Genomic DNA, 53,999 nt, shown 5'->3' on the forward strand with positions numbered 1-53,999 from the left:
TCTCGGCGTACCTGTGGAAGCTCGAGCAGCCCGCCTCCGCGGTCGCCAACGAGTACTTCGTCGGCGCGATCAACCGGGTCGGTATCGAGTCCGACCTCGGCGACAACGACTTCTACGGTACGTCGTACTTCGTCGACCCGGAGGGCAAGTTCGTCGGCGACCCCGGGCACGACCACGATCCGGAGCTGATCGTCCGCGACCTGGACCTCAGCCTGCTGGACACCGTCCGCGACCGCTGGCAGTTCTACCGCGACCGCCGCCCCGACGCCTACGAGGACCTGACCAAGCCGTAAAGGGGGACCAAGGATGTCGTTGCTGGTCAAGGGTGGAACCGTTGTTGGACCGACCGGTACAAGAATCGCGGACGTGCTGATCGAGGGCGAGCGGATCGTCGCGCTCCTCGACCCGTCGTTCACCCCGGCGATCACCGCCGACGAGGTGATCGATGCAGGAGGCAAGTACGTGATCCCGGGCGGGATCGACGCGCACACGCACATGCAGCTGCCGTTCGGCGGTACGGCGGCCAGCGACACGTTCGACACCGGCACCCGCGCCGCGGCGTACGGCGGTACGACGACGATCATCGACTTCGCCGTCCAACGGACCGGTGAGGTCGTCCAGGACGGGCTCGCGGCCTGGCACGCCAAGGCGGACGGCGAGTGCCACATCGACTACGCGTTCCACATGATCCTCGGCGGGGTCGACGCGGACGCGTTGAAGGCGATGGACCAGTTGGTCGCGGACGAGGGCATCACCAGCTTCAAGCTGTTCATGGCCTACCCAGGCGTCTTCTACTCCGACGACGGGCAGATCCTCCGTGCGATGCAGACCGCGCGGGAGAACGGCGCGATGATCATGATGCACGCCGAGAACGGCATCGCCATCGACGTCCTCGTGCAGCAGGCGATCCAGCGTGGCGAGACCGACCCGATCTATCACGGCATCACCCGGCCGACCGCGCTCGAGGCCGAGGCGGTGAACCGCGCGATCGCCCTGGCCGAGGTGGCGAACGACTGCCCGCTCTACATCGTCCACCTGTCCGCGAGCCAGGCGCTCGCCAAGGTCGCCGAGGCTCGGGACCAGGGCCGCAACGTGTTCGCCGAGACGTGCCCGCAGTACCTCTACCTGACGCTGGAGGACCAGCTCGGCGCGCCCGGGTTCGAGGGCGCGAAGTGGGTCTGCTCGACGCCGCTGCGGAGCAAGCACGAGCACCACCAGCGCGATCTCTGGAAGGGTCTTCGGAACAACGACCTCGCGATCGTCTCCACCGACCACTGCCCGTTCTGCATGAAGGACCAGAAGGAGCTCGGCCTCGGCGACTTCTCGAAGATCCCGAACGGGATCGGCGGCGTCGAGCACCGCGTCGACCTGATCTACCAAGGTGTCGTCGACGGCCAGCTGTCGCTGGAGCGCTGGGTCGAGACGATTGCGACCACGCCGGCCCGGATGTTCGGGCTGTACCCGCAGAAGGGCATCATCCAGCCCGGTTCGGACGCCGACCTGGTGATCTACGACCCGGCCGGTACGACCCGGATCGGCGTCGAGACGCACCACATGAACATGGACTACTCGGCGTACGAAGGGGTCGAGATCCAGGGCCGGGTGGGCACGGTGGTGTCGCGCGGCGAGGTCATCGTGGCTGACGGCAACTACCATGGCCACAAGGGCCGCGGCAAGTTCCTCAAGCGCGGCCTGTCGTCGTATCTCATGTAGGGGGATCCGTGGACTTCGGTGTGGTGTTTCAGTGTGATCCGCCCGCGTCCACGGTGGTGGAGCTTGCGGGGAAGGCGGAGGACGCCGGGTTCGGGTACGTGTGGACGTTCGACTCGCACCTGCTCTGGCAGGAGCCGTTCGTCATCTACAGCCAGATCCTGGCGACCACCCGCCGGGTGATCGTCGGGCCGATGGTGACGAACCCGGGGACCCGCGACTGGACCGTGATCGCGTCCCAGTTCGCCACCCTCAACGAGATGTTCGGCAACCGGACGATCTGCGGGATCGGCCGCGGCGACTCGGCCCTGCGCACGCTCGGCGCGCAGCCGGGCACGATCGCGGAGATGAAGCAGTGCGTCGAGGTCGTCCGCTCGCTCGCCCGCGGCGAGACCGTCTCGTACCGCGGCCAGCAGCTCAAGTTCTCCTGGGTCAACGACGGCGCGCTCGACGTCTGGGTCGCGGCGTACGGCCCGAAGGCTCTGCAGGCGACCGGCGAGGTCGGCGACGGCTACATCCTCCAGCTCGCCGACCCCGACATCGCCGCCTGGATGATCGCCGCGGTACGCCGCGCCGCCGAGGAGGCCGGCCGGGACCCGATGGCGATCAAGTTCTGCGTGGCAGCGCCGGCGTACGTCGGTGACGACCTCGCCCACCAGCGCGAGCAGACGAGATGGTTCGGCGGCATGGTCGGCAACCACGTCGCGGACATCGTGGCGCGGTACGGCGCAAGCGGCGCCGTACCCCAGGCCCTCACCGACTACATCGAAGGTCGCAAAGGCTACGACTACGCCGAACACGGCCGCGCCGGCAACACCCACACCGACTTCGTCCCCGACGAGGTGGTCGACCGCTTCTGCATCCTCGGCCCGGTCGAGAACCACCTCGCCCGCCTGGAGGAGCTCAAACAACTCGGCGTGGACCAGTTCGCCGTCTACCTCCAGCACGACGCGAAGGAGGAGACGCTCGCGGCGTACGGCAAGGACATCATCCCGGCGTTCTGAGCCCCTCGGCCGCCCGTGCCAGACGGAGACCTGAGGCAGTCGCCGCGTACACCGTCGCCGGCGGATAGTCCGTGGTGACCGAGCGGGTGAGCAGGCCGGCCGCTTCGAGATCCTTCAAGGTCAGCGTCAGCGCGCGGTTGGAGACCTCAGAGAGCGCTCTCCGCAGCTGAGAGAAGCGTTGCTCGGTGCTGAGCAGGACCAGCGTGGGCAGCGACCATTTCTTCAACCCGACCTCGGTGACGTCCAACTCTTCCAGCAGTTCGATCAGTCGATCGGCGGCCGCGCCCAGCTCGGTGGAGAGCAGCAGGTACTCCGGCCGCAACGGGTGCCCCTTGCCCGGGTTCCGCTCGATCAGCCCGCTCTCGAGCAGGAACGCGAGCGTCCGCCGCAACGACTCCCGACTCACCCCGAGCGTGTGCGTGAGGTTCACGAACCGCCCACCGCGGCCGCGATACAGCTCCGCCAGCACCGGGACGGCCCAGCGGAAGTGGACCAGGCGGGCGAGCGTTGACACGAAAGTAATCCTAGTATAAAAACGAGACTATGGGTGGGATCGAGTACGACGGGCGCGCGGTCTGCGCGCTGGAGGTTTCCGACCTGGAGCGGTCGCTGCAGTGGTACGCGCAGGCGCTCGGCTTCGAGGTCGTGCGCCGGCTGGAGTCCTGGGGCTGGGCCGAGCTGAGCACGCCGCTGCCCGGGATCACGATCGGCCTCGGCGAGGTCGAGCGCCCGACGACCGACGGCGGGGTCGTGGTCACCTTCGGGGTGCGGGACATCGACAGGTCCCGCGCGCACCTGGAGTCGCTGGACACCCGCTTCGACGGCGAGACCCGGCAGATCGGCGAGGACGTCCGCCTCGCGACGTTCTACGACCCGGACGGCAACACCTTCATGCTCTCGCAGCGGCTCGCATGAGCACGCCGCCCCGGCCCGGGATGGAAAGCCTGACCCTGATCCTCCTCCGCCGCCCGGCCACGCCCGCGGGCCTGTCCGAGGCGGAGACCGACCGGATTCAGCAGGCCCACCTGGATTTCCTCGACCGGCTCCGCGCGGACGGCGTGATGGGTGCCGCCGGCCCGTTCCGCGACCACGACGACCAGGTACTGCGGGGTCTGTGCGTCTACCGAACCGGTATCGACGAGGCCCGCCGGCACGCGGCCGACGATCCGGCCGTGCAAGCGGGCCTGCTCGAGGCGGAAGCGATCACCTGGTGGTTCCGTGCCGGCGAGGTTTCACTCACGGGCTCCACGGGAACGCTGCCGGCAGCAGATCGGTGATCGCGACCGATCGCGGTCCGTCGGCCGTCGGCAGCAGGACCCGAATGGCTGGGTGGTAGTCGAACAGGATCTGCCGGTCCCGTCCGCACGGGCCGACCACGCCGCGGTTTTCGTTGCCTACAGCCACGATCGTGGTGAGCTCGCGGGCGCCTTCGGCGCGGGCCCGGCCGAGGGCGACCAGTTCGGCGCAGGGGCCGCCGGTGAAGTGGTACAGGTTGATGCCGGCGTACATCCGGCCGTCGGCACCGCGGACCGCGGCGCCCATCGTGTAGACGCCGTCCGGCCCGTCGGTGTTCGCGTCGACGGTCCGGCGGGCCAGCTCGATCAGCTCGCGGTCGTCGGCTGTCAGCGGTCGGAGGTCCATCAGCCGGTGATTCGCTTCAGCTCGGCCTCGGTGACCTGGCGGACCTTCTTGATCTCGGTCGCGGGGTCGGCGCCGTTGCGGATGATGCGGCCGAGCGCGTCGGAGTACGCCGTACTGGCCTTGGGGGACCAGAGGATCGGGTTCTGGGCGTGGCCGTTCTCGGTGAGCAGCTTGACCGCGTCGGCGGCCGGTCCGGACTTCAGCCTGTCGGCCTTCGCGGCCAGGCTCTGCCGGGCCGGCAGGTGGAAGCCGTAGGACTGCGCGAAGTCGAGCTGGTCGTCGGTCTGGTCGACCCACAGCCACTTCACGAACTTCTTCGCCGCGTCGACGTTCTTCGACTTCGCGTTGACGCAGGCGGCGTATGCGCCGATCGGGACGCTCGGCTTACCGGTGGTCGCGTTCAGCTTCGGCCAGGGGAGGACGCCGAAGTCGTCCTTCAGCGCCTTCTCGATCACCGGCAGCGTCCACAGCCCGGTGAACTGCATCGCGGTCAGGCCCTGCGTGAACGCGGCCGGGTCGGACCAGTCGGTCGGTGCCCCCAGCAACAACACCTTCGCCGCGAACAGCTCACGAAGCTTCGCCAAGGACTCGAACGCCTTGGGGTCGTCGAAGCCGAACTGGTTGTCCGGGGTCAGGTAGTCGAGCCCCGCCGCCCACAACGCCGGTCCGCCGATCACGCCGACGCCCGAGTCGTTGCCGACGAACAGGCCCTTCATCTTGCCGGTGGTCAGCTTCTTCGCGGCGGCGATCAAGTCGTCGACGGTCTGCGGAGGCTGTACGCCGGCCGCGCTGAGCAGGCTCTTCCGGTACACGAGCAGCTGCATGTCGACGACCTGCGGGATCCCGTACAGCTTGCCCTGGTACGACATCCGCTCGATCAGCGCCGGGTTGAAGTCGGCCTTGGCGTCACCCATCAGGTCGGTGAGCTCGACCACCTGACCGGCCTTGATCATGTCGATCGTCGGGCCGTTCGCGTACTCGAACACGTCCGGACCCTGATTGGTCAGCAACGCCGTCGAGGCCTTCTTGTCGTAGTCGCCGGGCGACCACTGGACGGCGACGGTGGCGTCCGGGTAGGCCTTCGCGTACCGCTCGACGGCCTGCTGCGTGCCGGCTTCGCCGTACTGGTGGTACCACTGCTGGAGCGTCGGCTTGTCCCCGCCGCCGCTGGACGTCCGTCCGCTGTTCGAGCCGCACCCGGCCACTGCCATCGCGGCCAGTCCGGCCCCGAACCCGAGCACCTGCCGCCTGCTGATCCCAGCACTCATCACGCCGTCTCCCAGTCCGGCACGGTCCCACAGCCCGTGCCCACCCGACGACCCTACGTCGAGGCCGGTGCCTTCCGGCGGCAATTTCCGCCCAGCGATCCGGGCGGGCAGGTACGGCGGATCAGGCCGGTGCCGGCGCCGTTGTCCCGTTGCCGTTGTCGGGCCGGGCGCCCGCGATCCGGGCGACGCCCGCGTCGGGCTTGCGGCCGGCGCGACGGGCGGCCTCGACGTGCAAGCGGGCCAGCTCGACCGCCTGGCGCGAGACCTTGACGGTCTTCTTCTCAGCCATGGTCACTGTCTCCCTCGACGACCTCGATATCCGCCTCCGCGATATCAGCGTACGCGGCCGGGCCGACGCGGTCGATCGCTACCGCACCGGTCAGCGCGGCGACCAGGTCGTAGTCCTCGGGCTGTAACAACTCCGAGCGCATCAGTGAGCGCAGCGTGACCACACCGGCGTCCGTGCCGCCGTCGGTGCCCTCGAGAATCTGCTCGACCGCCCAGCGCACCATCCGCATCGTCTCCTCGCGGTGCCGCCAGGTGTCGAGCTCGCGGTCCGACTTGCGCACCAGGTACGACCCGAGCATGACGCCACCGAGAGCGAGCAACGGACTCAGCACCGTCATCACGACACCCACGATCGAGATCCAGGTGGGAATCACACAACTCCTCTCGCGCCCGTTCTGTTCGGCAACAGGCGAATGTCGTGGTGATGACCGGCTGATGATGCTACGAAGGAGCATCCCACCCGCCACCGACAGATCGACGTGGACGACCCGTGGACGATCCGTGGACGATCACAGAATGACAAGGAGCGGTGTCACCGTGACGGAGCAACCGGACACCTACGACGTGTTCGTGCAGGGGACTGTCTTCCTCGACATTGTCATGACCGGCCTGGAGTCCGCCCCGACCACCGGCACCGAGATCTTCGCCGAGGGCATGGGTTCCTGCCCCGGCGGCGTGGCCAACTTCGCGATCGCGGCCTCCCGGCTCGGCCTGAGCACCGGCCTGGCCACGGTCTTCGGCGACGACGCGTACGCCGACTTCTGCTGGCGGACCCTCGCCGACCAGGAGGGCGTGGACCTGTCGCACTCGCGCCGGATCGGCCACTGGCACTCGCCGGTGACGATCTCGATGTCGATCGACCGCGACCGGGCGATGGTCACGCACGCGCACGAAGCGCCCGGCGACCCGAGCAAACTGGTCGGTCCCGGGCTGAAGACCCGCTCCGCGATCGTGCCCGTCGCCGAGGACCTGCCCGGTTGGACGCGCGAGGCCCAGCAGTCCGGTGCGCTGTTGTTCGGCGACGTCGGCTGGGACCCGACGGACGAGTGGTCGCCCGCGGTTCTCGACGTACTGGAGGGTTTCCACGCGTTCACCCCGAACGCGGCCGAGGCGATGGCGTACACGCGGACCGACTCGCCGAAGGCCGCGCTGCACAAGCTGGCCGACCGCGTGCCGCTTGCGGTGGTGACGAACGGCGCCTCCGGCGTACTCGCGATCGACTCGGAGACCGGTGAGGAGGAGCAGGTGCCGGCGCTGCCGGTCCGGTCGTACGACCCGACCGGTGCGGGTGACGTCTTCCTGGCGTCGCTGGTGCTTGGAACGCTGCGGGGCTGGCCGCTCGCGCATCGGCTGGCGTTCAGCAACCTGTGCGCGGGGCTCTCGGTCCAGCACTTCGGCGGCTCGCTGGCCGCGCCGGGCTGGGGCGACATCATCGACTGGGTCCGCGACCACAGCCGGCACCGCCCGGGCGACGTCGATCCCGACGTACTCAAGCACTACACGTTCATCGGCGATGTCCTGCCCGAAGGTCCGGTGCCGATCGTCCGGCGGGCCTCGGCGACGATCGCGCGCTTGTCGGACGCGTAGGGGGCTTTCCGGCCGGCGCCTTCGTGCACCGGGTATCGGACGCGGGGGTTCGGTGCGGCAGGTCTGGTCGGCGGCGCGCCGGGGAGCGCCTAGACTGATCGCCGGCCGCTCACGTGGCGTACGGTGCCCTTCGTGGTTACCGTCGCGTCGCTCCCTGTTCCCGACCACGGCCGGATGAACCCGTGATCCGCTTCGAGAATGTGTCCAAGACGTACGAGGGTCAGGCCCGTGCGGCCTTGCTGAACGTCAACGTCGACATCGAGAAAGGCGAGTTCGTCTTCCTGGTCGGTACCTCCGGGTCCGGCAAGTCGACGTTCCTGCGCCTGGTGCTGCGCGAGCAGCGGACGTCCAAGGGCCACATCATGGTGGCCGGCAAGGACCTGAACCGGCTGGCCAGCTGGCGGATCCCGCAGATGCGCCGGCAGATCGGCACCGTCTTCCAGGACTTCCGGCTGCTGCCGAACAAGACCGTGGCGGAGAATGTCGCGTTCGCCCTGCAGGTGATCGGCAAACCGCGCCAGCACATCCGCAAGACCGTGCCCGAAGTACTCGAGCTGGTCGGGCTGGACGGCAAGCAGGACCGGCTGCCGGACGAGCTGTCCGGTGGTGAGCAGCAGCGGGTCGCGATCGCGCGCGCGTTCGTGAACCGCCCGATGATCCTGATCGCCGACGAGCCGACCGGAAACCTGGACCCGGCGACGTCCGAAGGCATCATGAAGCTGCTGGACCGGATCAACCGGACCGGCACCACCGTGGTGATGGCCACCCACGACGTCTCGATCGTGAACCAGATGCGCAAACGCGTCATCGAGCTGGAGAACGGTCATGTCGTCCGTGACGAGTCGCGCGGCGTCTACGGCTACCAGCACTGACGGACAGGGACCTGACGAAGAATGCGTTTGAACTACATCCTCTCGGACCTCGGCATCGGGCTGAAGCGGAACATGTCGATGACGATCGCGGTCGTCGTCACCATCTGGGTCTCGCTGTCGCTGTTCGGCAGCGCGCTGCTCGCCCGCGAGCAGGTCGACCTGATGAAGGGGAACTGGTACGACAAGATCCAGATCTCGGTCTTCCTCTGCACCAAGGACTCCGGCGGCCGCGGCTGCTCGGGCGCCGAGGTGAGCCAGGAGCAGAAGAATCGGATCCAGCAGGTCATCCAGACCAACCCCGACACCGCGCCGGACGGCGTCTTCTCGGAGTCGAAGAAGGAAGCGTTCGACTCGTTCAAGAAGCTGTACAAGGACTCGCCGATCGTCAGCACGGTCACCGAGGACCAGATGCAGGAGTCGTTCCGGGTCAAGCTGAAGGATCCACAGCGCTACCAGAACCTGGTCAGCGCGGTGAGCGGCCTGCCCGGGGTGGACACGGTCCAGGACCTGCGCCAGTACCTCGATCCACTCTTCAAGGCGTTGAACGGGTTGCAAGTCGGGGCCCTGATCGCGGCCGCGCTGCTGCTGGTCGCGGCGCTGATGCAGATCTCGAACACGATCCGGTTGGCGGCGTACGCACGAAGACGAGAGATAGGCATCATGCGCCTGGTGGGCGCCTCGAACTTCTACATCCAGCTGCCGTTCCTGCTGGAGGCGGTGCTGGCCGCCTTGGTGGGCGCGGTCTTTGCCTGCGGCACCCTGTGGGTCGGGGTGTACTTCGTGGTCATGCAGCGGGCCCAGGAGACGTTCCGGGTCTGGCAGTGGGTCGGAGCGACCGAAACCTTCCGCGCCACGCTGATCATGGTCGTGGTCGGCCTGATCCTGGCCGTGATCCCGACATTCCTGACAACGCGGAAATACCTCAAAGTCTGACCCGGGTGCCTTATCGTGCGGTAACAGGAGTAACAGCAGTCACTTCTGTACCGCACAACAACTTCACCCAGAGCAAGGGGTCGACCTGTGGTCCCGCACTTCCCCGGTGCGAACCCGCGTAGGCGGGGGAGCATCAAGCGAGACGACAGCACCGGCACCTCCGCACCGCCGTACCCGCGATCGCGCCCCAGACCGCAGGGCCGGCAGACGGTCGTCGCCGCATGCTGCCTTGTCCTGTCCCTGTCCATCGGAGCAGTGGCGGCGGTCCCGTCCGCGCAGGCGGCGGACCCGGACCCCGCCGCCAAGAAGAAACAGCTCGACTCGCAGATCGGTCAGCAGAAGGCCGACCTCGACGACGCGTCCGACCAGCTCGGCAAGTCCGTTGCCGCCTACAACCAAGCGGTCGTGAAACTCCAGGCTGTGCAGGCGCGGTACGCCGTTGCGCAGGGCAAGCTGGCTGCGGCTCAGGCTGCCGATGCCGTTGCGGCGGGCAAGCTTGCCGCGGCCGAGGCGGCGCTGAAGGTGGCGGTCGCCGATGTCGAGGCGGGCGAGAAGCTGATCGCGGAGAAGCGTTCCGTGGCGGGGCGCGCCGTACGGTCGGCGTACCAGCAGCAGAACAGCCTGGTGGGGCTGTCGATCGTGCTGCGCGGTGCTCAGCCGGCCGATATTGCGACCGGGATGCAGGTGCAGCGGAACGTTTTCGGCATCCAGGGCAACGCGATCACGGCCCTCAACGACGCGCAGGCCGAGCTCTCGAGCAAGCGGGTCAAGGTCGCGGCGGCGGAGACGGACGCCGCGGCGGCTCGTGCCGCGGCTGCTCGGACCGTGCAGGCGGTGACCGAGCTGACCAAGCAGGTCGCGGCGGACAAGGCCGAGGCGGCTGCGGTCACCGCGGTCAAGCTGACGGCGTTCAAGGCTGCGGAGAAGGAGAAGAACTCCGAGCTGGCGCAGTACAACTCGCTGCTGCGGGAGCGGTCCCGGGTCGAGCAGATCCTGATCGCGCGGGCTCGCGCTGAGAAGGCCGCGGCGGCTCGGCGGAAGGCTGCCGAGGAGAAGGCGGAGCGGGAGAAGGCTCGGCGCGAGCATCGGCCGCCGCGGAACATTCCGGAGCCCTCCGATGGTGGCTTGAGCTATCCGGTGAGCAGTTACATCACGTCGCCGTACGGGATGCGGTTCCACCCGGTGCTGCACTACTGGAAGCTGCACGACGGGACGGACTTCCGGGCACCGTGCGGTACGCCGGTCCGCGCCGCGGCCGACGGGGTGGTGACGGACAAGTACTACAACGGTGGTTACGGGAACCGGCTGTTCATTTCACACGGAGTGATGGACGGGGACTCGATCACCACGGTCTACAACCACTTGTCGCGGTACAAGGCGCATGTCGGCGAGCGCGTCTCGCGCGGCGAGATCATCGCGTGGTCCGGGACGACGGGGTACTCCACGGGCTGTCACTTGCACTTCATGGTGTACCAGGACGGCCGCGTGGTTAATCCGATGAAGTGGCTCTGACGTACCTGCGATACTGGTCGAATGGTGAAACAGACCGGCCAGGAGAAGCCGATCGCGCAGAACCGGAAGGCGCGACACGACTACCACATCGAAGACGTGGTGGAGGCCGGTCTGGTGCTGACAGGGACTGAGGTCAAGTCCCTCCGCCAAGGCCGGGCCTCCCTCGTCGACGCGTTCGCCGCCGTCCGGGGGAACGAGCTGTGGCTCCAGGGCATGCACATCCCGGAGTACAAACACGGCACCTGGACCAACCACGAACCCCGCCGTACCCGCAAGCTGTTGTTGCACAAGGACGAACTGGCGAAGCTGATCCGCGCGGTCGAACAGCAGGGCGTCTCCCTGATCCCGCTGTCGCTGTACTTCAAAGACGGCTACGCCAAGGTCGAACTGGCCACCGGCCGCGGCAAGAAGGACTACGACAAACGCCACTCCCTAGCCGAACGCCAAGCCAACCGAGAAGCCCAAAGAGCCCTAACCGACCGAACCCGCCGCGGCTGACAGGGGTTTGCTCAGGGATTGGTCCGGGCTGAACCCGATGGGGTGGGGGGCTGGGGCGGCGCAGAGTGGGGGTATGTCCACTTCAGAGCTGCTGGTGACGCCGGCGCAGCGGGATCGCGCCGTCGAGATCCTGAAAGAGATGTACGCCGACGGCCGGATCGAACACATGGAGTTCGATCTGCGGCTGGAGAAGGCACTGCAGGCGCGCACCCGGGCCGAGCTCAACAGCACGTTCGACGGCCTCGTCTCCCGCCCGGTCCCGACGTACGCCCCCGCTGCCTTCACCCGCCCGGCGCCGCTGCAGCAGTACCAGAGCGACGGCCGCGGGATGGGCACGATCGCGCACTGGCTCGGCTACCCGACCTTCTTCGTCGGCCCGGCGCTCATCGTCGCGACCACCGGCCAGAGGAACCCCGCGGTACGACGGCACGCAGTCGAGGCGCTCAACTTCCAGCTGACCGCGGTCGCTGCGTTCGCTGCGCTTGGCGTGATCACGGGGATCACCCATGGGTTCACCGGATTCCTGTTCCCGATCCTCGGCATCCTGTGGTTCCTCCTCACCGGCATCGGCGGCCTCGCCACAGCGGCCGGCTCCAAGTTCCGCTACCCATTCACCCTCCGCCCGATCAAGTAGCCCCTGCTCTACCCTGGCCGGCTCTGTCTGGCTGGTTCGCCTGTATCTGGTCGCACGGCTTTGCCTGGCTGGGGCGGCTCTAGGCTGGCTGGCATGGATAGTCCGGTGGGGGCGCGGTGGGAGGTTGCGGGGTTCTTGGGGCTGACCGCGGCCACGGGGTTGATCGACGCGGTGAGCTATCTCAAGCTCGGTCATACCTTCGTCGCGAACATGACCGGGAATGTCGTGTTCCTCGGCTTCGCGGTGGATCCGGGGTCGGGGTTCAAGGTGGGGCCGCCGGTGGCGGCGGTGGTGGGGTTCGTGCTCGGCTCGCTGGTCGGCGGCTGGGCGGCGCGGGGGTTGGAATCGCACGCCCGGCGTTGGTTGGGGGTCGTTTTCGGGGTACAGGCGGAGGTTCTCGTCGGGTGCGGGGTGCTGTTCGGCGTCGATGTACTGCATCGCCGCGATGTTCGCCGAGGCCGCGATCGGAGCGCTGATGCTGCGCTCGACGACCGCCTGGGTAATCGCCCTCGCCGGCGTGATCGTCGCCGCATCGGCCCTGATCTTCGTCCTCGCCCCCGCACCGACCGACAGCCCCCAGCCGACCGAGAGCTCGCAGCCAACTGAGACCTCGCCGCCGACTGAGAGTTCGCACGAGCCGACCGCCGGGCCTGCACTGGCCGACTAACGGGCTGGCAACGGCCGGCTGAGTGGGCTGTGATGGGTGGTTGGGGGAATGTCGGGTGCGGGGGATCTGTTGGACCCTGTAGTGTGGATCTTCCACCACCCCTTCGGGGGCGGTGGGAGTTTGACAACTCAACAGGGGGTGAACGGTTTCGACTTTGGACGTTGGTTCCAAGGGAAGCGGGCCGAGGATCCAGGGTTATCTCGTTAACGATCTCTGGAAACCAATAAGTGCCAACATTAAGCGCACTGACGTCGCTCTCGCCGCCTGACGGCCTGAGATAAACGACGGGTCAGCCCGGGGATGCTCCCGCCCCGGTTCCTGGCCTCAGCTAGGGAGCTTGCTGGACTAGCCCGGTCACGGGGTTAGTTCAGGACTTTTACAGTGACTGAGCCTGTCAGCGAGATGTCTGTACAAACGCTGGGGCTGAGAAAAGCGCCATTCAGACTGCGCCCGGAGAAGTCTTGAAACCCCGCCGAAGGACGCGGGTTCGATTCCCGCCACCTCCACCCCTGCATACAGGCCGGTCCCTAGTTGGGGGCCGGCCTTTGTGTGTTCCGGACACCCCTTCCAAGCCGACCAGATTAACAGCCACGGAGCGACCAAGCTAACAGCTACCTGGCGGCCAAACTAACACTTCGCTGCTAGTCTCGGAACCATGGCCATGGTTCCGCAGTCGCCGATCGGGCGCATCCTGCCTCGTCACGCCGAAGCTGCGGTGGCCGATGCGTTGGTTGATACGCGCGTAGTCCTGGTCAACGGAGCGCGCCAGTGTGGCAAGAGCACGCTGGTCGCGCGGATCGGCGGTGAGCGGGGCGCGGAGTGGCGCAGTCTGGACCGGGCTGCGACGCGGCAGGCTGCGACGTACGACCCGACCGAGTTCGTCGCCGAGGCTGGTCCGCTGGTGATCGACGAGGTTCAGCGCGTTCCGGAGCTGCTGCTGGCGATCAAGGAGTCCGTGGACCGCGACCCGCGGCCCGGACGGTTCCTGCTGACCGGATCGGCGCGCGTGCTCGGGCTCCGCGGCTTGCCCGACGCGTTGCCCGGCAGGATGGAGACGATCGAGCTCTGGCCACTGTCGCAAGGCGAGATCGACGAGAAGCCCGACGGGTTCGTCGACGCGGCCTTCGCGCTCGGTCCCCGATTGCACCACGTCTCGTCCGAGAGCCGGAGCGGCTACATCGATCGACTGGTTCGCGGCGGTTTCCCGGAGGCGGTCGCCCGGGTGTCCCGCCGCCGGGAGCGGTTCCTCGACTCGTACGTCTCCGACCTGATCAACCGCGACGTCATCCAGTTGTCCGAGATCGAACGCGGTCCCGAGATGCGCGCGCTGACCAGGCTCGTCGCCGCGAGATCGGGTCAGCTGCTGGTGCCGGCGACCCTGGCCAACGACCTGAGCCTCGCGCAGCCGACTGTCAAGCGTTACCTCGGTCTGCTGGAAGAGGTCTTTCTGATCAAGCGCATTCCGGCCTGGTCCCGGAACCTCAGCAGCCGGGCGATCGGTACGCCGAAGGTCGCCATGGTTGACTCGGCCGTTGCAGCAAGCCTGCTCGGCCTGGATACCGCCAGCCTTCGTCAGCCAGGCGGGCCTTTGGGGCCGTTGCTGGAGGGCTTCGTAGCGATGGAACTGGCTCGCCAGCTCACGTGGTCCGAGCAGCGTGCCGAGCTGTATCACTATCGAACCAAGGACCAGGTCGAGGTTGACATCGTGCTCGAGAACCGCCGCGGGCAGGTGGTCGCGATCGATGTCAAAGCGGCGTCGACGGTCAAGGCGGAAGACTTCCGCGGCCTCCGGCACCTCGCCGACCGCCTCGGCGATGACCTCCAGGTCGGCGTCGTCTTCTACACCGGGCACGAGACGCTGCCCTTCGGCCCACGCTTCCGCGCGGTCCCGATCAGTGCATTGTGGGAGATGCCCGCGCCGTAACCGCCTCGGCCGAACGAGCCCGGCGTCCGGTCAAGCAATCCCTGCTGATTCATCGGGATTGACGATGGGTTGTTGGCGGGGGAGGGTCGGGGGGTGGGTACGGCGGAGCAGGATGCGCGGGGGTTTGCGGAGCTGTTTCGGGAGGCTTATCTGCGGTTTCACCGGCGGGACGGGAAGCGGGCGGAGTTGTCGGGGGCCAGTCGGGCGGTGTTGTTGCACTTGTCGCAGGCGGGGCCGATGACTGTGGGGGAGCTTGCGCTGCATCTGGAGCGGGCGCAGTCGGTGGTGAGTGAGATCGTGAGTCAGCTCGAGGGAAAGGGTGTGCTCGAGCGGGAGCCCGATCCGCAGGACCGGCGGCGGACGCTCGTGTGGTTGACGCCGGAGGGGTTCGCCGTACTGCGGGCCGACCGTGAAGTGCTCAGCATCGACGCGCTCGCCGAAGCGTTCGGTGGGTTGACGGCCGCGGAGCGGGCCGGGCTGCTCACCACCTTGTCCCAGCTGGTCCGATCGAACGGAGCGACACCATGACCACCACGAGTTGCGAGAGCTGCAGTATGCCGATCGAGAGTGGGCGGTACTGCGCCTACTGCGTCGACGCCGACGGAAACCTCCAGGACTTCGACACCCGGTTCGAGTCGATGGTCTCCTGGCAGGCGCGGCGGAATCCGGACGACCCGCGCGCGAAGATCGAGGCCGACACGCTTGCCTACATGGCGACGATGCCGGCCTGGCGCGACCACCCACGGGTCGTGGGTCGGCGCTGACTCTCAGTGAATCACCCCCGAATTTCATGCCAGCGGGAAGTCAGAGCGGTGCCAGTGGCGTTGGAGACAGTGGGGTGTGACTGGGAGGAGTGGGGATGGCGCAGGTGGGGTTCGAGACGGAGCTGGTCGGCGGGGTCGCGGTTGAGAGCGTGGGCGCAGGACCTGGGGTGGTCGTCGTACCCGGGAACAATCGCCGCGCCCACCACTACGACCGCCTGGCCCGCAGCCTGGCCGGGGCACACGCAGTCCACGTGATCGAGCGCCGCGGACGTGGCGCAAGCGGCCCGCAGCGTACGCCGTACAGCGTCGAGGCCGAGGTGGACGACGTACTCGCGGTCCTCGAGCACACCGGGTCGCAGGTCGTGTTCGGACACAGCTACGGCGGCCTGATTGCGCTACACGTCGGGCTGCAGCGACCGTTGGACGCGCTGATCGCGTACGAGCCGGGCGTGAGTATCGGCGGCTCGTTCGACGCCAGCTGGCTGGGCGACTTCGACGCCGAGCTCGGGCGCGGCCGGCACGTGGCGGCGATGGCGACGTTCCTCAAGGGCACCCGGCTGCTTCCGTTCACCGCGACTCCGTTGCTCTGGGCAATCTCCTTGCTGATGCTGCGTGGCCGCGGCGGCCGCGAGACCCGCGACATGATGCCGACGACCCCGGCGGAGATCGCTGAGATCGTCCGCCTCGACTCGGACGGCACCCGGTACGCCGGCATCGCGGCGCGGACCCTGCTCCTCGGCGGCGAGAAGTCACCCGGCTACCTGACCGGCGTCCTCCCGCAGCTCGCGGAGATCGTGCCGAGCGCGGAGTACGCCGTACTCCCCGGCCTCGACCACAACGCCCCCGACGAGAGCGCTCCGGACGCGGTCGCCCAGCAGATCCGCCTCCACCTCGGCCGCATCGAACGCCACGCGCGGACCCACCTACCCAGCTGAACCGGCGATCAGTTCGTCGGAGAGCCGGTGGAGACGCTCGCGGGCGTCACCGTCGTACGCCTGACTGTTGGCGCGCGACTCCCGCAGACCGTTGAAGTAGCGCCCGGACGGGAGGTCGTTGCCTACGACAAGCTGCATGGTCGCGTCGGCGCCCTCGGCAACGGTGCTGGTGGGCCGGGTGCCGGACTCGGTGACCATCGTGGTGTTCATGAACGTAGCTGGGTGCAACGAGTTGACGATCAGGTCGGGCCGTTCGTTGGCCAGGTCAATGGTGAACATGATCTGGGCGAGCTTGCTCTGGCAGTACGCCGCGAAGCCGTCGTACCCGTGCTCCATCATCGGGTCGGCGAAGTCGATCTCGCGCTGGCCGGCGGAGGAAACGTTGACGATGCGCTCGGTGATGCGTGGGAGGAGTAAACGAGTCAGGCGGTAGCCGGCGAGGTAGTTGACGGCGAACCGCAGTTCGATGCCGTCGGCACTCACCTGCCGGCCGGTCCCGGGACGGCCGGCACCGATGCCGGCATTGTTGATCAGGACATCGAGGTCGCCGGTCACTCGGTCGGCCAGCGCGTCGACGTCGCGGAGGCTGGCGAGATCGGCCAGCAGGATCTCGGGATCCGGCCCGCCGGCGGCCAGGATCTCGTCGCGGACCTTCTCGGCTCGGGCCGCGTCGCGGCCATGGATGAGTACACGGGCGTTCTTGCCCAGGCGGAGAGCGAGCTCGCGGCCCAGCCCGTCGGTTGCTCCGGTGATCAGGATCGTCTGCACATCTTCACCGTAGCGAGCGGAAGGTACGGCGCAGGTCGTCGGTCCACTCGGTAGGGATCTCCCACGGGATGAAATGGCCGCCGCGCGGGTGGGCGGAGAGGTTCGTGAGGTTGTACCAGGGCGCGCGATCGCTGGAGCGGAAATGCTCGACGCGCTCCTCGGTGGTGCTGACGCCGGGCGGGTTCTCGTAGCTTACGAGGGTGAGGCCGGTGGGGACCTCGACCTGCGGTTCCCGGTCGTGGGACGGGGTCCACGGGTAGCGGTTGTTGTTGGAGTACGTGCGGATCGAAGTGTCGATCGCGTTGCCCGCCCAGTAGATGGTCGCATGGGTGAGCAGTTCGTCGTCTGTGAACGCTTGATCGCCTTCTGACCACTTGAGCCAGCGTTCGAGCAGCCAGGCGAGCATGCCGGCGGGTGAGTCGGCGAGACCGAAACCGAGCGTGCTCGGGTCGAGCACATGGGTGGCGAGGTGGGAGGCGAAGCGGCGATCGAATTCGATGATTCGATCACGAATGTGCACCGGAAGATCAGGTGGGATCGGATGACCGCCGCTCAGGTCCCAGCCGCGGTCGCCGTTGAACATCGTCAGCTTCTGGCCGGACCCGATGTGGATCCCGTAGAGCTCAGCGGCGTACTTGTGGCCGAGCTGGCCGGTCACCAGCGCGCCGACGTCGCAGCCGGCGGCGGCGTACTTCGGGTAGCCGAGCACGTCCGTCATCAGCTCGTGCCAGACGTCGGCCATCTTCCAGAAGTTCATGTCCGGCCGGGTCGGGGTGGAGAAGCCGAAGCCGGGCAGGGACGGGACGATCACGTCGAAGGCGTCCTGTGGATCACCGCCGTACTGCGCGGGGTCGGCCAGTTGGTCGATTACCTTCGACCAGTGCCAGAACGTCCACGGCCAGCCGTGGCTGAGGATCAGCGGGATCGGGTGCGGGCCGACGCCGGCCTTGGACATGAAGTGCACGGGGACGCCGTTGACGTCGACGCGATGCTGTGAATACGTATTCATCCGTGCCTCGACGGCGCGCCAGTCGTAGCCGTCGGCCCAGTACTCGACAAGCGGCTGCAGGACGGTACGACGTACGCCGTAGTAGCCGTCGTCGTTGCCCGCGTCGCGCGGCCACTTGGTCGCTCGGAGGCGGCGGCGAAGGTCGTCGAGGACCTCGTCGGGGACGTGGATGGGGGTCTGCTTCATTGGCGGTCCTCCGCGGCGATCTCGGTCAGCCGGGTGAGTACGTGGACGGAGCCCGCGAGTACCGCGCGCTCCACGGGGGTGAGTTGATCGACCAGGTCGGTCAGTCGTTTGACGCGGTTCGCGTGTCGGGAGCGGACGATCTCGCGACCGGTGCGGGTGAGCGAGAGCAGCATCGCGCGGCCGTCGGTGGGGTCCGGGCGACGCTGGATCAGGCCGTCCTGTTCGAGTTTCGCGACCAGGCTGGTGAGGGCGGGCTGCTTGAGTTGCTCGGTGGCGAGCAGGTCGGTCAGGCGGAGCGGGCCGCGCCGGCCGAGCGTGTGTAGCACCGACAGCGTCGAGAAGTTGAACCGCCGTACCGACGGCAGCCGGATGAAGATCGTGTTGAAGTCCTCGATCACCGTGGTCAGTCGGTCGACGTCGAGCTCATCGGTCACGCCGCAACAATATCAAAAATCGATGTAAGTCTTCAGGGGGTTGTCCGGTGGATGGAGGTGGGTCGGGGTCAGTTGGTCAGGGGGATGGCGGTGATGGCTACCGCGGTGCTGCCGGACTTGAAGGTCAGGGCGGCGGTGCCGGCGCTGTCCGGGAGTTTGTTCTTGAACGTGATGGTGCCGCGGGCGGTGGCGCCGGCCGCGATTCGGTCCGGCCAGGCGCTCTTGCCGACGTCGGCGCGGAGGGTGGTGCCATCGGCCGCGGTGAAGGTGGAGCCGTTGATCGGAACCGTGACCGCCTGCTTGGCGGTGTTCTTGACTCCGAGCTCGACGCGGGTGAAGTGGCTCGTGTACGTGACGTTCTCGACCGTGAAGGTGAGGGTGCCGGACGGCTTCACGACGGGCTTGACCAGGCGGTCCTCGCCGGACTCGTTGCCGGTCAGGTAGCCGCCGACGTACTCCGCTCCGGCGGTGACCGCGAAACCGCCGACTCCGACGCCGACCAGGACGACCGCGATGGCGATCACGACCGAGACGTCGAGCTTCGAGGGGGTTCGGTCGCGGGGGGAGGCGGCGTCGAGGAGGGCGAGGACCATGGCGCCGACGAGGGCGATGCCTGGCGGTACGAGCCAGCGCAGGGTGCTGCCGGGGCCGTCGGCGAGGAAGGTGCCGACCAGGTTGACGACGATCCCCAGGCCGATGACGATCGCGGCCAGGATCAGCACCCTGAGGAGGCGGACGCTGCCGAAGTCCTCTGAGGCGTCGTCGGCTGCAAAGCGGTCAGCTCCTTGACGACCGCTGGTGTCTCGTCGGGTCTCTGGTCCGAGACGGCTGCTGCCACGCCCGGCGGCGTCGTCGCCTGCCAGGCGGTCGGCGAGGCCTACTGCCTCGAGGCCGTTGGGCTCGCCTTGTCGCTTGGAGCCGCGGCCGTTGCGGCGGTCTGATCCGTTGCCGTCGGGTCCCTCGGGGGTGCGGCGGTCGGTTCCGCGGCGGTCGCTTGCTCGTCGGTCGCCGTTCCGTCGGTCTGCGTTGCGGCGGTCGGTCGGGCCGAGGTCGGGTGCGCCGCGGTCCTGGGTGGGCTCTGGCCAGCCGGCGGATTCGTTCCAGTTGGGTTCGGACTGGTCGAGCTGGGCCGGGTTTTGCCAGGGAGAGCGGGGTGGCTCAGGGTTGTCGGCCGACGGGTACGCAGCCCAGGGCTCCTCAGGCCGCCGGGGCAGGTCCGCCGGCGCGGGTGGCGGCGCCGGCGTCTCCAACGTGTCGAACCGCGGCCCGCCCTCGGGCGCGAACGGGCTCCACTCCCCAGCAGGTGGTACATCGTCTGCCGTCGGTACGCCGATGCGCGGTACGTCGTACCCGTCCTCGCCGGCACGTGGGGTGTCGTACTCGTCCGCGCCTGCACGTGGGGCGAACGGGCTGTCTTCTCGGCTGCTCGCAGGCGGCGCGTCGGCGCCCTGCGCTCCACTGTCGGCCGGCCACGAGTACTCGTCCTGCGCGGACTGGCCGGCGGAGTTGGACGGGGGTGGGGTCCGCGTGTAGGTGGTGGGCGGCGTGGGTGTGCCCGGCGTGCCGGGTGTTCCGGGCGTCCCCGGTGTGCTGGAGCCCGCGGTGGGTGTGCTCGCCATGCCCGAGGTGGGGGCGGGGGGCTCCGGCGTGCCCGGGCTTGTGTGGGGCGCGGGTGGGGTGGGTGTGGTTGGCGTACCTGAGGCTGGGGTGCCTGGGGCTGGGGTAGGTGCGCTTGGTGTGTTGGACCCGGGCGCAGGTGCGCTTGGTGTGCCAGAGCCGGGGGTAGGCGGTGAACCGGGGTCGGGGCTTGGGGCGGGCTGTGCGGCGGGGGCGGGCCGGGAGCCGGAGTCGTGTGCGGGTGGCGCGCTGGAGCTTGGGGTGGACGGCGTACCGGGGGGTGGGGTGGGTGCGTCTGAGCCGGGTGCGGGGGTGGTCGCGGGGGAGGTGGTGAAGGTGAGGATTGAGCGGCCGATGTGGATTCGGTCGTTCGGGGTTAGGGGGGTGGGGGCGGTGAGGCGGCGGCCGTTGAGGCCGGTGCCGTTGCGGGACTCGTCGTGGAGGGTCCAGGTGCTGCCGTCGCGGGTGAGGCGGGCGTGGATGCGGGAGATCTGGTCGTCGGCCGGCAGCCGGACGTCGGCGTTGGAGGCGCGGCCGATGGTGATCGTGTCGGCCCCGGTCGGCAGCGTCCACTGCTGCTCCCCGAGCGACAGCACGAATTCGGTTTCCACTCACACCCCAGATCGCGATCCGTCGCGCCACCCGTGAGGCGTCGCACCCCCGCGGCCGGCCAACCCGTCTGCGCGATTCTGCCATCCACACCGGCTCCGAACCACCCGCCGTTACCCGACCTTTGCAAGCCCGCCCACGCCCGCGACCGTCCGCACTCACCCCCTCACCCGGCGCCCAACCGTGGGTACCAAAGCTCGTCAAACGATTGTTCTACTTCTCCCCACAATCGAGACAAATCTCAGGATCCGGACAGGTTTGTCAGCTCTTTGTAGTCCTGACAACGCGGTCAGTTGTCGTTCCGGTGCCAACGGCACATCCGCGCCTTGTTTGGGGGGTGGTCCGGACATAGTGTCCCTCCGCGCGATCCATCGACCGCGGACAGCTGGGGTCCTGTTCGCAAGCCCAACCGATGGATAGGCCGGAGGTTCCAGGCGGAGTGGTGCACCGCCTGCAGTCCGGCGAGGCGCAACCCGCCCAGCACCAGTCATCTGAAAGGGCCACATCAATGGTCTTGTTTCAGCGTTCCCGAAAGACCGCCGTCGTGCTCGGGGTCACCAGCCTCGCAGCGGCGGCCCTCGCCGGTTTCGGTACGGCGGCCGCCGCACCGAACGCGGCCCCACCGCCGCGGCCCACGCCGGCCCAGTCGAAGGCCTTCGCCGCCAAGTCCGCGTCGTCCCTGGTGGGGAGCAAGCCCGCTGCCCTGCACGCCGGCAAGAACGACAAGTTCGTCGCCAAGCCGGTGATCTCGGAGCAGTCCGGCCTGCAGTACGTCCCGTACGAGCGGACGTTCAAGGGCCTGCCGGTCGTCGGCGGTGACTTCGTTGTCGTCACCGATGCCCGGGGTGCCGTCAAGGCCACCTCGGTCGCGCAGACCACCGCTGTACCGGACCTGGCCACCACGGCCAAGGTCACCGCCGCGGCCGCGCAGAAGACCGCGAACAAGCAGCTGAAGGTGGTCACCGACTCGACCACGCCGACGCTGGCGGTCTACGCGCTCAAGGGCACCCCGAGGCTGGCGTGGCAGTCCCGCGTCTCCGGCCGCAGCGCCACGGAGCCGTCGAGCCTGAGCGTGTACGTCGACGCGCTGAGCGGCAAGGTTCTCGGTACCCAGGAGCACGTGATGGCCGGCAACGGTACGGCGGCGTACAGCGGCCCGAACCCGGTGCACCTGGACACCACGCTGACCGGCAGCACGTACTCGATGAAGGACCCGAACACCACCAACCAGTCCTGCCAGGACGCGGCGAACAACACCACGTTCTCCGGTCCGGACGACAACTGGGGCAACGGCAACGCCACCAGCCGGGAGACCGGCTGCGTCGACGCGCTGTACACGGCCCAGACCGAGCGGCACATGCTGACCGACTGGCTCGGCCGTAACGGCTTCGACGGCAACGGCGGCGGCTGGCCGATCCGCGTCGGTCTGGCCGACGTGAACGCGTACTACGACGGTACGCAGGTGCAGGTCGGCCACAACAACGCCAACCAGTGGATCGGTTCGCTGGACGTTGTCGGCCACGAGCTGGGTCATGGCATCGACGACCACACCCCGGGTGGCATCTCGGGCTCCGGTACGCAGGAGTTCGTCGCCGACACCTTCGGCGCGTCCACCGAGTTCTACAGCAACCAGGCCTCGGCCTACGACCCGCCGGACTTCTACGTCGGTGAAGAGGTCAACCTGGTCGGCCAGGGCCCGATCCGCAACATGTACGACCCGTCGCAGGTCGGCGACCCGAACTGCTACTCGAGCTCGATCCCGGGCTCCGAGGTGCACGCCGCGGCCGGTCCCGGCGACCACTGGTTCGTCCTGGTCTCCCAGGGCAGCGGCGGTTCGCCGAACGTTCCGACCTGCAACAGCTCGTCGGTGACCGGTCTGGGCATCCAGAAGGCCATCAAGATCATGTACAACGCGATGCTGATGAAGACCAGCAGCAGCTCGTACCTGAAGTACCGGACCTGGACCCTGACCGCGGCGAAGAACCTGTACCCGGGCAGCTGCACCGAGTTCAACACCGTCAAGGCGGCGTGGGACGCGGTGAGCGTACCGGCGCAGGCCGGCGACCCGACGTGCTCGGTCTCCGGCGGCGTCACCGTCACCAACCCGGGCAACAAGAGCGCCACGGTCGGTACCGCGATCGCGCCGTTCACGCTGTCGGCCAGCGGCGGCACCGCGCCGTACACCTGGTCCGCCACCGGTCTCCCGGCCGGCATCACCATCGGTTCCTCCACGGGCACCGTGTCCGGTACGCCGACCACCGCCGGCACCTACAACGTGACCGCCACGGCCACCGCGAGTGCGGGCGGATCCGGCAGCACCTCCTTCACCATCACCGTCAGCCCTGTCGGTGGCGGTTGCTCCTCGCCCGGCCAGAAGCTCGGTAACCCGGGCTTCGAGACCGGTTCGGCGGCGCCCTGGTCGGCGTCGGCGGGCGTGATCGACAACAGCGCCGGCGAGGCCGCGCACAGCGGCTCGTGGAAGGCGTGGCTGGACGGATACGGCACGACCCACACGGACACGCTGAGCCAGTCGGTCGCGATTCCGGCCGGTTGCCACGCTGTCCTGTCCTTCTACCTGCACATCGACTCTGCTGAGACGACCACGTCGACGCAGTACGACAAGCTGACGGTGAAGGCGGGCTCGACCACGCTGGCGACGTACTCGAACCTCAACAAGGCGAGTGGCTACTCGCTGAAGTCGTTCGACGTCTCGTCGCTGGCCGGCCAGACGGTGTCGATCAGCTTCACCGGCACCGAGGACGTCTCGCTCCAGACCTCGTTCGTCGTTGACGACACGGGCCTGAACCTGAGCTGACGCTCGACTGAGTAAACCCGGCCGCCACACCCGCGATGGGTGTGGCGGCCGGCTCATTTCGTCAGTTCAGCGTGACGCGTGGTTCGCCGTTGAGGAGGCCGGTGCCGGAGATCGTGCAGGTACCGCCGCGGCTTTGCAGGTAGGTCTGGCGGACGCAGGAGCGGAGGGCCAGCTGACCCCAGTAGCTGGGGTGGAGGGATTCCTGGATGTAGTAGTCGGAGCCGACCGTGGTGACCGTGCGGATCTGGTTGATCCACTCGGTCCGATCGACGGCGGTGGGCTGGGTCCAGGAGGACAGGCCGACCTCTTCGTAGAGGCCGACGGTCTTCTCGCAGAGCCGGCGGCCGTTGAAGGTGGACTGGAGTTCGAGGAGGCGGGCGTTGGTGAGGCCGGACTGGCCGATCGCGGCGCGGACGGTGTTGTTGATGGTCACCAGGGCCGTGCTGTTGGCCCAGTCCGCGTCGGCGTTCCAGAAGCCGCAGCCACCGACGCTCTGCCGGGTGTAACCGCTCTGCCCGTACCGGAAGCCGCTGGCGGCCGGGATCGGCGACGGATACGTCTGCACGACCAGCGTCCACGCGTTGTCGCCGTACCCGGCGTTGCGCATCGCGGTACGGACGTTCTGGAACGCGGTCGCGATCCGGCCGCGGACGGCGGTGACGTTCGCGCTGGTGAAGTTGCTGACCACCGACGAGTCGTCCTTGCAGTAGTCCGGAAACCACGACGGTGACAGCAAGAAGTCCTGCACGCACTGCGTGACGATCGCCGCGAAGTTGAACTCGTTGCCGCCGATCGAGACGACCACCTGCTGCACGTTGTGCCCGGCCGCGAACTGCTGCAGCATCTTCGCCTGGCCGAGGTGGCCGGCGCCGTTGTCGTAGAAGTCGACGCCCGGCTTGAACGTGTCGCCGTCGCTGCTGGCCACCCGGGCGCCGGAGCAGGCCAGGTTGAGTCCGCCGATCCCGCCGCCGATGTACGCCTCGGCCGACAGGCTGCGGTGGCACTTCGGGATCAGCTCGGCGGTATGCGTCGCGTTGTCGTGGTACGCGTGCGCACCGAGCGCGTCGGCCGGAGTCTCGGAGTCGTTCGAGCTGCCGGCCCAGCGACCGGCCTCGCCCGAGATGTAGGAGTCCCCAACGGTGACGACGTACGGCGTCCCGGACCCGGGACCGTCGGCGTGTGCCGGGGTGGCGACCAGGACGAACCCGGTCATGGAGAGCGCAAGGATGACGGAAACTCGACGACTTCTGGGAAGCAGGTTCACCGGAAGGCCTCTCTCGCCGAAGCTACGGTGACCGCACGGCCCCCACCCGATCACCGCTCGGCAAGATACTTCCCAGTAACACCGACAGGTAGACCCAGCGTGCTGACACGTTTGCGCCCTGTCACTGCCGTGTCAGCCCGTGGTCGTCGGTGGTTCACCCGGGAGGTCGAGGGGCTTCGGGTAGCGCTCGTCCCACCAGGTCTGCCAGCGGGCGGCGAGCTCGTCGAGGTCGGTGCTGCCGTAGACCGAGAGGATTGCCATCGAGGCGCCTTCGGGCTTGGCGTCGCTCGGAGGGAGGTGGCTGAGCACGAGCAGGCCGTTGCCCCAGGCGTCGACTGTGACGCCGAGCTGGTGCTCGGAGGTGTACCAGACCTCGGTCTTCACCGGCTCACCGATCAGGTCGACGGTGTCGGCCGGCAGGCCGAGCTCGGTGATCGGGTTGAGGGCGCCGGTGCCCGAGTAGAACAGCGTGTGCCGCTCGTCGCCCGGGTGCCGCTCGATGAAGAAGACGAGCTGGTGGAGGAAGGTGATCCAGCCTTCGGTGATGTCGTCGTAGTACGCATCCCACTCGGGGTTCGTGCCGATCGGCGCCCGGGTCAGCGTGATCTTCGACCCCCCGCCGGCGGGCTCGACGACGAACGTGTCGCCGTTGCCGAGGGTCAGCGTCGTACCGTCCTCGGTCACGTCGGTGAAGTAGATGAGGTCGATCTCCTGCTCCAGGCCGCCCTCGTACTCCCAGCCGTGCCAGTGCCGGATCTTCTCCCGGTCCCGCAACGCGTCCCACACCGCTTCCACCGGAGCGGCCACCGTCACCACGATCTTCATCTCTCTCCCTCGGTACGGCGGGGCGCGGGATGACCGCCCGCGATCAGCCGGTACGGCCGCCCGCTCTCACTGTCGTACTCCGCAACCACTCGCCGCACGGCCTCGGTGAGCGCATCGGTGAACCGGTGGACGTCGCCCGGCTCGGCGAACCGCACCTCGGTCTCGAGCGTGAACGTCAGCAGCCGCTTCCCGTCCGCTTCGGCCGCGCTCTGCATCCGCGCCACGTCCCGGACCGTCCCCGCGGCGACCTCGACCAGGTGCTCGGCGGCGTACTGGTCCTGGATCTGGGTGAACGCGCCGCCGACCACGCCCGGGTCGACGAACAGGCCACTGGACGCACGCAGGATCCGCTCGGTGAACCCACGCCGCTGCCGCTCCTCGACGAGCTCGACCAGCCCGGCCTTCTCCAGCTCGCGCAGGTGGTAGTTGACCCGCTGCCGGGGCAGGTCGAGCGTCGCCGCGAGCTGAGTCGCCGACGCCGGCTCCCGGAGCAGCTCGAGCAGCCGCCGCCTGATCGGCGACAACGCCAGCCGCACCTTCTCGGGCTCGTCGACATACTGCATGCACCCCAATCTCGACTTGACAGAAAAATTTGTCAATACGCCCGAGACCCTGGAGCGATGAAACGATGTGGCCATGGTCGGACTGCAGCTCCCCGTCGGCACCCAGGTGGTGATCCGCGTCGCCGCGCCCGACGATCAGGGCGGTACGGCGCAACGCGGCGCGACCGGGCGGGTCGCGGGCATCACGCCCGACGGCCGGTACGCCGTACGGCTCGTCGACGGTCGGGAAACGACCGCGCGCCGTGACCAGCTGAGCCTGCGAACGGCGTACCAGGACGAGGCGATCGAGCTGGATCAGTCAGACGGCGATCGGCTGGTGCTGGAGCACTCGATCTACGCGGCCGTCGTCGGATCGCGGGCGTTCGGGCTGGACACCGACAACTCCGACACCGATACCCGTGGCGTGTACGTCGCCCCGACCGAGGCGTTCTGGTCGTTGGCCAAGCCGCCGACGCACGTGGACGGCCCGGCGGAGGAGTGGTTCTCCTGGGAGGTCGAGCGGTTCTGCGAGCTCGCGCTGAAGGCCAACCCGAACCTGCTCGAGGTCCTGCACTCACCGCTGGTGGTGCGGCAGACGCCGCTCGGCGAAGAGCTGGTCGGACTGCGGCAGTCCTTCCTCTCGCAGTTGGTGTACCAGACCTACTCTGGCTACGTGCTCAGTCAGTTCAAGAAGCTGGAAGCCGACTTCCGCCGCGACGGCCAGCCGAAGTGGAAGCATGTCATGCACCTGATCCGGCTGTTGCTCGCCGCCCGCAGTCTCTTGCTAGAGGCAACTTTGACTGTTGACGTCGGCCCCCATCGCGATCGTCTGCTCGCGGTGAAGCGCGGCGACCTGCCCTGGGACGAGGTCGAGCGCTGGCGTCTCAGCCTGCACGAGGAGCTGGACAAGGCCTTGCAGCAAACGATCCTCCCGGCCACTCCGGACGTCACGAAGGTCGACCGATGGTTGCGTGAGGTGCGGCGAAGGAGTCTCCGTGACGCGTGACATGCGCCGGCTCGACTACACCGAGCTCCGCGGCATCATGGGCGAGCAACCATATCCGTTGCTCTTCGCAACCGTCTCCGGCGCCCACCTGTATGGGTTCCCGTCCCGCGACTCCGACGTCGACCTCCGTGGCGTCCACGTCCTGCCGGCGGCCGAGGTGGTCGGCCTGCGGACAGGACCCGAGACCCTCGACCGCACCTGGTTCGAGAACGGGGCCGAGGTCGATCTCGTCACCCACGACCTTGCCAAGTTCGCCCGGCTGATGCTGCGCCGCAACGGCTACGTGCTGGAGCAGGTGCTCTCGCCGCTGGTGGTCAGTACGACCGAGGAGCACCAGGAGCTGATCGAGCTTGCGGCCGGCTGCATCACCAAGTGGCATGCGCACCACTACCGCGGGTTCGCGAAGACCCAGTGGGAGTTCTTCCTCAAGACCGGCGAGCTCAAGCCACTGCTCTACACGTTCCGCGTGCTGCTGACCGGTATCAACCTCATGCGCACCGGCGAGGTCCAAGCAGACCTCAGGCAGCTGCTGCAAATCGCGCCGGCCTATCTCCCCGAACTGATGGCCGCCAAGGCGGAGGCCGAACACGCGCCGCTCGACGGCCCGTCGCACGAGCAGTTCGCCGAAGACGTCGCCGCGCTCCAGGCTGTGCTCGACGAGGCCGAAGCGGTGAGCACTCTGCCGGATCGGGCGTCCGCAGAGCCCGGGTTGCACGACTTGCTCGTGCGGACCCGACTCAGCCGCTGACCTGCGGTCTTTTCCTTCGTTGTAGAGAGCCCTAGGCTACTTACTTTACTCCGTGAAGCATTGACATCCGCCGTCCCGGGGTAAATAGTTTCGTCTTGAAATCAATCAGAAAGCGGAGTGAATCAACAATGTCGAACATCGAGGTTCTGCAGCTCCGGTCCGCGTCCGTCAGCCTGGTGCTCGACTGCTCCGGGCCGGCGCTCCCGTCGATCCTGCACTGGGGTGCGGATCTGGGCGAGCTGACCGAGCACGCTCTGCTGGAACTGCGCCGCGGCGCGGGCGCGGTCCAGGACGGCAACGGCCTGGACGACAACCAACCGATCGCGATCATCCCGGAGTACTCCTCCGGCTGGTTCGGCCTCCCGGGCCTGAGCGGCCACCGCGACGGCCAGAACTTCTCCGCGAGCTTCAGCCTCACGAGCGTGGCGCAGACCGCGAACACCGTGCAGGTCGACGCGGTGGACGCCGACGCCGGGCTGGCCCTGAAACTGACGATCGAGCTCACCGACTCCGGCCTGGTCAAGGCCAAGGCCGATCTGACCAACACCGGCAGCACGCCGTACACCGTTGACGGACTGACCCTCGCACTCCCGGTCCCGACCGAAGCGACCGAGCTGCTCGACCTGACCGGACGTCACATCGGCGAGCGGCACCCGCAGCGCCACGCGTTCACCCAAGGCGCGCACCTCCGCGACAATCGCCGCGGCCGCACCGGCGCCGACGCGACCCTGCTGCTGATGGCGGGCACCCCTGGCTTCGGCTTCCGTCACGGCGAGGTCTGGTCGGTCCACACTGCCTGGAGCGGCAACCACCGCTCGTACGCCGAGCGCGGCATGAGCGGGTACGCCGTCATCGGCGGCGGCGAGCTCCTCCTCCCCGGCGAGGGCCGCGTCGAGCCCGAAGATACCTACAGCACCCCGTGGATCTACGGCTCGTACGGCGTCGGCCTCGACGAGGTCTCGCACCGCTTCCACGACTACCTCCGCGCCCGTCCGAACCACCCGCAGACCGCGCGTCCCGTCGTACTCAACACCTGGGAGGCCGTGTACTTCGACCTCGACCTGGACAAGCTGAAGGCGCTCGCGGACGCGGCCGCCGAGGTCGGCGCGGAGCGGTTCGTGCTCGACGACGGCTGGTTCCGTGGCCGCCGCAACGACCACGCCGGCCTGGGCGACTGGTACGTCGACGAGGGGATCTGGCCGAAGGGTCTGCACCCGCTGGTCGACCACGTGAAGAGCCGCGGCCTGCAGTTCGGCCTCTGGGTCGAGCCCGAGATGGTGAACCCGGACTCCGACCTGGCCCGCGAGCACCCGGAGTGGATCCTCGCCACCGGTCACCGGCTGCCGCCGACCGCGCGTCACCAGCAGGGCCTGAACCTCGGCATCCCGGCCGCCTACGACTACATTCTCGAGCGGCTCGACAGCATCCTGAACGAGTACGACATCGCGTACCTGAAGTGGGACCACAACCGCGACTTCGTTGACGGCGGCAACCAGCTCACCGGTACGGCGGGTATCCACGCGCAGACCGCGGCGGTGTACCGGCTGATCGACGAGCTGAAGCGCCGGCACCCGGGCCTGGAGATCGAGTCCTGCTCGTCCGGCGGCGCCCGGGTCGATCTCGGCATCCTGGAGCGCACCGACCGGGTCTGGGGGAGCGACAGCAACGACGCGCTCGAGCGGCAGACGATCCAGCGCTACACGCAGCTCCTGCTGCCGCCGGAGCTGATCGGCTGCCACGTCGGCCCGCCGCGCGCGCACACCACCGGCCGCACCCAGACGCTGGCCTTCCGCGCGACCACCGCGCTGTTCGGCCACTTCGGCATCGAGTGGGACATCGCCTCGGCCAGCCCCGAGGAGCGCGAAGAGCTCAAGGGCTGGGTCGCTCTGCACAAGGAGCTGCGGCCGCTGCTGCACACCGGCCGCGTTGTCCGCGCCGACCGCGGCCCGGAGGACGTCCTCGTGCATGGCGTCGTGGCGCCGGACGGTTCGCGGGCGGTGTTCAGCGTCGTACAGGTCGCGCAGTCGGTGACCTCGGGTGTCGGCCGGGTCAGGCTGCCCGGGCTCGACCCGCAGCGCACCTACCGGATCAGCAAGGTCGCGACACCCGGGCCGGAGTCGCGGTCCGTGGCCTGGCAGGCGGACGGTGGAAGCGTGGAGCTGAACGGCGCCGCCCTCGCCTCGGCCGGCGTACTCATGCCCGTGCAATGGCCCGAGAGCGCGATCTTGCTGGATGTGACTGCGGTCGGGTAAGCCCACCCGGCCGAGTGGACAGAGAAGGAGATCCCCCGTGACCGCCACTACCAACGCACCACCCAACGCAGAACGAAGTCACGGGGGACAGGCCGTGTCGCCGGGGAAGAGGCGCAGCCTGGGAGACCTCAAGGTCGCGATCGTCTTCCTCATCCCGGCCACGATCGGGTTCGTGGTCTTCTACATCTGGCCGACCCTTCGCGGTGCCTACCTGAGCTTCACCGAGTACAGCTTGCTCTCGGCCCCCAGATTCAACGGCCTGGCCAACTACGAGCGGATGGTCCAGGACAGCTTCTTCTGGAACGCGCTCGGCGTCACGGTCGAGTACGTCGTGATCAACATCGGCGTCCAGACCGTGCTCGCGGTCGGGATCGCGATGGTGATGTACCGGCTGACCAAGTCGATCACGGTCCGCGCGGTCATCCTGGCGCCGTACCTGGTGGCGAACGTCGTGGTCGCGCTGGTCTGGTACTGGATGCTCGACTTCCAGGTCGGCATCGTGAACCAGGCGCTCGGCTGGATCGGGATCGACCCGGTCGCGTTCTTCGGCGACTCGCACTGGGCCATCCCGACCGTCGCCGGGATCAACGTCTGGCGGCACATGGGGTACACGGCGCTGCTCGTCTTCGCCGGCCTCCAGACCATCCCGGCGTACGTCTACGAGGCCGCCGAGGTCGACGGGGCGTCGGAGTGGAAATCGTTCTGGCGGATCACGTTGCCGCTGCTCCGGCCTGTTCTGGTGATGGTCCTGGTGGTCACCATGATCGGGTCGTTCCAGATCTTCGACACGGTCGCCGTGACCACGCAGGGCGGTCCGATCAACGCCACGCGGGTCATCTACTACTACATCTACGAACGGGCGTTCACCCGCTTCGACTTCGGGTACGCCTCCGCGATGGCACTCGTGCTGTTCGTGATCCTGGCGGTCGTCTCGCTGGTCCAGCTGCGGCTGCTGCGGGCGCGGGAGAGTGATCTCGCATGAAGCGCGAGCTGACTGTCGGGCGCACGGTCGCCTGGGTCCTGCTGTTCATCCTGCTGATCGTCACGCTGTTCCCGTTCTACTGGATGCTGCGGACGGCGTTCTCCGACAACACGCAGCTGCCCGGTCACCCGAGCTCGCTGCTCCCGGTCGAGTCCACGCTCGGCGCCTTCAAGCGGGTGCTCGGCCTGTCCACGATCGAGGAGGCGCAGGCCCAAGGTGGTTCCGGCGCGGCCGTGAACTTCTGGCTGTACCTGCGGAACTCGTTGGTTGTGGCAACGATCACGACGGCCTGCCAGGTGTTCTTCAGCGCGATGGCGGCGTACGCGTTCGCCCGGCTGCGCTGGCCGGGGCGGGACAAGGTGTTCGCGCTGTTCCTGGCCGCGTTGATGGTGCCACCCATCTTCACCACGCTGCCGAACTTCGTGCTGATCAAGAACCTCGGGCTGCTGAACAGCTTCGCCGGCATCATCCTGCCGGGCGCGTTCATGACGCCGTTCGCGATCTTCTTCCTGCGCCAGTTCTTCCTCGGGATCAACCGGGAGCTGGAGGAGGCGGCGATGATCGACGGCGCCGGGCACCGGCGGATCTTCTTCGGGCTGATCATCCCGATGAGCGGTGCGCCGATCGCGACGCTGGCGATCCTGACCTACATCAACTCGTGGAACGACTACTTCTGGCCGCTGCTCGTCGGTCAGCAGGAGAACGTCCGGGTCCTGACCGTCGCGCTGGGGGTGTTCCGGTCGCAGACGCCGCAGGGCGGACCGGACTGGGCCGGGCTGATGGCGGCGACGCTGATCGCGGCGCTGCCGATGATCATCCTGTTCCTGGCCTTCGCCAAGCGGATCACCAACTCCATCGGCTTCTCCGGGATCAAATGATGACACTGACACGAAGGACCCTGCTGAAGGCAGGACTGGCCGCGCTCGCCGTGCCGTCCGTTGCCGCGTGCAACAACGGCGCCGCGGCGCGGGGTGACGGCGAGATCATCTACTGGCTGTGGGACTCGGCCCAGCTGCCGATGTACACCGAGTGCGCGAAGGTGTTCCACCAGCAGAACCCGCAGTACACCGTGAAGATCGAGCAGTACGGCTGGAACGACTACTGGTCGAAGCTGGTGACCGGGTTCATCTCGGACACCGCGCCGGACGTGTTCACCGGGCACTCGTCGAAGTACCCGCTGTTCGCGGACAAGGGCCAGGTGCTGCCGATCGACGACTACGTCAGCAAGGACAAGGTCGACCTGAGCATCTACCAGAAGGGCCTTGCCGACCGGTGGATCGGTGCCGACGGCAAGCGGTACGGCCTGCCGAAGGACTGGGACACCGAGGTCTACTTCTACAACAGCGCGTTCACCGAGGCGGCCGGGATCAGTACCGATCAGCTCAACTCGATGACGTGGAACCCGCAGGACGGCGGGACGTTCGAGCAGGTCGTCCGGCGGCTGACGGTGGACTCGAAGGGCCGGCGCGGTGATCAGCCCGGATTCGACAAGGACAACGTCAAGGTCTACGGGCTCGGGTACTCCGATGCCGGTGGTGGCGACGGCCAGACCAGCTGGAGCTGGTACGCCGCGAGCAACGGCTGGAAGTACTCCGAGGGCGAACCGTGGGGGACGAAGTTCTTCTACGGCGACCCGAAGTTCACCGAGACGATCGGGTGGTGGCGCAGCCTGATCGAGAAGGGCCTGATGCCGACGTACGCGCAGGCGAAGTCCGGGGTCGATGTGACCACCTCCTTCGGCGCCGGCAAGTACGCGATCACCCCCAACGGCTCCTGGATGCTGGGGACGTACGGCGGGCTCAAGCAGGTGAAGACGAAGCTCGCGCGGCTGCCGATCGGGCCGATCGGGAAGCGGGTGTCGATGATGAACGGCCTCGCGGACACGATCTGGGCCGGGACGACCCGGCGGGAGGCGTCCTGGGCCTGGGTGAAGTTCCTCGGCTCGCAGACCGCGCAGGACATCGTCGCGAAGGCGGGCGTGGTGTTCCCGGCGGTGGCGGCGAGCATGCCGCTGGCGAAGGCGGCGTTCGCGAAGAGCGGCTGGGACGTCACCCCGTTCCTGGAACCGGTCGAGGCGGGTGACGTCTTCGCGTACCCGGCCAACCCGAACGCGGCCGACGTGACCGCGGTGATGACCCCGGCGATGGACGCGGTCATGTCCTTCCAGGCCGACCCGGCGTCGTTGGGCAAGGCGAACAACGACGTGAACAAGATCCTGTCCGCCAACGCCTGAGGGTTTCCCCGGGTAGGGCCTACGCCCGGGGGAGTACGTCGTACTGCGTCCAGCGGTGCAGCGTGCTCCTCCGGGGGTAGGTGCGGTGCCGCCGACTGGGCGACGCGGTGCCGGGGGTTCGGACGACACGCTTGGTGCACATTGCAGGACTTCGAGCACCGAGGAGTTGTCATGAACGACGAAAGACCGGGCGGACCGCTCCGCATCGGCGACAACGAACGCGAAGAAGCCGTCACCCGCTTGGGCCAGCACTACGAAGCCGGCCGGCTGAGCGCGGAGGAGCACTCCGAGCGGGTCGAGAAGGCCCTCAAAGCCAAAACCGACGCCGACCTGACCGCACTCTTCACCGACCTCCCAGGCCCCCAGCAAGCCGCCGCCGGCGACAACGAGGCCTGGTCCGGCCCGTGGGGCTGGCGCAAACCCCCGTGGACGGCCCCCGGCAGCACCCCCGGAGACCGGGGCTCCGGCGCACCCTGGTCGGCAGCAGGCACCTCCACCCCACCGTGGGCGGCAGCGGGAAGTACTTCTGGTGGAACGGGACCGGGCGGGCGGGGCGGTCAGGCGGGTAGGGGATTCGGTCCGGGTCCGCAGTGGGCTGGGCGGGGGTTCTTCAGCCGCATGCCGCTTCCGTTGCTGATCGCGCTTGGAGTGTTGGGCGTGATGCTCTCCATTGGATGTGTGGCGTTTGGTGGGCATCCGCCGGTGTTGCCGGTTCTGCTGGTGGTGGCGGGTGTGTTGATCGTGCGGAAGCGGAAGATGGAGCGACGGGCATGAGGGCGGCGTACCGGTTCCTGGGCATGGCGATCGCCATCGCCGTCGTCCTGCAGATCGCCTCGATCGCGCTGTCCGGGTTCACCATCGCGAAGGACGCCGACGACGGGACCACGATCGGCGCCGATTACAGCAACTTCGGGCAGACCTACCACAGCATCGCCGGCATGGTGATCGGCCTGCTCGCGATCGTGTTCCTGATCGTGTCGTTCCTGACCGACGTACCGCGCGGGCGCATGCTGGCCGCGATCGTGGTCGGGCTGGTGGCGCTGCAGTTCCTGCTCGCGGTGGTGTCGTTCGGGCTGCCCGCGCTCGGGGTGCTCCACGCGATCAACGGTCTGGCGGTCGCCGCCGTCGCCAGCGCGGCCGGTCGGCGAGCCGCCGTACCGAACCAGCCTGTGACCAGTGCCTGAGGTCGAGAAGCGCCGGTGGGGTCGGCTGGTCGCCCTAGGAGTGGCCCTGGCGGTACTCGTACCGCTCGGGTACCTCTGGGCGACCAGCCTGGTCCCCAGCAAGTACAACCCGGCCGCCATGGGGTACGCCGACTACGGCGGCGGCCCGTCGACCGGACACGACCACAGCGCCGGAGGGACGAGCGTCGCGGACCTGACCGGCCCAGCGACCGGTACGCCGAACGTCGACGTGACACTGACTGCGCGCCAACAGAAGTACCAACTCGCGTCCGGCGAGACTGTCGACGGCTACACGGTGAACGGGACGTCGCCCGGTCCGCTGATCCGGGCGCGCGTGGGTGACCTCGTGCAGGTGACGTTCGTCAACGAGTCCGTGAAGGACGGCGCCACGCTCCACTGGCACGGGATCGACGTACCGAACGCGGAGGACGGTGTCGCCGGGGTCACGCAGAACGCCGTACCGGTGGGTGGGAAGCAGGTGTACCGGTTCAAGGCAACGCACGCCGGCACGTACTGGTACCACTCGCACCAGGTGTCGAGCGACGAGGTCAAGGGCGGGCTCTTCGGCACGATCGTGATCGCGCCGGCGGCTCCTGGCGAGGTGATCGCGGCGATCCACACGTACGACGGCAAGCGGACGATCAACGGGCGGACCGGATCTTCCCGCGTCGACCTCGCCGCTGGTACGACGGCGCGCGTACGGGTGATCAACACCGACAACGCGATCCTGCGGATCGGGCTGGTCGGGACGCCGTACAAGGTGGTCGCCGTGGACGGGCGCGACGTACATGGTCCGACGGCCGTGACGGCTGCTTATGCGTTGGCTGCCGGTGGACGGGTGGATCTCGAGGCGGTCGTGCCCGCCGGCGGGATGTGGTTCGTGGCCGGTGCGACGGCGTTATCGCTAGGAATCGGTCCGGTCGATCCTGCGCCGGCGGACTTGCCGGCGGACACGGTTGACCCGCTGACGTACGGCACGCCAGGACCGATCGGTTTCGACCCGGCCCGTGCGGACCGGACCTTCGAGTACCGGATCGGCCGCCGGGTCGGGTTCCTGGACGGGAAGCCGGGGCTGTGGTGGACGATCAACGGGCACAAGTTCCCGGACGTGCCGATGTTCATGGTGGCGCTGGGCGACACGGTCCGGATGAAGATCTCGAACACCAGCGGCCAGGCGCACCCGATGCACCTGCACGGTCATCACGCGGTCGTGCTGTCGCGCAACGGCGTACCGGCGTCCGGCTCGCCGTGGTGGGTCGACAGCCTCGAGGTCGGCAACAAGGAGACCTACGAGATCGCCTTCGTCGCCGACAATCCCGGCCTGTGGATGGACCACTGCCACAACCTGCCGCACGCGTCGCAGGGCCTGATGACCCACCTGATGTACGAAGGCATCACGACGCCCTACGAGGTCGGCGGTACGTCCGACAACCGACCGGAGTGACATCATGGCCGGATGCAGGTCGCCCTGGTCACCGGAGCAAGTCGTGGGATCGGCGCTGAGCTCAGCGCCCAGCTGCATCGGAAGGGGTGGATGGTCCTGCTCGGCGTCCGCTCGCTCGCCTCTGTGCGTGCGACGGACCGGATGATTCCGGTGCAGCTGGACGTGAGCAAGCCGGACGAGGTCACTGCGGCGGCGGAGTGGGTGGCGAGCCGGTTCGATCAGGTCGACGCGGTGGTGAACAACGCCGCGATCCTGTACGACAGCGGCTCGTGGGCGGTGTCGACCGATCTCGGGACCGTCCACGAGGCACTCGAGACCAACCTGTTCGGCGCGTGGCGGGTGTGTCAGGCATTCCTGCCGTTGCTGCGGCGAAGCGAGCACCCGCGGATCGTCAACGTTTCCAGCGAGGGCGGTTCGCTGAACCGGATGACCGGCGGTGCGCCGGCGTACAGCGTGTCGAAGGCAGCGCTGAACGCGATGACGCGACTGCTCGCGGGCGAGCTCCGCCGCGACCGCATCCTGGTGAACGCGATCTGCCCCGGCTGGACCGACACCGACATGGGCCAAGGCGGTCGTCCGGTCCGCGACGGCGCGGCCAGCGTGCTGTGGGGCGTCGAGCTCCCCGACGACGGACCGACCGGCGGCTTCTTCCGCGACGGCCGCCCGCTGCAGTGGTGAGCTAACCCGCGAGGTCCAGCCGCATCGTCGCAATCCGGGTGCAGGCGGCGTCGAGCGCGGCCTGCTGGGAGGCGTAGGAGCCCCACCAGAGCGGGCTGTCGGGCTGGGGATCGAGCTCGTCGTCGACGTCGGCGTACCACTCGCCGGCGGTCCGGAAGATCCGCGCATGAAGCTGAAGGTCGTTCACCGCACCACTCCTGGAAGTGAGAACCGTGTACTTCTTCAGGATGTGCCGCGGGAACGGCCTGGGCTTTGAGCGACACGCGGAGATTCAGGTCACGAGCACGCTGACCCGCTGCGCGGTGTTGTTGGCGAAGCCGCCGCGGTTCCAGTCCGCCTCGATCGGCTGCTCCCGGCCGCTGGCGTCGTACGCGCGCACCGTGAGCACGTGTTCGCCCGGCGTCGCCTCCCAGTCGTACGCGAACGCCCGCCAGGCGAGGTCGTCGTTGCCGGGGGCATCCAGTTTGGCCTCGTGCCAGTTCACGCCGGCGTCGGTGCTGACCTCGACCCGCTCGATCGGCGCCCAACCGGACCAGGCCCGGCCGAACAGCGGAACGGTGCCTGCGGCAACGAACCTGTGGCGGCTCATGAAGTCCGGGAAACCCGGCGGGACCAGCAGCGCCCGCGGCTCGATCCGCGTCACCGCGCGGCCCGGATCGTCAGGGGTCTGACGAATCACGTACGCGACCGCGTTCTGGAATCCGGCGAACTGGTGGTCGATCAGCTCGATCGACCGCAGCCACTTCACGCTCGCCATCCCGTACCAGCCGGGCACGACGAGACGCAGCGGGTAGCCGTGCTGCGGCGGCAGCGGTGCGCCGTTCATCTCCCAGGCCACGATCGCACCGGAGTCGATCGCCTCGGCCACGCTCAGCCCGCGTTGGTAATCCTGCTCGACACCGCGCTCCACACCGTGATCTGCGCCGGTGAACACGACGTCCACGGCGTCCTCGCGGATCCCGGCCAGCCGGAGCAGGTCGGACAGCAGCACGCCGGTCCACTCCGCCGTACCGACGGCCTCGCTCAGCCACGGCTGGCTGATCGGTCGCGGCTGCAACGCGGCCCGGCCGTTGCCCGCGCACTCGAGCGTGACCCGGACGGTACGGCGTCCCATCGCCCGCAACTCGGTCAGCCCGAACGACAGCGGTTGCTCGACGCACCCGTCCAGGCTCAGCCGCCACGTGGACGCGTTCGTTGCCGGAATGTCGTAGTGCACCAGGACGTAGTGCAGTCCCGGCGGCGTCACGTCGTACCGCAGACCCTCCATCGGCATGCCGTGGTTGCGCGCCGCCAGCTGCAACTCGTCGCTGGTGATGCCCTCCCCGGTGTCCGCCAACCGCCCCCGAACGCTGAACTGCTCGATCGACATCGCACATCCCTCCCCGCGACAAAGACTAATCGCGAAGCCTGGGCAAGACGAGTGCTTCGATCAGAGCCACCCGTTGTCGACGGCGATCCGGGCGGCCTCGGCGCGGGTTCGGGCGCCGGTCTTGCCGATGGCGGCGGAGAGATGGTTACGGACAGTGCCTTCGGACAGGTGCAGGTCCTTGGCGATGTCGGCCACGGTGCCGCCCTCGCGGGCAGCTCGCAGTACGTCGGACTCCCGGGCGGTGAGCGGGCTCGTGCCGGCGACCAGGGTCTCGGCGGCGAGTGACGGGTCGACCACGCGGAGCCCCTGGTGCACCCGCCGTACCGCGTCCGCGAGCTGGGTCGCGGGGGTGTCCTTGACGACGAACCCGGCGGCGCCGGCCTCCATCGCGCGGCGCAGGTACCCAGGGCGGCCGAACGTGGTCACCATCAGCACCCGGACGCCGGGTACGGCCTTGCGGAGGGCGGCGGCCGCCTCGATGCCGTCCAGACCGGGCATTTCGACGTCCAGGAGGGCTACGTCCGGCTTGGTCTCGCGCGCTGCATCGATCACCTCGTCGCCGCGGCCGACCTCGGACACCACCTCGAGGTCGGGCTCGAGGTCGAGCAGGGCGGCCAGCGCGCCCCGGACCAGCGCCTGGTCGTCGGCGATCAACAATCGGATGCTCACTGGTCTACCTCGAGAGTGCTCACAGGCCTACCTTGAAGGTGCTCACGGACCTACCTTGACAGCCAGCCGGAACCCGCCGCCGGGCGCCTGGCCGATCTGTACGCTCGCGTCGGCCTGGTTCGCCCGCTCGCGCAGTCCCATCAACCCGTGACCGGACGCTCCACCGCCGGGAGTCGGGCCCTTGCCGTCGTCGAGGACCTCGATCCGGTCCGCCTTGAACTTGATCGTGCAGCGCTTCGCGCCGGAGTGCCGGACGACGTTCGTCACGCCCTCGCGGATCACCCACGCGAACAGCTCGCGGTTCTCCTCGGGGACGACGTCGATCGTGGTCGGCAGGTCGGGCTTGATCTCGGCCGCCTGGAGCGCGGCCTTGGCGGCGACCAGTTCACCAGCGAGGCTCAGCTCGCGGTATCCGGCGACGGCCGCCCGTACGTCGGCCAGCGCCGCCCGGGCGAGCCCTTCGACGTCGGCCACCTCCGCGGCAGCGCGGGCCGGGTTGGCCTCGATCAGCTTGCCGGCGAGCTCGGCCTTGACCGTGATGACGGTCAGCGAGTGGCCGAGGATGTCGTGCAGGTCGCGGGCGAAGCGATTGCGTTCCTCCTGGACAGCGAGCTTGGCAATGTCCTCGCGGGCCGCGGTCAGCTCGATGCTGCGCTGGATCGCGCGGCGCATGCCGAAGACGGCGAGGGCGCCGAGGAAGACTGCGAACCCGTAGCTGCCGTCGTCCGTCCAGCCCGGGACGACGCGCATCGACACCTCGGCACCACCGAGCAGCAGGGCGACGAAGGCAACGGCGTACCGGAGGTCGAGGAGCATCATCGCGACCGAGCCGATGTAGACCAGGCCGGTCAGAGCTGTCTGCCCCGCGGTCGGGAGCATCAGCAGGCAGAGGCCCAGCATCAGCGCGAGGTAGCCGCCGCGCTGCCAGCCCGGCATCACGCCCTGGAGCGCGGTCCGGCGCATCAGGATGAAGAAGCCGAGGTAGCTTGCGCCGAACAAGAAGACGCTCAGGAACCCGAGCACCTCGACCGCGCCGCTCTGCGTCTTGGCGATCCGCGTCAACGGCTGGCTCAGGTAGAACAGCCAGACCCCGCCGGCGAGCCAGGCCCACCGGCCGGGGCCACGGCCCATCCGCGTGGCCATGCCGTCCAGGACGGTGGGGGGCTGATTCGCCTTCACGATGGTCACGGTACTGGTTGGTGCTCAGACCCGGGCTGTGTCCGCGCGGAAGCGGCGGAGGCCGATGAAGCCGAGCACCAGGGTCCAGCCCAGCACCACGAGCAGGGCCTGGGTGTCGACACCGCTCTCGGTCAGGGCGCTGCGCGACGTCAGCCCGGTCCAGTACGCCGGGGTGAGCTGGGCGATGTGCTTCATGATCGACGGCATCTGCTCGACCGGGTACCACAGGCCGCCGAAGGCAGCGATCAGCATGGTGCTCAGCCCCGTGATCGGCTGCACGCTGTCCGGCGTCGCGACGTACCCGATCACCAGGCCGATCGCGGCGAACGGGAGAGCGCCGAGCCAGGACACCAGCGCGACCGTCATCCACTGGCCGGCGCTCAGGTGTACGTGACCGAAGGTGACGCCGGAGAGGAAGACGACGATGAGCGGCGGGACGGCGAGCAGCAGGCTCAGGATCACCTTGTTGACGACGTACGCCTGCGGCTTGAGCGGGGTGAGGCGGAGCGTCCGGTTCCAGCCGCCGTCGCGTTCGGTCGCGATCACGCCGCCGCTGCTCATCGCGGCCGACATCGAACCGAACATCGCCATACTCACCATCACGTAGGCGACCGCGGAGATACCGCCCTCGCGGGCGTCCTTCGGGATCGTCGTACCGAAGATGCCGAACAGGATCAGCGGCATCAGGATCGAGAAGATCAGCACCCTGCGGTTCCGCAAGGTCCGGCGGATGTCGAACATCAGGTAGTCGCGGTTCATGCCAGGGTCTCCTCTTCGGCCGCGCTGATGGCGAGGACGGCGTCCTCGAGGTCGGCGGACGTCACTTCGATGTCATGGGCTCGGGTGTTGTCGAGCAGGTGGCGCAGGGTGCCGTCGGAGTCCGCGCACTGCAGCAGTACGACGTCCCCGCGGGTCTCCACATTGCGTACGCCGGGGAGCGACGCGAGGGCAGCGAGATCGGCGCCGGGGATCGTGGCGCGGATGGTCCGGCCGGAGACGCTCGCCTTGATCTGCGCAGCGGTGCCGTCGGCAACTACTTTGCCGTTGCGCATCAGGACGACGCGGTCGGCGTACGCGTCCGCCTCCTCCAGGTAATGGGTGGCGAACAGGACCGTCCGGCCGCGGGCGGTCTCGGCGTGCATCGACGCCCAGAAGTCCCGGCGCGACTCGACGTCCATACCGGTCGTCGGCTCGTCGAGGACGATCAGATCCGGCTGCGGGATGATCGCCATCGCGAACCGCACCCGCTGCTTCTGACCGCCGGACAGGGCCTTGATCTTGCGGTTGGTGAGGTCGGCGATCCCGGCCTGCTCGAGCGCCTCCTGCACCGGCATCGGGTGCTTGTGCAGTCCGGCGACGAGGTTGAGCAGTTCGCCCACCTTCGCGTCCTCGATGATGCCGCCGCTCTGCAGCATCACCCCGACCTGGCCTTTGGCGATGGCCTCAGTCGGACTTCCGTCGTACACCTGCACGGCGCCCTGGTCAGGCCTCACCAGGCCCAGCAGCATCTCGATCGTGGTCGACTTACCAGCCCCATTGGGCCCGAGCAGAGCCACCACCTCACCGGCCCGGATCGTCAGATCCACCCCAGCCACGGCCTGCACATCCCCATACCTCTTGGTCACACCCCGCAGGCTGACCGCATTACTCATCGTCATACCCAAACCCTCCCGCGGTTGCGCCTCCGGCTCCTCGATCACCCATCACAACCCACCCATGACATCCGTCAGCACGTATGCATGACACCCGACCCCGGACAGCCCCCGCGAAAGGACAGCGCTCCGCGCTGGCAGTTCTTTTACCGCCTCCGGCGGGTGCGGAAGGTGGTGACGCGCGGGGCTGATCACCCGAGCAACTGCTGATACGGACGGAAAGGACAGCGCTCCGCGCTGACAGACTTTTGCCGCCTTCGGCGGGTGCGGGAGGTGATGTCGCGCAGACCTGGTCACCCAAACATCTGGTGACCCGCGCGGAAAGGACAGGGCTTCGCCCTGGCTGTGTTTACCGCCTCCGGCGGGAGCGGGAGGTAGTGACGCGCGGACCTGATCACCCGAGCGAACTGCTGGTACGCACGGAAAGGACAGCGGTTCGCGCTGACAGATTTTGCTGCCTCCGGCGGGTGCGGGAGGTGGTGACGGGCGGGCCTGGTCACCCGAACAGACCGGGGATGCGTGTGGAAAAGACCGCACTGGCGCTGGTTGTTTATTGCCGCCTTCGGCGAGCGGCAACTGCTGTGACCGGACGAGGATGGTTGGCCGGGGTGGAGGTGGTGAGCGGTGGAAGGACAGGGTTCCACCATGGCTGGCCTTCTGCGCAAGTTCCTCGCTGAGCTCGACCACGCCAGCGTACCTGACGAGGCCCGACTGACCGGGGTTGTCGGCTTCAAGATGCAGCTGCAGAAGACAGTGCCAGCGGGTGAGCGTGGCAGATGCAACCCTGACGCAGATCGGCGTCGGCGAACCGCTGTTCTAATCAGTCCTTGGCGAATTTGGCCGCGGAGAACTTGCTCAGCGAGGCACGGACGATCAGGTAGTCGCGTGCAGGCTTGATCGCGTCGATCTTGCCGGTGTCGATCAGGTGCAGGACGTTCTGCCGGGTGAAGCTGAGCAGCTCGGCCGCCTTCGGCACGGAGATCAGCTCCGGGAGCTCGCCGATCGTCTCGCGCTGCTCGAGCACCTCTAGGGGTAGCGCATGTACGCCGATCGGCGGCGCGATGTCGCCAACGAGCGTCAGCGCGGTGCTCACGGCCTGGCGGAGCCCATTGGCTGGCACCGTCAGCCGCAGCACCATATAGCCAGCCACGTTCTCGGAGACGTTCACGGCCCAGTCGTCGAAGCGCTCGTGGATCCGAGCTACCTCGCCATTGCTGGTGCTGCGGTGGTCGAGCTCGACCTGCACGGCGTAGCCGATGTTCGGCATTCTGCATGTCCTTCCCTCAAGGCGAATCACAACGGAGGGCTGGGTCTCCGGGACCGTAAGCCTGCTCGGGACCCGTCGCCTACTGCTTGCTGTTGGGGCGATGCTTCCTGGCCCACAGAAACCGGGGCCGTCGTGCGTCGATTGCCAGTCGTCAGGGACTCCGAGAACGCTGCGGCGATGCGGAAGTCCCGGCGCACGATCACGTGCCCCTTGGACCACCGCTGCGCATCGAGCCTCTATGCGCCTTCACCGTCTCGGGCACGTCTTCGTTCGTTTCGTATCTCTTCTCGTTGACAAAGCCAGAGTACCGGAGATTTGTCCTAGGACAAATAGTTGAGAGGATTGGATTACAGATGGCGCCTTGGAGCTCAGAAGTCTGTTTCGGAACGTAAATTCTCGGTCAATTGAGTGGCGATGGTGGGCGGGTGCGGCAACGATCGGCGGACCCTTGTCCGGGAACTACATCCACCGACCGAAGGAGGCCCGGATGGCCGACCCACCAGAGGAGCCAGCAAAGAGGAGGTGGGCCAGGATCCTCAGGAGCGCATGGGATGCGACGCGGACGATCCTGGCCCTGGCCGCAGTGCTAAGCCATTGGCACAACGACTGCTGAGCCAACCAACTCGCCTGCGGAGGTCCGGACTGTTCGAGCAGGCCGGACCTCTACAGGGTAGAAGCAGCAGCCGCAGAGTCAACCGATCTCGACACACTGAGGCTAGACGGCCGTTTGACACCAGCGGTCGAAACCTCCTACCACCACGAAGCCACAGACGTTGACCAACAACGCTGTTGCGCCTGCCTCCCCGGTGAGCCCGCGGTCGCCTCCGAGGTGCAGCTGACCCAAGGTCGCGGCGTACCGATTGAAGGCTTTGATGTGTCTCACCTCAGCGCGATCCTGCGTAAGTACGGCATGGATGACTGTGCTGAGGTCGCCGATGACGTCCGCGACTACCCGAGTCGGAGATGAGGCCGGAGCTCAAGCGCTTGCCGGAGGTCAGACGGCTCGGAGGGCCTCTTCGAAGTCGCTGACTAGGCCTTCGTGGGGGAAGTGGTGTCTTAGTTCTTGGTCTAGTTCGCTGGCGATCATGCGTAGGTGGACTTTGCTTTGGCGGCCGTCGCGCAGGCCCTGTCTGCCTAGGTCTACGGCTTGTTCCAGGTCGCCGTCGCGGCCGGCAACGAAGCTCAGGGTCAGGCGGCACTCGGCGATTCTCATGGGGCTGACTTCGGTGCCGTCGGGGGCGATGTTGTCGTGGATGACGCCGCGCGCGTACTCGCTCGCTTGGTCGTTGTCGCCGGCCATGCGGTGGATGTCCATCGAGTAGTAGTCCCACTTTGCGGGGTCTACCTTGAAGTGGTTGTCGGGGCGGTCGGGGTACGGCAGGCGGGTCAGCAGGTCCCTGCCGGTCTCCAGGAGGTGATGAAGGCCGGATTGGCCGAGGCGTGCCTTTGCCTTCGCTTCCTGCGCCATCAGTTGGACGGTCACGAACGAGTTCGGAGCCGTGGCCTGGCCTTTGAGCGACGCATCGACGGCTTGGCGAAATCTGCCTTGGGTCAGCGCGAACCAGGCGGTCATCTCGTGACCCCAGCCGACGATCTCCGGATGACCTGCTTCGACGCCGAGTTGTACTGCGGCGACTCTCGTCGACTCAGCCGCCGTACCCATGCCGAGGTCGTACTCGACACACCCGGCCAGCAGGGCAAGCCAACCGCCGGCCACCAAGAGTTCCGTGTGAGCCTTCAGGCCGATCGGGCGTTTCAGTAGGGCTCCGACGTGACCCAGCCACTCGTGAGCTTCGCGTCGCAGGTCCAAGGCGTCTCTGCGGTTGTACTGGCAGCAGAGCTCCTCGATGGTCGAATGAAGGGACTCGATCGTGTTCGACGTCGTGTCCGAGGCCTGAATCCGGGAGACGAGTTCAGCCGTCTGCCATGGAGTGTCGTTCAGCTTCGCGGCGACCTCCTGGCGAGCAGCCGAGATGAGCTCGCCCTTGGCCCTCAGAGCCTGGTCGACCGTCCTGGCGAGATCCTCGGTTGGGACCTTCCTGCCGTTCTCGAGGTTGCTCAGGTACGACCTGCTGTAGTGCGTGGCACGAGCCAGGTCGCCGAGCGACCAGCCGCGGTGATCGCGATACTCCCGAAGCAGCTCTCCGAAGCTCACGCGACCAGTGTCACCCATCGTTTGTATCCCTGCATCCTGCGCGACCGGGATACACGGGAACGGTCGAAATCACGTTCTGTAACCGCCACGATGCAGACATGAACGACACGCGGGGCGTCGAGACGGACTCCAAGGGATGGCCGCTTCTCCGCAGCGCCCAGGACTTCGACTGCGACGGCAAGCACCCCATGACCAAGCGAAGCTGCGTCCTCGGTCATCACCACGGCTACCACCGGGACGAGACCGGAGCTGAGTGGCTCGACGAAGGAGACGAACAATGCGGCTGGCACGACCCTCGCGACTGATGCTCCGGACGGTAGGACTGAAGCTCCTTCGCTTCTCGCCGTGGCATCGCGGGTACGGCGAGGGATTCGACGGCGGGATTGGCGAGGCCGCGGCCTTCGTCGACGTGCTGCTCGCCACCAGCCCAGAAGCAACCATCCCGAGAACCGACGTCGAGGACCTCCGCACCCGGATCAAACGCGAAAGCAGCACCCACTAGCCGGTCAGGTCGGCATGTAAGCCCGTGATTCCCCCGCCTTGCCGACCTGACCTCTCCACCACCTGACGCGTCGCTAACAGGATGCCCGTTAATCCCGACGATCGGGGCCATCTGGTTTGTAACGCTGGGTGGCGGGCACCGAGATGGCCTACTGGGGTGTGTGAAGTGCTCGGAGGTTCGGCTATGAACAATCAGCAGAGTGGGTTGCAGCAGGCGAAGCGGCCGAGGTATGGGTTGGCGGGGCCTTATGGGCATCCGTTTCATCCGGTTTTGGTGACTGTGCCTATTGGGGCTTGGGTTGCGAGTTTGGTGTTTGATGTGGTGGCGTTGGTGGGGTCCGAGGAGGAGACGTTTGCTGAGGGCGCCTACTGGTTGATTGGGATTGGGGTGGTCGGGGCGCTGCTTGCGGCGGTGTTCGGGTTGATGGATTTGCTGGGGATTCCGCGGGGGACGCGGGCGTTCAAGACCGGGGTTACCCATATGGTGATCAACCTCGGAGTGGTCGTGTTGTTCGTGGTCAACTTCGCGGTGCGGGCGGCCGGTGAGTATGACGAAGCGACCGTTCTGGGGCTCGTGCTGACCGTGATTGCGCTTGGTGGGCTCGGGGTCTCCGGGTGGCTGGGTGGGAAGCTGGCTTATCACTACGGCGTGCGTGTTGCCGATGAGCAGACCCAGCGGGAGGGGTTTGTGAACTAGGAGCCGTGGCCGGGTTCGCCGGGAGTTTGTTCGTCGGCTTTCATTTCGGCTTCCAGTTGGTGGCGGCGGCCGTCGAGAAGGGCTTGGCGGATTGACTTTTCCGCGGCTTCGAAGGGCCGGAAGTAGGTGCCGTCGTAGTCTTCGACGATTTGGAAGGTCCAGCGCCGGTCGAGGGCGTTACGGCCGAGGATTTTGGTCTCCAGTTCGTCGGCGAGCTCGGGGTGGCCGGCTTCCCGGAGGAGGGTGATGGCTTCTTTGATTTCCTGGTCGCCTTTGCCGGTCAGTTGGTGGAACTCGTAGAGCGCGCCGCGAGCCCTGATGGTGGTTTCCAGCGCTTCGGTGACGGCGCCGACCGCCTTGACCGTGGCGTCGGTGACTCCCTCGGGGCGCTTCAGGTTCGCGGGCAGCTCGTCCATGCGGCCCCAGTACCCGCGCTCATACCAGGGTTTGTGGGCGTCGCCGGCGGGTACCGAGGCGCGCTGTGTCGACGCTCGATGCCGCCCAGCTGCGGTCGCTCTTCTCCAGCACCACCGACGGAACCGTCGGGCTCGAGGAGGAGTTGCTCGTGGTACGCCGAGATTCCTGGCTGCCCGCCGACGCCGCCGGGGTGATCGCTGCCGCGGGCGATCCCCGGATCAAGCAGGAGCTCCCGGCCTGCCAGCTCGAGATCGCCACCGGCGTACACCACAACCCCGCGGACGCCGTCGACGAGTTGCGAGGATGCCGGAAGCTGATTGCCGCGACGTGCGATCCGGACCTGGCAGTCATCGCGGCGGCCGTACATCCCCTTGTCGACGGGCCGATCGCACTCGCCCGCACGGACCGCGCCGCCGCGCTCGCCGACCGCTACCGCGCGATCGTCACCCGGCAGCTCGTTTCGTCGGTGCAGGTCCACCTGGCCTTCGGCGACGCGGATCGCACGCTTGGCGTCTACCACGCTCTGCGCGAGCTTCTTCCCGAGTTGGCGGCCTTGGCCGGAGCCGCTCCGTTCGCGGCCGGGCGCGATACCGGCCTGTGTTCGGTACGTCCGGTGATCGCGTCCGAACTGCCGCGCCAGGGGATACCGCCAATCATCTCCTCCTGGGAAGAGCTCGCCGACGACCTTACCTGGGCAGTCCGCGGCGGTGCGATCGACGACGCGTCCGAGTGGTGGTGGGAGCTCCGGCCACACCTCCGACTCGGCACGCTCGAGCTGCGGGTCCTCGACGTACAACCGACGGTCGACCGAACGAGCGCGCTCGTCAACTTCGTCTACGCACTCGGCAGGCGGTTGGCCGATCGATGGGACCAGGGCGAACGGTTGCCGCCGGCACCGACCTGGCGGATCACCGAGAACCGCTGGTCCGCACTCCGCGACGGTGTCCACGGACAACTCCGGGATCTCCGGACCGGCGAGCTTCGCAGTACCCGTGATCGCCTGCACGACCTGATCGATGCCACCGCGCCCTATTCGTACCTGGACGATCCACTCGTCGACCATCTCCGTGCTCTCGGCCCGCGACGTGTCGTCCCCTGGCTGGCCGAGGTGTTCGCCGCCTGAGGCAGGTCACGCTATTCACGCGAGGTACGCCGACGGATTGTGTGCGTGCCGTCGCAGAACGGTGGGATCGCAGTACGGCCGCAACGGCAGAGGGCAATCGTCTGGCGCGGAACCGGCACCGGGTTGCCGTCCTCGTCGAGGAGCTCGAAGTCGCCGCGGACCAGAATCGGGCCGTCGGGATACGTGCGGAGCTCGGTGGATTCCTTCGCCATGACGCGGCGGTACCCACTCGAGGCGTGAGTACTCCACGGGTACTGAAGAATCATGCAGCTACCACCACCCCGCGGTCCGCTCAGCGCCTGGCTGAACGACCGCCTCGCGGGATCCAGCACCCGCGTACCGACGATCACGACGAGCGAAACCCCGTTCGCCGACGAGGATCTCCAGGCCGCGCTCTGGGTCGCCAACGAACTGCAGTACCGCGGGTTCGACGGCGTACGGCCCGAGCGCCAGTGGGACACCGACATCATTGCCTTCCGCACCGATCTCGAAGCACCCTGGGTCGCGTGGCTCGAGGCCAACTGCCGGACCGAGCCGACCGCCGAGCCGGTCGCGGACCAGTTGCGCGCGCTGATCGACGCCGACGACGGGCCGCGGCTGTCGGCGTACCTGCGTCGGCATGCCTCGGTCGAGCAGTTCCGCGAGTTCGTCCTGAACCGCTCGGTCTACCAGCTCAAGGAGGCCGATCCGCACAGCTTCGGCATCCCGCGGCTGACCGGCGCCGCCAAGGCCGCGCTGGTCGAGATCGAGGCGGACGAGTACGGCGGCGGCCGGCTCGAGCGGATGCACTCCGAGCTGTTCCGTACGACGATGCGCTGGCTCGGCCTCGACGACACCTACGGGTACTACGTTCCGGAGGTCCCGGCCGTCACGCTCGCGATCTCGAACGCGATGTCGCTGTTCGCGATCCACCACCGCTGGACGCCCGCGCTCCTCGGCCACCTGGCCGCGTTCGAGATGACGTCGACGTTGCCCAACCGCAAGTACGCCGCCGGCGCCATGCGGCTGGGCGCTACCGAGGATCAGGCCCGCTACTTCACCGAACACATCGAGGCCGACGCCGTCCACGAACAGATCGCTGCCCACGACCTGTGCGGGACGTACGTCGACCAGCATCCGGAGTCAATCGCCGACGTCCTCTTCGGAGCCTCCTGCGCCCTCACCCTGGACAACCTCTTCGCCAACCATCTCCTCACCACCTGGAACGCCGAACCCTCAGCCCTCCGCACCGGCTGAGCGATCGATCTCGGGTGCGCGGGGTGTACGGCGGATAATCTGGTGTCAGATGAGGATTTTCTGGGTCGGCGGACCGGCGGCAGCGGGCAAGACCACGGTGTGCCGCCTGCTCGCGGAAAAGCACGGACTTCTCTACTACAGCGTGGATTCCCATGCGTTTGCCCACGAGGAGCGCGCCGCCGCGGCCGGGCTTCATGTCCTGGGCACCGGCCCGGGCGACTTCGACCGCCGGCCGATGATCATCGAAGATCTCCGCTCGCTGTCCCCGGACAGACCGGTCGTCGTCGAAGGTGCATTCGTCACACCCGCGATGGCGGGCGAGGACGCGGTCTGGCTGATGCCGTCCAAGTCCGAGCAACTCGCCCGACTGCAAGTGCGGCAGCCGGGCGCAGACCTCAGCGGTCTCGTCTGGGGCTGGGAGCTGATCCGAAGCCAGCTCGAGGGGACAGCCGCCAGAGTCATCGTCGTCGACGGCCAGACTGTCGAGGAGACTCTGCTGGCAGTCGAGCAGGCGTTGGGCCTGAGCTGAGGGTCGGTCTGTCGGCGCGAAAGCGCGGGAGGCCGCGGACAAGGGCGACGTACGAGCGTGCGGCTGGGTTGGTGGGGGGCATGATGGTGGGGTGGCGATGCTTGATCCGGATGTTGCGGCGCGGGCGGAGCTCTTTGCGCGGCTGGCTCTGGAGATGCATGACGCCGGGGGCGTGGAGGAGACCGTCGACGCGGTGGTGCAGTTTGCGCTGCACGCGCTGGACTGTAGCCACGCTGGTGTCGCGCTCTACACCAAGGGCGGGCGGCCCGAACTACCTGCGGTGACCGACCCCGTGCTCGTGGAGATCTACCAGCCCCAGCTCGACGGGCAGGAGGGGCCGATGATGGTCTCGATGCGCGAGTGTGTCGAGGTTCTGGTGCGGGACACGGCCAGCGACAACCGCTGGCCGGAGTGGTCGGAGATGGTGACCGAGCTCGGCGTTCGCAGTGTGTTCGACGTACCGCTCGTCCTCGGCCCGGACTCGGCGACAGTCGGCGTACTCTGCCTCTACAGCAAGATTCCGGACGGCTTCAGCTGGGACGACAAAGCCATCGCGCACATCCTGGCGCGGCATGCGTCGGTCGCTGTGGCGACGGCCCGGCACGAGAAGACGATGGCGGCGGCGGTCGACGCCCGCAAACTCGTCGGTCAGGCGATGGGGATCCTGATGGAGCGGTACGACGTCAACGCCGACCGGGCCTTCGCGATCCTCAAGCGGTACTCGCAGGACACGAACACCAAGCTGCACACGGTTGCCCAGCAGCTAGTCGACACCCGCAAGCTCCCACGCTGAGCGGTCACGCTGTCTCGCGGATCTCTGCCGGGCCGGCTCGTTTGAGGTCGCGGCGTTCGGTCTCGGAGAGGCTGCCCCAGACACCCGCGTCCTGACCGGTCCGCAGGGCCTAGGCCAGGCAGGATTCCGTCACCAGGCAGCGGTGGCAGATCTGTTTGGCGACTTCGGTTTGTCGGAGGGCCGGCCCGGTGGTTCCGATCGGGAAGAAGAGGTCGGGGTCCTCGTCCCGGCAGGCGGCTCGGAGTTGCCCGCTCATGGTTGCTGGCGCCCGGTCCAGCGTGGCGAGACCTGCCGCCATTCGGTCGCCCAGGCATCGAGCCGATGGCGGTCCAGCCGACGGCGAGCCAGCCGGAAGAGCGCCCACAGCATTGGCCAGGCGAGCATCGGAAGCGTGAGCGCGGTGACGGCACCGAGCGCCGCGGAGTCGGCCGGGTTCCGCGGCGGCTGGACCCTCGCGCCGGTGCGATCGAGCCAGATCGTGAGGTCGCTTCCCTTGGCGGTGCCGAACGGTACGTCGTCCTCGCCGAGACGCGTCGCGCCCGAACTGTCCACCCAGCTGATGCCGACCCTGGCAGTGGCCTGTCCCAAGGCGGCCTCCTCCAGGGTGTGCGCCTTGGCCGGATGAACCTCGGCCCGATAGCGCGCGGCCGACTGCTCGGCGCGTTCGCGGATCGTCGTACCCAGAGCGGCCGCCGCAGGGATGGCCAGCAGACCGAGCACCAGCACGCCGAGGAGCAGGACCGCCTCGATCCGGTCCGCCGTACGACGCAGCGGGTTGCGGCCGAGCCCCAGACGCCGTACCTGCATCAGCACGGGGCGATGACGGACGCCGCTCATCGTGCCTCCTCTATCTACCCTTCTGCAATCGGGGTGAGGACCGAGGCGACTACCTCCACGGTCGCTTGCGGTTGTTTCACAGCTCGCCTCCTAGGGCGTTGGCGAGGCCGTCGCGGGTGAGGCCGAGGTCGATCAGCCGCTCCATGTCCGCGTCGTTGTCGGGGTCGAACTGATCGGGAAGCCGGTCCGCGATCGACGCGGCGAGATCCGGCCCGTACGCGCGACGAATGATGCCCAAAGCCTCGGCCTTCGTAAGTGCAGCCATGATCGCCCTTCCTCGTGATTGTTGATCCATACCTAAGACCAGGCAGCACCCCTCCGTGTGACACGTGTGCGGCGACCGAGCGGTCGGAGGTTTCCGTTACGGGTAGGTTGGTGATGATTACGCTCGGTGGCTGGGCGAGAGGGGATGGGATGGGTGAGGGTTGGGCGTTCACGGACGATCGGGCGGCGGAGGTTCGGAGTACTCGGCGGCCGGGGCGGGTGGTGGCTTATGCGCAGGCGGCGCGGACGCTGGTTGAGCTTGGGGTGCCGGTGGTCGGGTACTTCGGCTCCCAGCACAACGCGGACAGTGGGAACGCCGCTTCTGAGCTGGACGCGCCGCTGGTCGGCGCCGGGGACAGTGTCGACCTCGACCTGGTGAAGAGCCTGCGCCCAGACCTGGTGGTGACTGTCACCTACGGCGGCGAGGTCTACGGCGTCTCCGCGGCGGTCGCGTCCGACCTGGAGTCGATCGCTCCGGTGCTGGCCATTGGCATCGCCGGCGACCGGACGCTCGCGTCCGTCATCAACCGCTTCCACGAGCTGGCTGAAGCTCTGGGCGGCGACGCCGACGACCCCGAGACACCGTTGACCACGGCAACTGAAGCCCTGGCCGACGCCGTACGCCGCAACCCTCGACAGGTGACGGCCCTGTCCGGTGGCACGGCCACGGACGCCTATGTCGCAAACCCGAAGTACTGGCCCAGCCTCCACCTACTGGCCGACGCCGGCGTCACCTTCACGCCGACCACTACCTCCGGCGGCTGGGAGGTAGTGAAATGGCCCGACCTCCCCACCGCCCATCCAGCAGACCTCGCCCTCTACGACCAACGCCCCAACTCGATGGGCCCCGACCAGCTGGCAACCATCCCGTCCTGGCCCGAGGTCCCGGCCGTGCGCACCGGCAACGTCGTCCCGTGGAACCCGGAGCCAACCCTCACCTTCAGGGCCGCGGCAACCTTCGTGAATACGGTCAGCGAGCACCACCGCTAACTCAGGCTGAGTAAGGTGCAGCAGAGCAGCACGATCAACGCGAAGTACAGCATGGCGGTCCCTGGTTTGACCGCCTCACGGAGGACCGCACCGACGACTCGGGTCGGCCCGGGCGATGCCGCGCTACCGGCCAGTCCAGGCACGGCGAGGTTCGTACGATCGGCGAGCGCGTCGGCGATCGGTGCATCGCGGAGGGCCTGCTCAAGGTTCATCGATCGCTTGACCAGGCGACGCTGGATCGACTTCCGGTGCGCATCAATCCCCAGGAAGGCGAGTGAGGAGAACACACCAAGCAACACCGGGGACCGCGAATGCGTCGTGAACGCCAGACCGGCGGTCGCCAAGCCAACGGTGACCGCCCATCCCTTGACCTGAAAGAGGATGGCGTCGTAGTTCCGGATCGCCTGTTGCAGCTCGACAAGCTCCAGCTTGACCAGCTCGAAGCGCGCCGACACCTCGTCCATCGCCCACCCCCATCTGCCGTCCGCTAGACCGCACGAACCTAGCTGATGTCGACGGAGGTTGCCGCCAGGACGGCGTGGTGGAGCAGCCGAGTGCCGGGGGATGCCCGGCACTCGGCTATGGGCGGTAGGGGTGCCCCCACCCCCTTGAACCGCCCGGACCACCGGGCCGATCAGACTGGAGGTCGCTGATCAACTGGTGGCGTCTGGGCCGGTGAGGATCTTCAGGTCGCGGACCGAGTACGACAACGTGCCGCGGAAGCCGATGCCGGTGCGGGTGACCTTGAGGTCGGCGAGCTCCTCGTGAGGAGCCGGCAGGAACGTCAGACTGCTGGTGCCGCCCCACGTGTTGGCGACCATCGGGTTCTCCAGGATCGACTGGGTCAACTCGTGGACGGCCGGGTTGTTGAAGTTGCCCGCGGTCAGCCGGGGGAAGTGGCGGAGGTTGACGATCGGCCGGCCGAGCGCCGGGATGGTGCCGATCGGCTTGTCCAACGTCACCCGCGCCTCGGCGAGCCGCCGCCCGGCCGACGACAGTCCGCCGGCGAAGGTGCCGCCCGGCCCGATTGCCGGCGCGGCGTTGCTGGCGACCGAGAACGCCCGCGTCTGCTTGATCGTCCCGAACTTCTTCGGAAACCCTTGGAACCACCCACGAGCGAGCGCCGCGTCGTTGTCGACATAGATAAAGGGGCACCAGGCAACCGGTGCGCCCTTGTACTGCGCGTCGAGCAGCACCAGGAACTCGGAGTACAGGCTCCGGTCCGGGTCGAGGTACTCCTGGTTGTCGCCCGAGACCTGCCAGTCGATGAACAGCGCATACCCATGCCCCGCCGACACCGGATCCGGCGTCAACCCCACCGGCAACGCCGCCTTCGCCGCGTCGGCAGTAGTCCAGAACTCCGCCCCGATCAGGTCACCCGCGTAGTGCCACGGCGGCGCGTCCACCAACCCCGCCGTACCCCTGGCACTCAACGGCAAGCTGTACCCCTTCAACTCACCCACCGGCAGCTCACTACCCGCCGCAAAC

Annotated in this window: 61 protein-coding genes, 1 other RNA gene and 1 pseudogene (1 of these 63 only partly in view); 36 read left to right on the forward strand and 27 right to left on the reverse strand. The window is 67.9% G+C overall.

What is annotated here, in order from left to right:
* The 3 genes in view from AB0E69_RS24470 to AB0E69_RS24480 are tightly spaced (at most 13 nt apart) and all read left to right on the forward strand, a layout consistent with a single transcriptional unit that may run on beyond the window.
* Nucleotides 1-293, forward strand: the end of a protein-coding gene (locus AB0E69_RS24470) for a nitrilase-related carbon-nitrogen hydrolase (RefSeq protein WP_360150263.1). The gene continues 550 nt to the left of window position 1, outside the view; the window shows 293 of its 843 coding nt (coding positions 551-843); the start codon falls outside the window, past its left edge; it ends in the stop codon at nt 291-293.
* A 13-nt stretch (nt 294-306) separates the two neighbouring features.
* Nucleotides 307-1,713, forward strand: coding sequence for a dihydropyrimidinase (gene hydA / locus AB0E69_RS24475; protein WP_360150266.1), 1,407 nt, complete (start codon nt 307-309; stop codon nt 1,711-1,713).
* Between the two features lie 8 nt (nt 1,714-1,721).
* Nucleotides 1,722-2,714: a TIGR03842 family LLM class F420-dependent oxidoreductase gene (locus tag AB0E69_RS24480; protein ID WP_360150269.1), complete on the forward strand. Its 993-nt coding sequence runs from the start codon at nt 1,722-1,724 to the stop codon at nt 2,712-2,714.
* Here the strand turns inward: AB0E69_RS24480 and AB0E69_RS24485 are convergent.
* On the reverse strand, nt 2,698-3,228 hold the full coding sequence (locus tag AB0E69_RS24485) for a winged helix-turn-helix transcriptional regulator (RefSeq protein WP_360150272.1): 531 nt from the start codon (nt 3,226-3,228) through the stop codon (nt 2,698-2,700). The genes AB0E69_RS24480 and AB0E69_RS24485 overlap by 17 nt on opposite strands.
* Before the next feature lie 29 nt (nt 3,229-3,257).
* Between AB0E69_RS24485 and AB0E69_RS24490 the strand changes: the two genes are divergently transcribed.
* Both AB0E69_RS24490 and AB0E69_RS24495 read left to right on the forward strand, forming a co-directional pair.
* Entirely contained in the window at nt 3,258-3,629 is a 372-nt protein-coding gene (locus AB0E69_RS24490; RefSeq protein WP_360150275.1) for a VOC family protein, read from the forward strand.
* On the forward strand, nt 3,626-3,991 hold the full coding sequence (locus AB0E69_RS24495) for a YciI family protein (protein ID WP_360150278.1): 366 nt from the start codon (nt 3,626-3,628) through the stop codon (nt 3,989-3,991). Before AB0E69_RS24490 ends, AB0E69_RS24495 begins: the two co-directional genes overlap by 4 nt.
* Here AB0E69_RS24495 and AB0E69_RS24500 read toward each other — a convergent pair.
* From AB0E69_RS24500 to AB0E69_RS24515, 4 genes are all read right to left on the reverse strand, one after another.
* On the reverse strand, nt 3,951-4,355 hold the full coding sequence (locus tag AB0E69_RS24500) for a cytidine deaminase (protein ID WP_360150281.1): 405 nt from the start codon (nt 4,353-4,355) through the stop codon (nt 3,951-3,953). The genes AB0E69_RS24495 and AB0E69_RS24500 overlap by 41 nt on opposite strands.
* Complete coding sequence (locus AB0E69_RS24505; RefSeq protein ID WP_360150284.1) at nt 4,355-5,623, reverse strand: sugar ABC transporter substrate-binding protein; 1,269 nt, start codon at nt 5,621-5,623, stop codon at nt 4,355-4,357. Before AB0E69_RS24505 ends, AB0E69_RS24500 begins: the two co-directional genes overlap by 1 nt.
* Before the next feature lie 121 nt (nt 5,624-5,744).
* A complete protein-coding gene (locus AB0E69_RS24510) occupies nt 5,745-5,912 on the reverse strand; it encodes a hypothetical protein (RefSeq protein ID WP_360150287.1) in 168 nt (55 codons plus the stop codon).
* Nucleotides 5,905-6,285: a hypothetical protein gene (locus tag AB0E69_RS24515; RefSeq protein ID WP_360150290.1), complete on the reverse strand. Its 381-nt coding sequence runs from the start codon at nt 6,283-6,285 to the stop codon at nt 5,905-5,907. Before AB0E69_RS24515 ends, AB0E69_RS24510 begins: the two co-directional genes overlap by 8 nt.
* A gap of 163 nt (nt 6,286-6,448) precedes the next feature.
* Here AB0E69_RS24515 and AB0E69_RS24520 point away from each other — a divergent pair, with 163 nt between their 5' ends.
* The 12 genes from AB0E69_RS24520 to AB0E69_RS24575 all read left to right on the forward strand — a co-directional run bounded on the left by AB0E69_RS24520 (nt 6,449) and on the right by AB0E69_RS24575 (nt 16,237).
* On the forward strand, nt 6,449-7,498 hold the full coding sequence (locus tag AB0E69_RS24520; RefSeq protein ID WP_360150293.1) for a PfkB family carbohydrate kinase: 1,050 nt from the start codon (nt 6,449-6,451) through the stop codon (nt 7,496-7,498).
* Nucleotides 7,499-7,680: 182 nt separating this feature from the next.
* Nucleotides 7,681-8,370, forward strand: coding sequence for a cell division ATP-binding protein FtsE (gene ftsE, locus AB0E69_RS24525; RefSeq protein WP_360150296.1), 690 nt, complete (start codon nt 7,681-7,683; stop codon nt 8,368-8,370).
* Between the two features lie 21 nt (nt 8,371-8,391).
* Nucleotides 8,392-9,303 carry a permease-like cell division protein FtsX gene (ftsX, locus tag AB0E69_RS24530; protein WP_360150299.1) on the forward strand — a complete coding sequence of 304 codons (912 nt, stop codon included), beginning with the start codon at nt 8,392-8,394 and terminating at the stop codon, nt 9,301-9,303.
* 255 nt (nt 9,304-9,558) lie between these two features.
* Nucleotides 9,559-10,815 (forward strand): M23 family metallopeptidase, encoded by a 1,257-nt coding sequence (locus tag AB0E69_RS24535; protein ID WP_360150302.1) that lies wholly within the window; start codon nt 9,559-9,561, stop codon nt 10,813-10,815.
* Between the two features lie 21 nt (nt 10,816-10,836).
* Nucleotides 10,837-11,313, forward strand: coding sequence for an SsrA-binding protein SmpB (gene smpB, locus AB0E69_RS24540; protein ID WP_360150305.1), 477 nt, complete (start codon nt 10,837-10,839; stop codon nt 11,311-11,313).
* A 73-nt stretch (nt 11,314-11,386) separates the two neighbouring features.
* Nucleotides 11,387-11,947: a DUF1707 and DUF4870 domain-containing protein gene (locus AB0E69_RS24545; RefSeq protein WP_360150308.1), complete on the forward strand. Its 561-nt coding sequence runs from the start codon at nt 11,387-11,389 to the stop codon at nt 11,945-11,947.
* A gap of 135 nt (nt 11,948-12,082) precedes the next feature.
* Entirely contained in the window at nt 12,083-12,553 is a 471-nt protein-coding gene (locus tag AB0E69_RS24550) for a YoaK family protein (protein WP_360150311.1), read from the forward strand.
* A 195-nt stretch (nt 12,554-12,748) separates the two neighbouring features.
* Nucleotides 12,749-13,123: a transfer-messenger RNA gene (ssrA, locus tag AB0E69_RS24555) on the forward strand.
* Nucleotides 13,124-13,269: 146 nt separating this feature from the next.
* On the forward strand, nt 13,270-14,538 hold the full coding sequence (locus AB0E69_RS24560; protein WP_360150314.1) for an ATP-binding protein: 1,269 nt from the start codon (nt 13,270-13,272) through the stop codon (nt 14,536-14,538).
* A gap of 93 nt (nt 14,539-14,631) precedes the next feature.
* Nucleotides 14,632-15,066, forward strand: coding sequence for a MarR family winged helix-turn-helix transcriptional regulator (locus tag AB0E69_RS24565; protein WP_360150317.1), 435 nt, complete (start codon nt 14,632-14,634; stop codon nt 15,064-15,066).
* A complete protein-coding gene (locus AB0E69_RS24570) occupies nt 15,063-15,302 on the forward strand; it encodes a hypothetical protein (RefSeq protein ID WP_360150320.1) in 240 nt (79 codons plus the stop codon). Before AB0E69_RS24565 ends, AB0E69_RS24570 begins: the two co-directional genes overlap by 4 nt.
* A 95-nt stretch (nt 15,303-15,397) precedes the next feature.
* A complete protein-coding gene (locus tag AB0E69_RS24575; protein WP_360150323.1) occupies nt 15,398-16,237 on the forward strand; it encodes an alpha/beta hydrolase in 840 nt (279 codons plus the stop codon).
* Here AB0E69_RS24575 and AB0E69_RS24580 read toward each other — a convergent pair.
* From AB0E69_RS24580 to AB0E69_RS24595, 4 genes are all read right to left on the reverse strand, one after another.
* Nucleotides 16,226-17,005, reverse strand: coding sequence for an SDR family NAD(P)-dependent oxidoreductase (locus AB0E69_RS24580; RefSeq protein WP_360150326.1), 780 nt, complete (start codon nt 17,003-17,005; stop codon nt 16,226-16,228). The genes AB0E69_RS24575 and AB0E69_RS24580 overlap by 12 nt on opposite strands.
* 4 nt (nt 17,006-17,009) lie before the next feature.
* A complete protein-coding gene (locus AB0E69_RS24585; RefSeq protein ID WP_360150329.1) occupies nt 17,010-18,200 on the reverse strand; it encodes an epoxide hydrolase family protein in 1,191 nt (396 codons plus the stop codon).
* Nucleotides 18,197-18,634: a MarR family transcriptional regulator gene (locus AB0E69_RS24590; RefSeq protein ID WP_360150332.1), complete on the reverse strand. Its 438-nt coding sequence runs from the start codon at nt 18,632-18,634 to the stop codon at nt 18,197-18,199. The genes AB0E69_RS24585 and AB0E69_RS24590 overlap by 4 nt, the downstream gene beginning before the upstream one ends.
* A gap of 68 nt (nt 18,635-18,702) precedes the next feature.
* Nucleotides 18,703-20,862, reverse strand: coding sequence for an FHA domain-containing protein (locus AB0E69_RS24595; protein WP_360150335.1), 2,160 nt, complete (start codon nt 20,860-20,862; stop codon nt 18,703-18,705).
* Nucleotides 20,863-21,404: 542 nt separating this feature from the next.
* On the opposite strand from AB0E69_RS24595, the gene AB0E69_RS24600 reads away from it, so the two are divergent.
* Nucleotides 21,405-23,675 (forward strand): M4 family metallopeptidase, encoded by a 2,271-nt coding sequence (locus AB0E69_RS24600; protein WP_360150338.1) that lies wholly within the window; start codon nt 21,405-21,407, stop codon nt 23,673-23,675.
* A gap of 61 nt (nt 23,676-23,736) precedes the next feature.
* Here the strand turns inward: AB0E69_RS24600 and AB0E69_RS24605 are convergent, their stop codons facing one another.
* From AB0E69_RS24605 to AB0E69_RS24615, 3 genes are all read right to left on the reverse strand, one after another.
* Nucleotides 23,737-24,888, reverse strand: a complete 1,152-nt coding sequence (locus AB0E69_RS24605) for a hypothetical protein (RefSeq protein WP_360150341.1) — start codon at nt 24,886-24,888, stop codon at nt 23,737-23,739.
* Between the two features lie 183 nt (nt 24,889-25,071).
* On the reverse strand, nt 25,072-25,764 hold the full coding sequence (locus tag AB0E69_RS24610; protein ID WP_360150344.1) for a hypothetical protein: 693 nt from the start codon (nt 25,762-25,764) through the stop codon (nt 25,072-25,074).
* Nucleotides 25,761-26,327, reverse strand: a complete 567-nt coding sequence (locus tag AB0E69_RS24615; protein WP_360150347.1) for a helix-turn-helix domain-containing protein — start codon at nt 26,325-26,327, stop codon at nt 25,761-25,763. Before AB0E69_RS24615 ends, AB0E69_RS24610 begins: the two co-directional genes overlap by 4 nt.
* Nucleotides 26,328-26,400: 73 nt before the next feature.
* Between AB0E69_RS24615 and AB0E69_RS24620 the strand changes: the two genes are divergently transcribed.
* The 10 genes from AB0E69_RS24620 to AB0E69_RS24665 all read left to right on the forward strand — a co-directional run bounded on the left by AB0E69_RS24620 (nt 26,401) and on the right by AB0E69_RS24665 (nt 36,833).
* Nucleotides 26,401-27,312, forward strand: coding sequence for a nucleotidyltransferase domain-containing protein (locus AB0E69_RS24620; protein WP_360150350.1), 912 nt, complete (start codon nt 26,401-26,403; stop codon nt 27,310-27,312).
* Complete coding sequence (locus tag AB0E69_RS24625; RefSeq protein WP_360150353.1) at nt 27,302-28,060, forward strand: nucleotidyltransferase domain-containing protein; 759 nt, start codon at nt 27,302-27,304, stop codon at nt 28,058-28,060. The genes AB0E69_RS24620 and AB0E69_RS24625 overlap by 11 nt, the downstream gene beginning before the upstream one ends.
* Nucleotides 28,061-28,188: 128 nt before the next feature.
* Entirely contained in the window at nt 28,189-30,312 is a 2,124-nt protein-coding gene (locus tag AB0E69_RS24630) for an alpha-galactosidase (protein ID WP_360150356.1), read from the forward strand.
* A gap of 37 nt (nt 30,313-30,349) precedes the next feature.
* On the forward strand, nt 30,350-31,294 hold the full coding sequence (locus AB0E69_RS24635) for a sugar ABC transporter permease (protein ID WP_360150359.1): 945 nt from the start codon (nt 30,350-30,352) through the stop codon (nt 31,292-31,294).
* Nucleotides 31,291-32,172, forward strand: coding sequence for a carbohydrate ABC transporter permease (locus AB0E69_RS24640; protein ID WP_360150362.1), 882 nt, complete (start codon nt 31,291-31,293; stop codon nt 32,170-32,172). The genes AB0E69_RS24635 and AB0E69_RS24640 overlap by 4 nt, the downstream gene beginning before the upstream one ends.
* A complete protein-coding gene (locus AB0E69_RS24645) occupies nt 32,172-33,527 on the forward strand; it encodes a sugar ABC transporter substrate-binding protein (RefSeq protein ID WP_360150365.1) in 1,356 nt (451 codons plus the stop codon). Before AB0E69_RS24640 ends, AB0E69_RS24645 begins: the two co-directional genes overlap by 1 nt.
* Nucleotides 33,528-33,698: 171 nt before the next feature.
* Complete coding sequence (locus AB0E69_RS24650; RefSeq protein ID WP_360150367.1) at nt 33,699-34,301, forward strand: DUF1707 domain-containing protein; 603 nt, start codon at nt 33,699-33,701, stop codon at nt 34,299-34,301.
* Nucleotides 34,298-34,711, forward strand: a complete 414-nt coding sequence (locus AB0E69_RS24655; protein ID WP_360150370.1) for a hypothetical protein — start codon at nt 34,298-34,300, stop codon at nt 34,709-34,711. Before AB0E69_RS24650 ends, AB0E69_RS24655 begins: the two co-directional genes overlap by 4 nt.
* A complete protein-coding gene (locus AB0E69_RS24660; RefSeq protein WP_360150373.1) occupies nt 34,704-36,155 on the forward strand; it encodes a multicopper oxidase family protein in 1,452 nt (483 codons plus the stop codon). Before AB0E69_RS24655 ends, AB0E69_RS24660 begins: the two co-directional genes overlap by 8 nt.
* A gap of 12 nt (nt 36,156-36,167) precedes the next feature.
* The gene (locus AB0E69_RS24665; RefSeq protein ID WP_360150376.1) at nt 36,168-36,833 is read left to right on the forward strand and encodes an SDR family NAD(P)-dependent oxidoreductase; all 666 of its coding nucleotides are present in this window, start codon (nt 36,168-36,170) and stop codon (nt 36,831-36,833) included.
* Between the two features lies 1 nt (nt 36,834).
* Here AB0E69_RS24665 and AB0E69_RS24670 read toward each other — a convergent pair whose 3' ends face one another.
* The 8 genes from AB0E69_RS24670 to AB0E69_RS24705 all read right to left on the reverse strand — a co-directional run bounded on the left by AB0E69_RS24670 (nt 36,835) and on the right by AB0E69_RS24705 (nt 45,124).
* The gene (locus AB0E69_RS24670) at nt 36,835-37,020 is read right to left on the reverse strand and encodes a hypothetical protein (protein WP_360150379.1); all 186 of its coding nucleotides are present in this window, start codon (nt 37,018-37,020) and stop codon (nt 36,835-36,837) included.
* An 84-nt stretch (nt 37,021-37,104) separates the two neighbouring features.
* Nucleotides 37,105-38,202 (reverse strand): sulfite oxidase, encoded by a 1,098-nt coding sequence (locus tag AB0E69_RS24675; protein ID WP_360150382.1) that lies wholly within the window; start codon nt 38,200-38,202, stop codon nt 37,105-37,107.
* Between the two features lie 60 nt (nt 38,203-38,262).
* The gene (locus AB0E69_RS24680; RefSeq protein ID WP_360150385.1) at nt 38,263-38,871 is read right to left on the reverse strand and encodes a response regulator transcription factor; all 609 of its coding nucleotides are present in this window, start codon (nt 38,869-38,871) and stop codon (nt 38,263-38,265) included.
* A 42-nt stretch (nt 38,872-38,913) separates the two neighbouring features.
* Nucleotides 38,914-40,050: a sensor histidine kinase gene (locus AB0E69_RS24685; RefSeq protein ID WP_360150388.1), complete on the reverse strand. Its 1,137-nt coding sequence runs from the start codon at nt 40,048-40,050 to the stop codon at nt 38,914-38,916.
* A gap of 24 nt (nt 40,051-40,074) precedes the next feature.
* Nucleotides 40,075-40,809 carry an ABC transporter permease gene (locus tag AB0E69_RS24690; protein WP_360150391.1) on the reverse strand — a complete coding sequence of 245 codons (735 nt, stop codon included), beginning with the start codon at nt 40,807-40,809 and terminating at the stop codon, nt 40,075-40,077.
* Nucleotides 40,806-41,708, reverse strand: a complete 903-nt coding sequence (locus AB0E69_RS24695) for an ABC transporter ATP-binding protein (protein ID WP_360150394.1) — start codon at nt 41,706-41,708, stop codon at nt 40,806-40,808. The genes AB0E69_RS24690 and AB0E69_RS24695 overlap by 4 nt, the downstream gene beginning before the upstream one ends.
* An 814-nt stretch (nt 41,709-42,522) precedes the next feature.
* Entirely contained in the window at nt 42,523-42,969 is a 447-nt protein-coding gene (locus tag AB0E69_RS24700; RefSeq protein WP_360150397.1) for a helix-turn-helix domain-containing protein, read from the reverse strand.
* A gap of 994 nt (nt 42,970-43,963) precedes the next feature.
* Nucleotides 43,964-45,124: a helix-turn-helix transcriptional regulator gene (locus tag AB0E69_RS24705; protein ID WP_360150400.1), complete on the reverse strand. Its 1,161-nt coding sequence runs from the start codon at nt 45,122-45,124 to the stop codon at nt 43,964-43,966.
* Between the two features lie 98 nt (nt 45,125-45,222).
* On the opposite strand from AB0E69_RS24705, the gene AB0E69_RS24710 reads away from it, so the two are divergent.
* From AB0E69_RS24710 to AB0E69_RS24720, 3 genes are all read left to right on the forward strand, one after another.
* Nucleotides 45,223-45,429, forward strand: a complete 207-nt coding sequence (locus tag AB0E69_RS24710) for a hypothetical protein (RefSeq protein ID WP_360150403.1) — start codon at nt 45,223-45,225, stop codon at nt 45,427-45,429.
* On the forward strand, nt 45,429-45,626 hold the full coding sequence (locus AB0E69_RS24715) for a hypothetical protein (protein ID WP_360150406.1): 198 nt from the start codon (nt 45,429-45,431) through the stop codon (nt 45,624-45,626). Before AB0E69_RS24710 ends, AB0E69_RS24715 begins: the two co-directional genes overlap by 1 nt.
* Nucleotides 45,627-45,809: 183 nt before the next feature.
* The gene (locus AB0E69_RS24720) at nt 45,810-46,322 is read left to right on the forward strand and encodes a DUF2231 domain-containing protein (protein WP_360150409.1); all 513 of its coding nucleotides are present in this window, start codon (nt 45,810-45,812) and stop codon (nt 46,320-46,322) included.
* Here AB0E69_RS24720 and AB0E69_RS24725 read toward each other — a convergent pair.
* Entirely contained in the window at nt 46,319-46,738 is a 420-nt protein-coding gene (locus AB0E69_RS24725) for a hypothetical protein (protein WP_360150412.1), read from the reverse strand. The two genes, AB0E69_RS24720 and AB0E69_RS24725, sit on opposite strands and share 4 nt — an antisense overlap.
* A gap of 65 nt (nt 46,739-46,803) precedes the next feature.
* Between AB0E69_RS24725 and AB0E69_RS24730 the strand changes: the two genes are divergently transcribed.
* Entirely contained in the window at nt 46,804-47,862 is a 1,059-nt protein-coding gene (locus AB0E69_RS24730) for a YbdK family carboxylate-amine ligase (RefSeq protein ID WP_360150415.1), read from the forward strand.
* Between the two features lie 11 nt (nt 47,863-47,873).
* Here AB0E69_RS24730 and AB0E69_RS24735 read toward each other — a convergent pair whose 3' ends face one another.
* Entirely contained in the window at nt 47,874-48,074 is a 201-nt protein-coding gene (locus AB0E69_RS24735; RefSeq protein ID WP_360150417.1) for a CDGSH iron-sulfur domain-containing protein, read from the reverse strand.
* Between the two features lie 52 nt (nt 48,075-48,126).
* Here AB0E69_RS24735 and AB0E69_RS24740 point away from each other — a divergent pair, with 52 nt between their 5' ends.
* The 3 genes from AB0E69_RS24740 (at nt 48,127) to AB0E69_RS24750 (ending at nt 50,420) form a co-directional block, all read left to right on the forward strand.
* Entirely contained in the window at nt 48,127-49,098 is a 972-nt protein-coding gene (locus AB0E69_RS24740) for an iron-containing redox enzyme family protein (protein ID WP_360150420.1), read from the forward strand.
* A gap of 49 nt (nt 49,099-49,147) precedes the next feature.
* Complete coding sequence (locus tag AB0E69_RS24745) at nt 49,148-49,627, forward strand: hypothetical protein (RefSeq protein ID WP_360150423.1); 480 nt, start codon at nt 49,148-49,150, stop codon at nt 49,625-49,627.
* A gap of 97 nt (nt 49,628-49,724) precedes the next feature.
* On the forward strand, nt 49,725-50,420 hold the full coding sequence (locus AB0E69_RS24750) for a GAF and ANTAR domain-containing protein (RefSeq protein WP_360151642.1): 696 nt from the start codon (nt 49,725-49,727) through the stop codon (nt 50,418-50,420).
* A 4-nt stretch (nt 50,421-50,424) separates the two neighbouring features.
* On the opposite strand, the pseudogene AB0E69_RS24755 reads toward AB0E69_RS24750, so the two are convergent.
* The 3 genes and pseudogenes from AB0E69_RS24755 to AB0E69_RS24765 all read right to left on the reverse strand — a co-directional run bounded on the left by AB0E69_RS24755 (nt 50,425) and on the right by AB0E69_RS24765 (nt 51,522).
* Nucleotides 50,425-50,676 (reverse strand): annotated as a pseudogene (locus AB0E69_RS24755) (WhiB family transcriptional regulator).
* Nucleotides 50,673-51,257 (reverse strand): hypothetical protein, encoded by a 585-nt coding sequence (locus tag AB0E69_RS24760; RefSeq protein ID WP_360150426.1) that lies wholly within the window; start codon nt 51,255-51,257, stop codon nt 50,673-50,675. Before AB0E69_RS24760 ends, AB0E69_RS24755 begins: the two are co-directional and overlap by 4 nt.
* Before the next feature lie 76 nt (nt 51,258-51,333).
* Nucleotides 51,334-51,522 (reverse strand): hypothetical protein, encoded by a 189-nt coding sequence (locus tag AB0E69_RS24765; protein ID WP_360150429.1) that lies wholly within the window; start codon nt 51,520-51,522, stop codon nt 51,334-51,336.
* Between the two features lie 149 nt (nt 51,523-51,671).
* On the opposite strand from AB0E69_RS24765, the gene AB0E69_RS24770 reads away from it, so the two are divergent.
* The gene (locus tag AB0E69_RS24770; RefSeq protein WP_360150432.1) at nt 51,672-52,511 is read left to right on the forward strand and encodes an ABC transporter substrate-binding protein; all 840 of its coding nucleotides are present in this window, start codon (nt 51,672-51,674) and stop codon (nt 52,509-52,511) included.
* Here AB0E69_RS24770 and AB0E69_RS24775 read toward each other — a convergent pair.
* Nucleotides 52,508-52,975, reverse strand: a complete 468-nt coding sequence (locus AB0E69_RS24775) for a hypothetical protein (protein WP_360150435.1) — start codon at nt 52,973-52,975, stop codon at nt 52,508-52,510. The genes AB0E69_RS24770 and AB0E69_RS24775 overlap by 4 nt on opposite strands.
* Before the next feature lie 189 nt (nt 52,976-53,164).
* Nucleotides 53,165-53,974: an acetoacetate decarboxylase family protein gene (locus tag AB0E69_RS24780; RefSeq protein ID WP_360150438.1), complete on the reverse strand. Its 810-nt coding sequence runs from the start codon at nt 53,972-53,974 to the stop codon at nt 53,165-53,167.
* Between the last annotated feature and the right edge of the window lie 25 nt (nt 53,975-53,999).

Source organism: Kribbella sp. NPDC026611, assembly GCF_040638345.1.
GTDB lineage: Bacteria > Actinomycetota > Actinomycetes > Propionibacteriales > Kribbellaceae > Kribbella.

Excerpts from the sequence above, each read along its gene's own strand:
- AB0E69_RS24570 (WP_360150320.1), top strand. The coding sequence starts at position 15,063 with ATGACCACCACGAGTTGCGAGAGCTGCAGTATGCCGATCGAGAGTGGG.
- AB0E69_RS24545 (WP_360150308.1), top strand. The coding sequence starts at position 11,387 with ATGTCCACTTCAGAGCTGCTGGTGACGCCGGCGCAGCGGGATCGCGCC.
- AB0E69_RS24505 (WP_360150284.1), bottom strand. The coding sequence starts at position 5,623 with ATGAGTGCTGGGATCAGCAGGCGGCAGGTGCTCGGGTTCGGGGCCGGA.
- AB0E69_RS24740 (WP_360150420.1), top strand. The coding sequence starts at position 48,127 with ATGCAGCTACCACCACCCCGCGGTCCGCTCAGCGCCTGGCTGAACGAC.
- AB0E69_RS24655 (WP_360150370.1), top strand. The coding sequence starts at position 34,298 with ATGAGGGCGGCGTACCGGTTCCTGGGCATGGCGATCGCCATCGCCGTC.
- hydA (WP_360150266.1), top strand. The coding sequence starts at position 307 with ATGTCGTTGCTGGTCAAGGGTGGAACCGTTGTTGGACCGACCGGTACA.
- AB0E69_RS24710 (WP_360150403.1), top strand. The coding sequence starts at position 45,223 with ATGAACGACACGCGGGGCGTCGAGACGGACTCCAAGGGATGGCCGCTT.
- AB0E69_RS24605 (WP_360150341.1), bottom strand. The coding sequence starts at position 24,888 with ATGACCGGGTTCGTCCTGGTCGCCACCCCGGCACACGCCGACGGTCCC.
- AB0E69_RS24690 (WP_360150391.1), bottom strand. The coding sequence starts at position 40,809 with ATGAACCGCGACTACCTGATGTTCGACATCCGCCGGACCTTGCGGAAC.
- AB0E69_RS24645 (WP_360150365.1), top strand. The coding sequence starts at position 32,172 with ATGACACTGACACGAAGGACCCTGCTGAAGGCAGGACTGGCCGCGCTC.
- AB0E69_RS24630 (WP_360150356.1), top strand. The coding sequence starts at position 28,189 with ATGTCGAACATCGAGGTTCTGCAGCTCCGGTCCGCGTCCGTCAGCCTG.
- AB0E69_RS24650 (WP_360150367.1), top strand. The coding sequence starts at position 33,699 with ATGAACGACGAAAGACCGGGCGGACCGCTCCGCATCGGCGACAACGAA.
- AB0E69_RS24765 (WP_360150429.1), bottom strand. The coding sequence starts at position 51,522 with ATGGCTGCACTTACGAAGGCCGAGGCTTTGGGCATCATTCGTCGCGCG.
- AB0E69_RS24725 (WP_360150412.1), bottom strand. The coding sequence starts at position 46,738 with ATGGACGAGCTGCCCGCGAACCTGAAGCGCCCCGAGGGAGTCACCGAC.
- AB0E69_RS24745 (WP_360150423.1), top strand. The coding sequence starts at position 49,148 with ATGAGGATTTTCTGGGTCGGCGGACCGGCGGCAGCGGGCAAGACCACG.
- AB0E69_RS24735 (WP_360150417.1), bottom strand. The coding sequence starts at position 48,074 with ATGGCGAAGGAATCCACCGAGCTCCGCACGTATCCCGACGGCCCGATT.
- AB0E69_RS24695 (WP_360150394.1), bottom strand. The coding sequence starts at position 41,708 with ATGACGATGAGTAATGCGGTCAGCCTGCGGGGTGTGACCAAGAGGTAT.
- AB0E69_RS24510 (WP_360150287.1), bottom strand. The coding sequence starts at position 5,912 with ATGGCTGAGAAGAAGACCGTCAAGGTCTCGCGCCAGGCGGTCGAGCTG.
- AB0E69_RS24560 (WP_360150314.1), top strand. The coding sequence starts at position 13,270 with ATGGCCATGGTTCCGCAGTCGCCGATCGGGCGCATCCTGCCTCGTCAC.
- AB0E69_RS24500 (WP_360150281.1), bottom strand. The coding sequence starts at position 4,355 with ATGGACCTCCGACCGCTGACAGCCGACGACCGCGAGCTGATCGAGCTG.
- AB0E69_RS24640 (WP_360150362.1), top strand. The coding sequence starts at position 31,291 with ATGAAGCGCGAGCTGACTGTCGGGCGCACGGTCGCCTGGGTCCTGCTG.
- ftsX (WP_360150299.1), top strand. The coding sequence starts at position 8,392 with ATGCGTTTGAACTACATCCTCTCGGACCTCGGCATCGGGCTGAAGCGG.
- AB0E69_RS24610 (WP_360150344.1), bottom strand. The coding sequence starts at position 25,764 with ATGAAGATCGTGGTGACGGTGGCCGCTCCGGTGGAAGCGGTGTGGGAC.
- AB0E69_RS24495 (WP_360150278.1), top strand. The coding sequence starts at position 3,626 with ATGAGCACGCCGCCCCGGCCCGGGATGGAAAGCCTGACCCTGATCCTC.
- AB0E69_RS24615 (WP_360150347.1), bottom strand. The coding sequence starts at position 26,327 with ATGCAGTATGTCGACGAGCCCGAGAAGGTGCGGCTGGCGTTGTCGCCG.
- AB0E69_RS24760 (WP_360150426.1), bottom strand. The coding sequence starts at position 51,257 with ATGAGCGGCGTCCGTCATCGCCCCGTGCTGATGCAGGTACGGCGTCTG.
- AB0E69_RS24490 (WP_360150275.1), top strand. The coding sequence starts at position 3,258 with ATGGGTGGGATCGAGTACGACGGGCGCGCGGTCTGCGCGCTGGAGGTT.
- AB0E69_RS24720 (WP_360150409.1), top strand. The coding sequence starts at position 45,810 with ATGAACAATCAGCAGAGTGGGTTGCAGCAGGCGAAGCGGCCGAGGTAT.
- AB0E69_RS24750 (WP_360151642.1), top strand. The coding sequence starts at position 49,725 with ATGCTTGATCCGGATGTTGCGGCGCGGGCGGAGCTCTTTGCGCGGCTG.
- AB0E69_RS24700 (WP_360150397.1), bottom strand. The coding sequence starts at position 42,969 with ATGCCGAACATCGGCTACGCCGTGCAGGTCGAGCTCGACCACCGCAGC.
- AB0E69_RS24675 (WP_360150382.1), bottom strand. The coding sequence starts at position 38,202 with ATGTCGATCGAGCAGTTCAGCGTTCGGGGGCGGTTGGCGGACACCGGG.
- AB0E69_RS24575 (WP_360150323.1), top strand. The coding sequence starts at position 15,398 with ATGGCGCAGGTGGGGTTCGAGACGGAGCTGGTCGGCGGGGTCGCGGTT.
- AB0E69_RS24770 (WP_360150432.1), top strand. The coding sequence starts at position 51,672 with ATGGGTGAGGGTTGGGCGTTCACGGACGATCGGGCGGCGGAGGTTCGG.
- AB0E69_RS24665 (WP_360150376.1), top strand. The coding sequence starts at position 36,168 with ATGCAGGTCGCCCTGGTCACCGGAGCAAGTCGTGGGATCGGCGCTGAG.
- AB0E69_RS24620 (WP_360150350.1), top strand. The coding sequence starts at position 26,401 with ATGGTCGGACTGCAGCTCCCCGTCGGCACCCAGGTGGTGATCCGCGTC.
- AB0E69_RS24585 (WP_360150329.1), bottom strand. The coding sequence starts at position 18,200 with ATGAAGCAGACCCCCATCCACGTCCCCGACGAGGTCCTCGACGACCTT.
- AB0E69_RS24775 (WP_360150435.1), bottom strand. The coding sequence starts at position 52,975 with ATGGACGAGGTGTCGGCGCGCTTCGAGCTGGTCAAGCTGGAGCTTGTC.
- AB0E69_RS24715 (WP_360150406.1), top strand. The coding sequence starts at position 45,429 with ATGCTCCGGACGGTAGGACTGAAGCTCCTTCGCTTCTCGCCGTGGCAT.
- smpB (WP_360150305.1), top strand. The coding sequence starts at position 10,837 with ATGGTGAAACAGACCGGCCAGGAGAAGCCGATCGCGCAGAACCGGAAG.